Annotated in this window: 67 protein-coding genes and 2 other annotated features (1 of these 69 running past the window's edge); of the genes, 66 read left to right on the top strand and 1 reads right to left on the bottom strand. The window is 47.3% G+C overall.

Features of this window, described 5'->3' with window-relative positions:
• The 66 genes from ACTRXF_RS13685 to ACTRXF_RS13360 all read left to right on the top strand — a co-directional run.
• Positions 1 to 668, top strand: partial view of a protein arginine kinase gene (locus ACTRXF_RS13685; RefSeq protein WP_474263595.1) — the 3' portion only. 397 nt of this gene lie to the left of the window's left edge; the window shows 668 of its 1,065 coding nt (coding positions 398-1,065); the start codon falls outside the window, past its left edge; it ends in the stop codon at positions 666 to 668.
• A 30-nt stretch (positions 669 to 698) separates the two neighbouring features.
• The gene (gene clpC / locus ACTRXF_RS13680; protein ID WP_474263597.1) at positions 699 to 3,155 is read left to right on the top strand and encodes an ATP-dependent protease ATP-binding subunit ClpC; all 2,457 of its coding nucleotides are present in this window, start codon (positions 699 to 701) and stop codon (positions 3,153 to 3,155) included.
• Positions 3,156 to 3,287: 132 nt separating this feature from the next.
• On the top strand, positions 3,288 to 4,676 hold the full coding sequence (gene radA, locus ACTRXF_RS13675) for a DNA repair protein RadA (RefSeq protein WP_474279500.1): 1,389 nt from the start codon (positions 3,288 to 3,290) through the stop codon (positions 4,674 to 4,676).
• 183 nt (positions 4,677 to 4,859) lie between these two features.
• Positions 4,860 to 5,984: a PIN/TRAM domain-containing protein gene (locus ACTRXF_RS13670; RefSeq protein WP_474263600.1), complete on the top strand. Its 1,125-nt coding sequence runs from the start codon at positions 4,860 to 4,862 to the stop codon at positions 5,982 to 5,984.
• A gap of 239 nt (positions 5,985 to 6,223) precedes the next feature.
• Entirely contained in the window at positions 6,224 to 6,919 is a 696-nt protein-coding gene (ispD, locus tag ACTRXF_RS13665; protein WP_474263602.1) for a 2-C-methyl-D-erythritol 4-phosphate cytidylyltransferase, read from the top strand.
• The gene (gene ispF, locus ACTRXF_RS13660; RefSeq protein WP_474263604.1) at positions 6,919 to 7,398 is read left to right on the top strand and encodes a 2-C-methyl-D-erythritol 2,4-cyclodiphosphate synthase; all 480 of its coding nucleotides are present in this window, start codon (positions 6,919 to 6,921) and stop codon (positions 7,396 to 7,398) included. The genes ispD and ispF overlap by 1 nt, the downstream gene beginning before the upstream one ends.
• Before the next feature lie 55 nt (positions 7,399 to 7,453).
• Positions 7,454 to 8,914 carry a glutamate--tRNA ligase gene (gene gltX, locus ACTRXF_RS13655; protein ID WP_474263606.1) on the top strand — a complete coding sequence of 487 codons (1,461 nt, stop codon included), beginning with the start codon at positions 7,454 to 7,456 and terminating at the stop codon, positions 8,912 to 8,914.
• 9 nt (positions 8,915 to 8,923) lie between these two features.
• Positions 8,924 to 9,141 (top strand) — a binding site (T-box leader).
• 88 nt (positions 9,142 to 9,229) lie between these two features.
• Complete coding sequence (gene epsC, locus ACTRXF_RS13650) at positions 9,230 to 9,904, top strand: serine O-acetyltransferase EpsC (RefSeq protein WP_474263608.1); 675 nt, start codon at positions 9,230 to 9,232, stop codon at positions 9,902 to 9,904.
• Positions 9,904 to 11,298, top strand: a complete 1,395-nt coding sequence (cysS, locus tag ACTRXF_RS13645; RefSeq protein ID WP_474263610.1) for a cysteine--tRNA ligase — start codon at positions 9,904 to 9,906, stop codon at positions 11,296 to 11,298. Before epsC ends, cysS begins: the two co-directional genes overlap by 1 nt.
• 1 nt (position 11,299) lies before the next feature.
• Positions 11,300 to 11,716, top strand: coding sequence for a Mini-ribonuclease 3 (locus ACTRXF_RS13640; protein ID WP_474263612.1), 417 nt, complete (start codon positions 11,300 to 11,302; stop codon positions 11,714 to 11,716).
• Positions 11,713 to 12,465, top strand: a complete 753-nt coding sequence (gene rlmB / locus ACTRXF_RS13635; RefSeq protein WP_474263614.1) for a 23S rRNA (guanosine(2251)-2'-O)-methyltransferase RlmB — start codon at positions 11,713 to 11,715, stop codon at positions 12,463 to 12,465. The genes ACTRXF_RS13640 and rlmB overlap by 4 nt, the downstream gene beginning before the upstream one ends.
• Entirely contained in the window at positions 12,462 to 12,974 is a 513-nt protein-coding gene (locus ACTRXF_RS13630; RefSeq protein WP_474263616.1) for an NYN domain-containing protein, read from the top strand. The genes rlmB and ACTRXF_RS13630 overlap by 4 nt, the downstream gene beginning before the upstream one ends.
• A 61-nt stretch (positions 12,975 to 13,035) precedes the next feature.
• Positions 13,036 to 13,704 carry an RNA polymerase sporulation sigma factor SigH gene (gene sigH, locus ACTRXF_RS13625; protein WP_474263619.1) on the top strand — a complete coding sequence of 223 codons (669 nt, stop codon included), beginning with the start codon at positions 13,036 to 13,038 and terminating at the stop codon, positions 13,702 to 13,704.
• A 351-nt stretch (positions 13,705 to 14,055) separates the two neighbouring features.
• Complete coding sequence (locus ACTRXF_RS13620; RefSeq protein ID WP_474263621.1) at positions 14,056 to 14,883, top strand: MIP/aquaporin family protein; 828 nt, start codon at positions 14,056 to 14,058, stop codon at positions 14,881 to 14,883.
• Positions 14,884 to 14,916: 33 nt separating this feature from the next.
• Entirely contained in the window at positions 14,917 to 16,446 is a 1,530-nt protein-coding gene (gene glpK, locus ACTRXF_RS13615; RefSeq protein ID WP_474263624.1) for a glycerol kinase GlpK, read from the top strand.
• 296 nt (positions 16,447 to 16,742) lie between these two features.
• Positions 16,743 to 16,940: a preprotein translocase subunit SecE gene (gene secE / locus ACTRXF_RS13610; protein ID WP_474263626.1), complete on the top strand. Its 198-nt coding sequence runs from the start codon at positions 16,743 to 16,745 to the stop codon at positions 16,938 to 16,940.
• A 55-nt stretch (positions 16,941 to 16,995) separates the two neighbouring features.
• Positions 16,996 to 17,529, top strand: a complete 534-nt coding sequence (gene nusG / locus ACTRXF_RS13605; RefSeq protein ID WP_091616735.1) for a transcription termination/antitermination protein NusG — start codon at positions 16,996 to 16,998, stop codon at positions 17,527 to 17,529.
• Between the two features lie 179 nt (positions 17,530 to 17,708).
• The gene (gene rplK, locus ACTRXF_RS13600) at positions 17,709 to 18,134 is read left to right on the top strand and encodes a 50S ribosomal protein L11 (protein ID WP_022794455.1); all 426 of its coding nucleotides are present in this window, start codon (positions 17,709 to 17,711) and stop codon (positions 18,132 to 18,134) included.
• 120 nt (positions 18,135 to 18,254) lie between these two features.
• Complete coding sequence (gene rplA / locus ACTRXF_RS13595; protein ID WP_474263628.1) at positions 18,255 to 18,953, top strand: 50S ribosomal protein L1; 699 nt, start codon at positions 18,255 to 18,257, stop codon at positions 18,951 to 18,953.
• A 100-nt stretch (positions 18,954 to 19,053) separates the two neighbouring features.
• Positions 19,054 to 19,207: a sequence feature (ribosomal protein L10 leader region), on the top strand.
• 43 nt (positions 19,208 to 19,250) lie between these two features.
• Positions 19,251 to 19,757: a 50S ribosomal protein L10 gene (gene rplJ / locus ACTRXF_RS13590; protein ID WP_474263630.1), complete on the top strand. Its 507-nt coding sequence runs from the start codon at positions 19,251 to 19,253 to the stop codon at positions 19,755 to 19,757.
• Between the two features lie 52 nt (positions 19,758 to 19,809).
• Complete coding sequence (gene rplL / locus ACTRXF_RS13585; RefSeq protein ID WP_319630636.1) at positions 19,810 to 20,172, top strand: 50S ribosomal protein L7/L12; 363 nt, start codon at positions 19,810 to 19,812, stop codon at positions 20,170 to 20,172.
• 105 nt (positions 20,173 to 20,277) lie between these two features.
• Positions 20,278 to 20,874, top strand: coding sequence for a class I SAM-dependent methyltransferase (locus tag ACTRXF_RS13580; protein WP_474263632.1), 597 nt, complete (start codon positions 20,278 to 20,280; stop codon positions 20,872 to 20,874).
• A gap of 573 nt (positions 20,875 to 21,447) precedes the next feature.
• Positions 21,448 to 24,987: a DNA-directed RNA polymerase subunit beta gene (gene rpoB / locus ACTRXF_RS13575; protein ID WP_474263634.1), complete on the top strand. Its 3,540-nt coding sequence runs from the start codon at positions 21,448 to 21,450 to the stop codon at positions 24,985 to 24,987.
• 121 nt (positions 24,988 to 25,108) lie between these two features.
• A complete protein-coding gene (gene rpoC / locus ACTRXF_RS13570; protein ID WP_474263636.1) occupies positions 25,109 to 28,726 on the top strand; it encodes a DNA-directed RNA polymerase subunit beta' in 3,618 nt (1,205 codons plus the stop codon).
• A 77-nt stretch (positions 28,727 to 28,803) separates the two neighbouring features.
• Complete coding sequence (locus tag ACTRXF_RS13565; protein WP_474263638.1) at positions 28,804 to 29,055, top strand: 50S ribosomal protein L7ae-like protein; 252 nt, start codon at positions 28,804 to 28,806, stop codon at positions 29,053 to 29,055.
• Positions 29,056 to 29,172: 117 nt separating this feature from the next.
• Positions 29,173 to 29,592, top strand: a complete 420-nt coding sequence (gene rpsL, locus ACTRXF_RS13560; RefSeq protein WP_022794463.1) for a 30S ribosomal protein S12 — start codon at positions 29,173 to 29,175, stop codon at positions 29,590 to 29,592.
• A gap of 39 nt (positions 29,593 to 29,631) precedes the next feature.
• The gene (gene rpsG / locus ACTRXF_RS13555; protein ID WP_022794464.1) at positions 29,632 to 30,102 is read left to right on the top strand and encodes a 30S ribosomal protein S7; all 471 of its coding nucleotides are present in this window, start codon (positions 29,632 to 29,634) and stop codon (positions 30,100 to 30,102) included.
• A 51-nt stretch (positions 30,103 to 30,153) separates the two neighbouring features.
• Positions 30,154 to 32,232, top strand: a complete 2,079-nt coding sequence (gene fusA, locus ACTRXF_RS13550; protein WP_322527242.1) for an elongation factor G — start codon at positions 30,154 to 30,156, stop codon at positions 32,230 to 32,232.
• Positions 32,233 to 32,362: 130 nt separating this feature from the next.
• The gene (tuf, locus tag ACTRXF_RS13545) at positions 32,363 to 33,553 is read left to right on the top strand and encodes an elongation factor Tu (RefSeq protein ID WP_022794466.1); all 1,191 of its coding nucleotides are present in this window, start codon (positions 32,363 to 32,365) and stop codon (positions 33,551 to 33,553) included.
• A 322-nt stretch (positions 33,554 to 33,875) separates the two neighbouring features.
• Complete coding sequence (rpsJ, locus tag ACTRXF_RS13540; RefSeq protein ID WP_027847395.1) at positions 33,876 to 34,187, top strand: 30S ribosomal protein S10; 312 nt, start codon at positions 33,876 to 33,878, stop codon at positions 34,185 to 34,187.
• 43 nt (positions 34,188 to 34,230) lie between these two features.
• Positions 34,231 to 34,872 carry a 50S ribosomal protein L3 gene (gene rplC, locus ACTRXF_RS13535; RefSeq protein WP_079475105.1) on the top strand — a complete coding sequence of 214 codons (642 nt, stop codon included), beginning with the start codon at positions 34,231 to 34,233 and terminating at the stop codon, positions 34,870 to 34,872.
• Positions 34,873 to 34,890: 18 nt separating this feature from the next.
• Entirely contained in the window at positions 34,891 to 35,514 is a 624-nt protein-coding gene (gene rplD / locus ACTRXF_RS13530; RefSeq protein ID WP_022794469.1) for a 50S ribosomal protein L4, read from the top strand.
• Entirely contained in the window at positions 35,514 to 35,801 is a 288-nt protein-coding gene (rplW, locus tag ACTRXF_RS13525; RefSeq protein ID WP_022794470.1) for a 50S ribosomal protein L23, read from the top strand. Before rplD ends, rplW begins: the two co-directional genes overlap by 1 nt.
• A 32-nt stretch (positions 35,802 to 35,833) precedes the next feature.
• Positions 35,834 to 36,673: a 50S ribosomal protein L2 gene (gene rplB / locus ACTRXF_RS13520; RefSeq protein WP_022794471.1), complete on the top strand. Its 840-nt coding sequence runs from the start codon at positions 35,834 to 35,836 to the stop codon at positions 36,671 to 36,673.
• Between the two features lie 60 nt (positions 36,674 to 36,733).
• Positions 36,734 to 37,012 (top strand): 30S ribosomal protein S19, encoded by a 279-nt coding sequence (gene rpsS / locus ACTRXF_RS13515; RefSeq protein WP_022794472.1) that lies wholly within the window; start codon positions 36,734 to 36,736, stop codon positions 37,010 to 37,012.
• A gap of 23 nt (positions 37,013 to 37,035) precedes the next feature.
• Positions 37,036 to 37,377, top strand: coding sequence for a 50S ribosomal protein L22 (gene rplV / locus ACTRXF_RS13510; RefSeq protein ID WP_022794473.1), 342 nt, complete (start codon positions 37,036 to 37,038; stop codon positions 37,375 to 37,377).
• A 3-nt stretch (positions 37,378 to 37,380) separates the two neighbouring features.
• Entirely contained in the window at positions 37,381 to 38,040 is a 660-nt protein-coding gene (gene rpsC, locus ACTRXF_RS13505) for a 30S ribosomal protein S3 (RefSeq protein WP_462868227.1), read from the top strand.
• Position 38,041: 1 nt separating this feature from the next.
• A complete protein-coding gene (gene rplP / locus ACTRXF_RS13500) occupies positions 38,042 to 38,476 on the top strand; it encodes a 50S ribosomal protein L16 (RefSeq protein ID WP_022794475.1) in 435 nt (144 codons plus the stop codon).
• A complete protein-coding gene (gene rpmC / locus ACTRXF_RS13495; RefSeq protein WP_091616711.1) occupies positions 38,466 to 38,669 on the top strand; it encodes a 50S ribosomal protein L29 in 204 nt (67 codons plus the stop codon). Before rplP ends, rpmC begins: the two co-directional genes overlap by 11 nt.
• 23 nt (positions 38,670 to 38,692) lie before the next feature.
• Complete coding sequence (gene rpsQ, locus ACTRXF_RS13490; protein ID WP_462868226.1) at positions 38,693 to 38,959, top strand: 30S ribosomal protein S17; 267 nt, start codon at positions 38,693 to 38,695, stop codon at positions 38,957 to 38,959.
• 32 nt (positions 38,960 to 38,991) lie between these two features.
• The gene (gene rplN, locus ACTRXF_RS13485) at positions 38,992 to 39,360 is read left to right on the top strand and encodes a 50S ribosomal protein L14 (RefSeq protein WP_079475114.1); all 369 of its coding nucleotides are present in this window, start codon (positions 38,992 to 38,994) and stop codon (positions 39,358 to 39,360) included.
• Between the two features lie 47 nt (positions 39,361 to 39,407).
• On the top strand, positions 39,408 to 39,731 hold the full coding sequence (gene rplX / locus ACTRXF_RS13480; RefSeq protein WP_079475115.1) for a 50S ribosomal protein L24: 324 nt from the start codon (positions 39,408 to 39,410) through the stop codon (positions 39,729 to 39,731).
• A 31-nt stretch (positions 39,732 to 39,762) separates the two neighbouring features.
• Entirely contained in the window at positions 39,763 to 40,302 is a 540-nt protein-coding gene (rplE, locus tag ACTRXF_RS13475; protein WP_022794480.1) for a 50S ribosomal protein L5, read from the top strand.
• 64 nt (positions 40,303 to 40,366) lie between these two features.
• Positions 40,367 to 40,765 carry a 30S ribosomal protein S8 gene (gene rpsH / locus ACTRXF_RS13470; RefSeq protein ID WP_079475117.1) on the top strand — a complete coding sequence of 133 codons (399 nt, stop codon included), beginning with the start codon at positions 40,367 to 40,369 and terminating at the stop codon, positions 40,763 to 40,765.
• 32 nt (positions 40,766 to 40,797) lie between these two features.
• Positions 40,798 to 41,334 carry a 50S ribosomal protein L6 gene (rplF, locus tag ACTRXF_RS13465; RefSeq protein ID WP_474263643.1) on the top strand — a complete coding sequence of 179 codons (537 nt, stop codon included), beginning with the start codon at positions 40,798 to 40,800 and terminating at the stop codon, positions 41,332 to 41,334.
• Between the two features lie 45 nt (positions 41,335 to 41,379).
• Positions 41,380 to 41,739, top strand: a complete 360-nt coding sequence (gene rplR, locus ACTRXF_RS13460) for a 50S ribosomal protein L18 (RefSeq protein WP_298788702.1) — start codon at positions 41,380 to 41,382, stop codon at positions 41,737 to 41,739.
• A 20-nt stretch (positions 41,740 to 41,759) separates the two neighbouring features.
• Positions 41,760 to 42,260, top strand: a complete 501-nt coding sequence (gene rpsE, locus ACTRXF_RS13455; protein WP_022794484.1) for a 30S ribosomal protein S5 — start codon at positions 41,760 to 41,762, stop codon at positions 42,258 to 42,260.
• Between the two features lie 13 nt (positions 42,261 to 42,273).
• The gene (rpmD, locus tag ACTRXF_RS13450) at positions 42,274 to 42,459 is read left to right on the top strand and encodes a 50S ribosomal protein L30 (RefSeq protein ID WP_022794485.1); all 186 of its coding nucleotides are present in this window, start codon (positions 42,274 to 42,276) and stop codon (positions 42,457 to 42,459) included.
• Positions 42,460 to 42,494: 35 nt separating this feature from the next.
• On the top strand, positions 42,495 to 42,935 hold the full coding sequence (gene rplO, locus ACTRXF_RS13445) for a 50S ribosomal protein L15 (protein ID WP_298788697.1): 441 nt from the start codon (positions 42,495 to 42,497) through the stop codon (positions 42,933 to 42,935).
• Entirely contained in the window at positions 42,935 to 44,227 is a 1,293-nt protein-coding gene (gene secY, locus ACTRXF_RS13440; protein ID WP_322527237.1) for a preprotein translocase subunit SecY, read from the top strand. The genes rplO and secY overlap by 1 nt, the downstream gene beginning before the upstream one ends.
• Positions 44,228 to 44,297: 70 nt before the next feature.
• Entirely contained in the window at positions 44,298 to 44,951 is a 654-nt protein-coding gene (locus ACTRXF_RS13435; RefSeq protein ID WP_022794488.1) for an adenylate kinase, read from the top strand.
• A gap of 251 nt (positions 44,952 to 45,202) precedes the next feature.
• Positions 45,203 to 45,511 (top strand): KOW domain-containing RNA-binding protein, encoded by a 309-nt coding sequence (locus ACTRXF_RS13430; RefSeq protein ID WP_022794489.1) that lies wholly within the window; start codon positions 45,203 to 45,205, stop codon positions 45,509 to 45,511.
• Between the two features lie 3 nt (positions 45,512 to 45,514).
• Positions 45,515 to 45,733, top strand: coding sequence for a translation initiation factor IF-1 (gene infA, locus ACTRXF_RS13425; RefSeq protein ID WP_022794490.1), 219 nt, complete (start codon positions 45,515 to 45,517; stop codon positions 45,731 to 45,733).
• 70 nt (positions 45,734 to 45,803) lie between these two features.
• Entirely contained in the window at positions 45,804 to 45,917 is a 114-nt protein-coding gene (gene rpmJ / locus ACTRXF_RS13420) for a 50S ribosomal protein L36 (protein WP_084687350.1), read from the top strand.
• 18 nt (positions 45,918 to 45,935) lie between these two features.
• Entirely contained in the window at positions 45,936 to 46,304 is a 369-nt protein-coding gene (gene rpsM / locus ACTRXF_RS13415; RefSeq protein WP_022794491.1) for a 30S ribosomal protein S13, read from the top strand.
• A 26-nt stretch (positions 46,305 to 46,330) separates the two neighbouring features.
• Positions 46,331 to 46,726 carry a 30S ribosomal protein S11 gene (gene rpsK / locus ACTRXF_RS13410; protein WP_022794492.1) on the top strand — a complete coding sequence of 132 codons (396 nt, stop codon included), beginning with the start codon at positions 46,331 to 46,333 and terminating at the stop codon, positions 46,724 to 46,726.
• A 131-nt stretch (positions 46,727 to 46,857) separates the two neighbouring features.
• On the top strand, positions 46,858 to 47,802 hold the full coding sequence (locus ACTRXF_RS13405) for a DNA-directed RNA polymerase subunit alpha (protein WP_022794494.1): 945 nt from the start codon (positions 46,858 to 46,860) through the stop codon (positions 47,800 to 47,802).
• Between the two features lie 36 nt (positions 47,803 to 47,838).
• Positions 47,839 to 48,198: a 50S ribosomal protein L17 gene (rplQ, locus tag ACTRXF_RS13400; RefSeq protein WP_022794495.1), complete on the top strand. Its 360-nt coding sequence runs from the start codon at positions 47,839 to 47,841 to the stop codon at positions 48,196 to 48,198.
• Between the two features lie 136 nt (positions 48,199 to 48,334).
• On the top strand, positions 48,335 to 49,138 hold the full coding sequence (locus ACTRXF_RS13395) for an energy-coupling factor transporter ATPase (RefSeq protein ID WP_474263647.1): 804 nt from the start codon (positions 48,335 to 48,337) through the stop codon (positions 49,136 to 49,138).
• A 4-nt stretch (positions 49,139 to 49,142) separates the two neighbouring features.
• Entirely contained in the window at positions 49,143 to 50,018 is an 876-nt protein-coding gene (locus tag ACTRXF_RS13390; RefSeq protein WP_474263649.1) for an energy-coupling factor transporter ATPase, read from the top strand.
• Positions 50,011 to 50,808 (top strand): energy-coupling factor transporter transmembrane component T family protein, encoded by a 798-nt coding sequence (locus ACTRXF_RS13385; protein WP_474263651.1) that lies wholly within the window; start codon positions 50,011 to 50,013, stop codon positions 50,806 to 50,808. The genes ACTRXF_RS13390 and ACTRXF_RS13385 overlap by 8 nt, the downstream gene beginning before the upstream one ends.
• 19 nt (positions 50,809 to 50,827) lie before the next feature.
• Positions 50,828 to 51,565: a tRNA pseudouridine(38-40) synthase TruA gene (truA, locus tag ACTRXF_RS13380; RefSeq protein WP_474263653.1), complete on the top strand. Its 738-nt coding sequence runs from the start codon at positions 50,828 to 50,830 to the stop codon at positions 51,563 to 51,565.
• A 70-nt stretch (positions 51,566 to 51,635) separates the two neighbouring features.
• Entirely contained in the window at positions 51,636 to 52,370 is a 735-nt protein-coding gene (locus ACTRXF_RS13375; RefSeq protein WP_474263655.1) for a hypothetical protein, read from the top strand.
• Between the two features lie 222 nt (positions 52,371 to 52,592).
• A complete protein-coding gene (gene rplM / locus ACTRXF_RS13370) occupies positions 52,593 to 53,030 on the top strand; it encodes a 50S ribosomal protein L13 (protein WP_322527231.1) in 438 nt (145 codons plus the stop codon).
• Positions 53,031 to 53,050: 20 nt separating this feature from the next.
• Positions 53,051 to 53,443 carry a 30S ribosomal protein S9 gene (gene rpsI, locus ACTRXF_RS13365; protein WP_091616686.1) on the top strand — a complete coding sequence of 131 codons (393 nt, stop codon included), beginning with the start codon at positions 53,051 to 53,053 and terminating at the stop codon, positions 53,441 to 53,443.
• Positions 53,444 to 53,636: 193 nt separating this feature from the next.
• Complete coding sequence (locus ACTRXF_RS13360; RefSeq protein WP_462868219.1) at positions 53,637 to 54,689, top strand: P-loop NTPase; 1,053 nt, start codon at positions 53,637 to 53,639, stop codon at positions 54,687 to 54,689.
• A 48-nt stretch (positions 54,690 to 54,737) separates the two neighbouring features.
• Here ACTRXF_RS13360 and ACTRXF_RS13355 read toward each other — a convergent pair whose 3' ends face one another.
• The gene (locus ACTRXF_RS13355; RefSeq protein ID WP_474263657.1) at positions 54,738 to 55,595 is read right to left on the bottom strand and encodes an HAD family hydrolase; all 858 of its coding nucleotides are present in this window, start codon (positions 55,593 to 55,595) and stop codon (positions 54,738 to 54,740) included.
• Between the last annotated feature and the right edge of the window lie 381 nt (positions 55,596 to 55,976).

The raw sequence follows: 55,976 nt of genomic DNA, 5'->3' as shown, positions 1-55,976 counted from the left end.
GTATGCAGCTTGAAGAATGTTACAATGAAGCTGACCGTCTGGACGATTGGGCAGAGGCTAACCTTACCTATGCGTTTGACGAACGGCTCGGTTACTTAACAAGCTGCCCGACGAATGTAGGGACAGGTATGAGAGCTTCAGTAATGGTACACCTGCCTGCGTTAGTCTGGACCAATCAACTCAGCCGTATTCTCCCGGCTATTCACCAGCTTGGCCTGGTCGTAAGAGGCATTTACGGAGAAGGCAGTGAAGCACTAGGCAATCTTTTCCAAATTTCCAACCAGATGACACTGGGAAAATCTGAAAAAGATATTATCGAAGATCTGCGCGGTGTAGTAATGCAGGTGATTCAAAGAGAACGCCATGCACGCGAGTCTCTGCTCAGCTCTTCAAGGTTAAAGCTCGAAGACAGGGTGTTCAGATCCTACGGTATCCTTGCATACAGCCGGACAATGACGACAAAAGAGGCTGCTAACCGTTTATCAGATGTAAGGCTTGGTATCGATCTGGATTTAATTAAAGGGATTCCGGGTAATATTTTGAATGAACTTATGTTACTGACTCAGCCTGGTTTTCTTGAGCAGTATGCAGGAAAATCACTGAGTCAGGAAGAAGCAGATATAAGACGGGCAAATGTGATCCGTGAGAGAATAAAACTTGAACTATAGATTTACTAATGCGTAGGAGGTGCGTGCAACATGATGTTCGGCCGTTTTACAGAACGAGCGCAAAAAGTACTGGCGCTAGCTCAGGAAGAAGCTATCCGCCTTGGCCATAATAATATAGGAACAGAGCATATTCTGCTCGGTTTAGTGCGTGAAGGTGAGGGCATTGCTGCAAAAGCTCTGCAGGCACTGAATTTGGATACAGACCAGATTCAGCAGGAGGTGGAAACCCTTATCGGCACAGGCCAGCAGGGGTCGAAAACGATTCATTATACCCCGCGGGCGAAAAAAGTTATTGAGCTTTCCATGGATGAGGCACGAAAGCTTGGCCATTCCTATGTCGGCACAGAGCATATTCTGCTTGGATTAATCCGGGAAGGAGAAGGCGTTGCAGCCCGGGTGCTGAATAATCTTGGAGTTAGTCTGAACAAAGCCCGTCAGCAGGTGCTTCAGCTTCTCGGAAGCAATGAAGGGGCTTCGAGCTCCGGAAGCCAGCAGGCTCCGGGAGCAGGTGGAAGTGCCAACACGCCGACTCTTGACAGTTTAGCAAGGGATTTGACGGCAGTAGCTAAAGAAGAAGGCCTTGATCCGGTAATCGGAAGAAGCCAGGAAATTGAACGTGTTATTCAGGTATTAAGCCGCCGGACGAAAAACAACCCGGTTCTTATCGGGGAGCCTGGTGTAGGTAAAACAGCTATCGCTGAAGGCCTTGCTCTGTCGATCGTTTCCAATGAAGTGCCGGAAACGCTCCGCAATAAGCGGGTTATGACTCTCGATATGGGTACTGTTGTTGCCGGCACAAAATACCGCGGTGAATTTGAAGACCGTTTGAAGAAAGTAATGGAAGAAATTCGTCAGTCCGGAAATGTGCTGCTGTTCATTGATGAACTGCATACATTAATCGGTGCCGGCGGTGCAGAAGGTGCAATCGATGCCTCGAACATCCTGAAGCCTTCACTCGCACGCGGAGAGCTTCAGTGCATCGGTGCCACCACCCTGGATGAGTACCGCAAGTATATTGAAAAAGATGCTGCGCTTGAACGTCGTTTCCAGCCAATTCAGGTGGACGAACCGACACTTGAAGAATCCATTCAAATTCTTGCCGGACTGAGAGACCGTTACGAAGCCCATCACCGGGTAACTATCGGAGACGAGGCGATTGAACAGGCAGTAAAATTATCCGACCGGTATATTTCGGACCGTTTCCTTCCGGATAAAGCAATCGACTTAATCGACGAAGCAGGTTCACGGGTGCGTCTGCGTTCTTATACAGCGCCGCCGAACCTGAAAGAACTCGAGCAGAATCTCGAAGAAACGCGTAAGGAAAAGGATGCGGCCGTGCAGAGTCAGGAATTTGAAAAAGCGGCTTCACTCCGTGATTCCGAACAGCGGCTTCGGGCGGAAGTCGAAGAGATGAAAAACGAATGGAAAGAAAAACAGGGGCAGGAAAACTCTGCGATTACGACAGAAGACATTGCTCAGGTGGTTTCAAGCTGGACAGGCGTTCCAGTATCCAAGCTCGCAGAAGAAGAAACGGACCGCCTGCTTCACATGGAAGACATCCTGCATAACCGGGTTGTCGGCCAGGACGAAGCAGTCAATGCTATTTCCAAAGCAGTGCGCCGTGCCCGTGCCGGATTGAAAGATCCAAAACGGCCGATCGGCTCCTTTATCTTCCTCGGGCCTACCGGTGTAGGTAAAACGGAGCTGGCACGCGCTGTTGCAGAAACATTGTTTGGCGATGAAGAATCGATTATCCGAATCGATATGTCCGAATATATGGAACGCCACGCGACGAGCCGCCTGGTCGGTTCTCCTCCAGGCTATGTCGGCTATGAAGAAGGCGGACAGCTGACAGAAAAAGTGCGCCGTAACCCGTACTCCGTAATTTTGCTGGATGAAATCGAAAAAGCTCACCCGGAAGTATTTAACATTCTGCTTCAAGTACTTGAAGACGGTTTTCTTACCGACTCTAAAGGACGCCGGGTCGACTTTAGAAATACAGCGCTGATTCTGACATCAAACGTCGGGGCAAGTACTCTGCGTCAAAATAAAAGTGTCGGCTTCGCTGCCCAGTCCACCGAGCAGAAATTCGATGATATGCGGGATAAAATCATGGGCGAGCTGAAAAACACCTTCCGTCCTGAATTTATCAACCGTCTGGATGAAATCATTGTCTTCCACAGCCTGGAAAAAGAGCACATCAAAAAGATCGTGCGCTTAATGACAGAGCAGCTTAAAAAGCGTGTGGAAGAGCATGGTATCAGCATTGAAATTACTGAAACAGCACTTGATAAAATTGCTGACGAAGGTTTCGATCCTGAATACGGGGCCCGCCCGCTCAGACGTGCTCTGCAGCGTCACGTGGAGGACCGTTTGTCCGATGAACTGCTTAAAGGTACGCTTGAAGAAGGCAACACTGCTGTGATTGACGTGAAAGACGATGAATTTATCGTTGAAACAAAATCAGGCACAGCGAAAGCGCAATAAAGCTATACTCGAAACAGCTGCCTTGTGGCATATTAATGTCAGGGGGCAGCTGTTTTTCTTTTTATGAACGATAAAATTACGTGGAATCGAAACGAAAAATAGATACAGCCCGTAGTAAAAGAGGAGGATCGTATGGCAAAAGCTAAAACAAAATTTGTCTGCCAGGAGTGCGGGTATGAAACCCAAAAATGGATGGGGCGCTGTCCTGCCTGCAGCAACTGGAATACGATGGTAGAGGAAAAAGAAGCACCGTCATCGAAAGTAGGCCGCCGCCCGGCGGCAAATGTATTCAGCGAAGCTGACAAACCGACACCGATTACCCAGGTAACCGGAGAAAAGGAAAACCGCATTTCAACGTCTGTAGGCGAACTAAACAGAGTATTAGGCGGGGGCATCGTGCCCGGGTCACTCGTACTGGTTGGGGGAGATCCGGGAATTGGGAAGTCAACGCTGCTTCTGCAGGTTTCTGCTCTGCTTGCTTCTCAGAAGTACCGTGTCCTTTATGTTTCCGGAGAGGAGTCGGTCAAGCAGACGAAAATGAGAGCGGAACGGCTCGGAGTGGAAGCAGACACGCTGTTTGTCTTTACAGAAACGAACATGGAGCGCATTGAAGCTGCGATGGAGGAAGTGAAGCCGGATCTTGTGATTATCGACTCGATTCAGACCGTCCATTCGGATGAAATCCAGTCGGCGCCCGGGAGCGTAGCGCAGGTGCGTGAATCGACGTCGACGTTTATGCACATTGCAAAAAATCAGGGCATTGCTGTATTTGTTGTAGGACACATGACCAAGCAGGGGTCCATTGCCGGACCTAAAATGCTCGAGCATATGGTGGATTCTGTGCTTTATTTTGAAGGCGAACAGCATAATACGTACCGGATTTTACGGGCCGTTAAAAACAGATTTGGTTCGACGAACGAAATTGGAATATTTGAAATGAAGGAGGCTGGACTGAAGGAAGTAACAAATCCTTCAGAAATCTTTCTTGAAGAGCGGACGGAGGGTACTTCGGGATCAGCTGTTGTAGCTTCTCTGGAGGGGACCCGGCCGGTGCTTGTAGAACTGCAGGCGCTGATCGCCCCTACCAGCTATGCTTACCCGCGCCGGACGGCTACAGGAATCGACCAGAACCGGATTGCGCTTCTGATGGCAGTGCTTGAAAAGCGTCTTGGCATGCTTCTTCAAAACCAGGATGCCTATATTAATGTCGCCGGAGGCGTGAAGCTCGACGAGCCGGCAGTCGACCTTGGTATTGCTATATGCGTTGCCTCGAGCTTTCGGAATCAATCCACAAACCCGGGTGACATTGTTATGGGAGAAGTCGGCCTTACCGGAGAAATCCGGCGTATTTCGAGGGTGGAGGAGCGCGTGAAAGAAGCAGCGAAGCTTGGGTTTTCGCGGGCGATTATTCCATCGAAGAATATCGGGGGCTGGACATTTCCGGAAGGCATTCAGGTAGTAGGCGTCAAAACGCTTGAAGAAGCACTTGATGCTGCACTCGAACCAGCGCCGCTTAGATAAATTAAAGATGAAGGTCCTGATCGCATAGGGGGACCTTCTCTATCCTTTTTCCTAATAATTAAGAAAATTCAACAATCTCATGAACATATTGTATCAAATTGTCCAAAGTTATGATAAATATGACGTTAGTGGTTTGTACCAGAGGAAAAATGTTTATAATACACTTAAGGAGGTGTTTGGAAAGTGTTGGAAAAGATTGTACAATTATTTTTTGTTCTTGCCGGTATTACGTTAGGATTCCTTTATATTCCTGAACTTATTTCTTTATTTCCTTTTTATACTTTTCCTGAATGGGTTTACAATGCCTATATCGGTGCTGTTGTAGGAGCGGTAATCGTTGGGTTTGTGTTTTGGGCCGTGAGCCTTTGGATCGCAACGCCAATTGTCAACGGCATGCGGTTCCTTGAAGAAAAGGTCGTGAAAGCTCCTGTCACAGACGTGCTGTTTGGAACGCTTGGACTGATTTTTGGCCTGGTGGTTGCCTTTCTAATTTCTCTTCCACTCAATTCTATCCGTATTCCAGTAATTGATTCCGTTCTTCCCCTATTTTTATCCTTTTTCTGCGGCTATTTTGGCTTTCAGATTGGATTTAAAAAGCGTGATGAACTGTTGGGCCTTTTTTCAAGCTCAAAAAACGCTGCAGCAAAGGAAGAAGCAGCGCTGGCTGCTGCAGCAGCTTCAGAAGAAAACCAGGCGTGGGAGAAGCTGCTCGATACAAGTGTGATTATTGACGGGCGCATTGCAGATATCTGCCAGTCAGGATTTATTGAAGGGAAGCTGGTGATCCCGGAGTTCGTACTTGAAGAGCTTCAGCATATTGCGGATTCCTCAGACGTATTAAAGCGTAACCGGGGCCGTCGAGGACTCGATATTTTAAATCGTATTCAGAAGGAGCTTCCTATCGAAGTAGAGATTACGGACGCCGATTTTGAAGACATTCATGAAGTGGACAGCAAGCTGGTAAAGCTTGCGAAAGTGCGAAATGGTATTGTCGTCACCAATGATTTTAATTTAAACAAAGTGTGCGACCTTCAAGGCGTCAGTGTATTAAACATCAATGATTTGGCTAATGCAGTCAAACCGGTGGTTCTTCCTGGTGAGGAAATGATGGTCCAGGTAATCAAAGACGGCAAGGAACAAAGCCAGGGGATTGGATACTTAGACGATGGCACGATGATTGTAGTCGAAAGCGGCAAAGGCTATATCGGCCAGGAAATAGAAGTGGTAGTCACGAGTGTCCTGCAGACAAGTGCGGGACGGATGATATTTGCAAAACCAAAGGTATCGAAACGCGAAAAAGCTTTATAATGAGATGCCCTGTGCCTGCACAGGGTTTTTTTATGCGGATTTCCATCAAATATAAATAGCTGGCAGCTTTTCCTATAGGGGAAGTTTTGGTAAAATTAATGTTTGATAAGCGGTGCGGTAGAATAAATACAGCGTTTTTCGGGTATCAGCATATTATTAACAGGCGGACTTTGCTAAAAAAGCAGAGAAAAAGCAATACATACAACGGGAACATAATGTCTTGAAATTGGAGAGGTACTATGAACTATGCGGTAGTCATTCCTGCAGCCGGCCAGGGAAAACGGATGCTGGCAGGCCATAATAAACAGTTTCTCGTTTTAGAAGAACGGCCATTAATAATTCATACTGCATCTGTTTTCGAGCAGGATCCGTGGTGTAAAGAAATTATTGTTGTTGCCAATGCTTCAGAAATTTATGACATGGAAGAGCTTTTCGAAGAGTGGGGCATTCGGAAGGTGAAGCAGGTGGTTGTAGGTGGAAATGAGCGACAGAACAGTGTGCACGAAGGCTTGAAACGCCTTCTTCCCGAGCACCGGGTCGTTCTGGTGCACGACGGGGCCCGCCCATTCGTGGAACAGGAAGATATTCACCGCCTCGTGGAACAGGCAGAGCAAACAGGGGCAGCAGTGCTTGGCACAAAAATGAAAGACACCGTCAAACGTACAGATGGGGAGACGGTGCTTGAAACGATCGACCGTTCCAGCTTATGGGCGGTACAGACCCCGCAGGCGTTTCAGGCAGCGGTGGTGACGGAAGCCTACGATTACGCAGCAACCCACCAGATTATTGGCACAGACGATACCAGCCTTGTGGAATATATGGGCCGGCCGGTAAAGATTGTGGAAGGAAGCTACGATAATATTAAATTGACCACTCCTGAAGACATGGTGGTAGCCCGGGCGATTTTGCAGAAGCGAAGAGAGGGAAGAAAGTAATGAGAATTGGACATGGATATGATGTACACCAGCTGCAGGAAGGACGGCCTTTAATCCTGGGAGGGATAAACGTTCCTCACGATAAAGGACTGCTCGGACATTCGGATGCAGACGTTTTACTTCATGCAGTAACAGATGCGATACTAGGGGCAGTCGGGCTCGGCGATATCGGCAGGCATTTCCCGGATACGGACCCGGAATTTAAAGATGCTGATTCTGCGGACCTGCTTGCTCATGCCTGCAGTCTTGTGAAAGCAAAGGGATGGAAGCTTGGAAATGTCGATGCGACTATACTGGCCCAGCAGCCAAAAATGGCTCCGCATATTCCGGAAATGAAAAAGCGTATCGGCGAACTGCTTGAAGCACAAGCAGAGGACCAGGTGAATGTAAAAGCGACGACCACAGAGAAGCTAGGATTCGTCGGCCGAAAAGAAGGTATTGCTGCTCATGCTGTTGTACTTCTGCAGCCAGCCGATTAAATATACGTAAAAATAGAGAATATAAAAAACAGAAAGTCTACGGAGGGTGAAGGAAATGAGTGAAAAAGTACGTGTACGGTTTGCTCCGAGTCCAACCGGCCATCTTCATATCGGCGGAGCGCGCTCGGCATTATTTAATTATTTATTCGCGAGAAGCCAGGGCGGAGATTTTATTCTGCGGATTGAAGATACAGACCAGGAGCGTAATGTGGAAGACGCTACGGCCCGTTTAATGGAAAGCCTGCGCTGGCTTGGCATTGAATGGGATGAAAGTGTGGATGTCGGCGGCCCGCATGCTCCTTATCAGTCGATGGAGCGAATCGGACTGTATAAAGAATATGTCCAGCGTCTTCTCGATGAAGGCAAGGCCTACTATGATTATATGACAGAAGAAGAGCTTGCCCAGGAAAGAGAGGAACAGATGGCCCGCGGGGAAGCGCCGAAATACAGCGGACGGGATCGGGATCTTACACCAGAGCAGCGGAAAGCATATGAAGACCAGGGCATTAAGCCGGTCGTTCGTTTCCGTGTTCCTGAAGGACAGAGCGTCATCATTGATGATGTTGTAAGAGGAAATGTTATTTTCGAATCCAACGATATCGGTGATTTTGTCATCGCCCGTAAAGACGGCATACCAACATACAACTTTGCGGTAGTGATTGATGATCATTTGATGGAAATTTCCCACGTCATCCGTGCAGAAGAGCATCTTTCCAACACGCCGCGGCAGGCTCTGGTCTACGATGCCTTTGACTGGGAAAAGCCGCGTTTTGCCCACGCTTCACTGATTTTGAATCCGAACCGCCAAAAAATGAGCAAGCGTGATGGCTCCGTTATTCAATTTGTAGAACAGTACCGTGATCTTGGATATCTTCCGGAAGCTATCGTGAACTTTCTGGCACTGCTCGGGTGGTCTCCAAAAGGAGAAGAGGAGCTGTTTACGATTGAAGAATTAAAAGAACAGTTTTCACTTGAACGGGTTTCGAAGGCGCCGGCGGTCTTTGATACGGACAAACTTGCCTGGATGAACAACCAGTACGTAAAAGAAGTGGACACAGAACGTCTTACGCTGCTTGCACTTCCGCATCTGCAGGAAGCAGGAAAGCTGCCGGCAGAACTTTCGGAAGACCAGTACGAGTGGCTGAAGCAGCTTGTCGGGATCTATCAGGAACAAATGCACTATGCAGCAGAAATTGTCGATCTGACAGATCTGTTCTTCAAAACAGAAATCGACTATACCCAGGAAGCCCGGGAAGTACTCGAGCAGGAGCATGTAAGCACCGTACTTCAGCACTTCTCGAAAGAGCTTGACGAGGCTCCGGATTTTGAACCGGAAACGGTGAAAAAAGCGGTAAAAGCTACCCAGAAAGCGACAGGCTATAAAGGAAAGCAGCTATTTATGCCAGTCCGGGTGGCAACGACCGGGCAGACGCACGGACCCGAGCTCCCGGCAGCCATTTCGCTCCTCGGAAGAAACGTCGTGCAGGCAAGACTGCAGCAGGTTATCTCCTCCTAAATAAATATCGGTAAAACTATGACAGGAAGAAGTAAAAAACAACAGGCTTTATACAGAGATGCTCTCCGTTGGCTGAGAGAGGGCACTGAGCCGGTTTTTGAAATGCGTCCTGGAGTCCTCTGCTGAATATAGTAGGCAGCGGCGGAGTGTGCCCCGTTACGGCAAAAAGAGAAGCGTCTGTCCCGGCGCTTAAACAGAGTGGAACCGCGCTTTAAAGCGTCTCTGTGCGAATTCGCACAGAGACGTTTTTTTTATTGATATACTAAGCATATAATATGAAAGCCTGAGAGAAGGAATAGAAAGTGGGGAAGCACCATGTGGAAAACGCTGAAAAATGATTTGGACGTCGTATTTGACCAGGATCCGGCAGCGAGAAACCGTCTGGAAGTGGTCTTCACGTATGCGGGGGTACACGCAGTATGGTCTCATCGTTTCGCTCATTGGCTGTGGAAGAAAAAGATGTTTTTTCTTTCCCGCGTGATCTCTCAGCTCAGCCGCTTTGTCACCGGAATTGAAATTCATCCGGGAGCGGTGGTCGGCGAACGGTTGTTTATTGATCACGGCATGGGGGTCGTTATCGGAGAAACATGTGAAATCGGCGATAATGTCACGATTTTCCAGGGCGTTACTCTGGGCGGCACGGGCAAAGAAAAAGGCAAGCGGCATCCGACGATTGAAGACCACGTATTAATCGCAAGCGGCGCCAAAGTACTCGGTTCCATGACGATTGGTAAGCATTCCCGTATTGGTGCGGGCTCGGTCGTATTGAATGAAGTGCCGCCCAACTCGACGGTCGTCGGCATTCCGGGAAAGGTCGTTGTACAGGATGGCGTGAAAATCAACAGAAACTCGCTCGACCATCAGAATCTCCCGGATCCGGTGGCTGATAAGATCCGTTCACTCGAAGAGGAAATCGAGCTGCTGAAAGAACAACTCCCGGAACATAAAAGTGCAAACCGCGAACAATCGGTGAAAGGAAGAGAGCAGTAATGGCGATTCATATATACAATTCGTTAACTAATCAAAAAGAGCTGTTTCAACCGATAGACCCGGACCGGATTACGATGTATGTGTGCGGGCCGACTGTGTACAACTACATTCATATCGGCAACGCCCGTCCTGCTATCGTTTTTGATGCTGTCCGCCGCTATCTGATCTACCGTGGATACAATGTGTATTACGTGTCGAATTTTACCGATGTGGATGACAAAATTATTAAAGCTGCGCAGGAAATGAATGAAGAAGTGCCTGTGCTCGCTAATCGTTTTATTGATACGTACCTTGAAGATATCGAATCGCTCAGAGTTGAAAAAGCGGATCTTCATCCACGGGCGACCGAAACAGTGACAGAAATGATTGAGTTTATCGAGCAGCTGATCGCAAAAGGATTTGCCTATGAATCAAACGGTGATGTGTATTACCGCACGAAGAAATTCAAAAACTACGGGAAGCTTTCCTCCCAGTCTGTCGGGGATCTGCAGATGGGCGCGCGGATTGAAATAGGCGAACAGAAAGAGGACCCGATGGACTTCACGCTCTGGAAAAAAGCGAAGGAAAACGAAATCGCCTGGGACAGCCCGTGGGGCGAAGGACGCCCGGGCTGGCATATTGAATGCTCGGCGATGGTGAAAAAATATATGGGAGATACTATCGACATCCATGCCGGCGGCCAGGATTTAAAATTTCCTCACCACGAAAACGAAATTGCCCAGACGGAAGCATTGACCGGAAAACCGATGGCCCACTACTGGATGCATAACGGCTATATTAATATTAACAATGAAAAAATGTCGAAATCGCTCGGTAATTTCGTGCTGGTGCATGACATGATTCAGCAGCACGATCCGGAAGTAATCCGCTTTTTCATGATGCAGGCGCACTACCGCAATCCTATTAACTTTGACAACGACCTGCTTGAATCAGCCAGGGCCGGGCTGGAACGACTTCGTTCGACGATTGAAAACGTCAAGCACCGCCGGGGCGAAAGCGCGGACGGCGGCAGCAGGGAAGGCCGGGAAGCAGCAGAACGGGCGAAAGCGCGCTTTCTGGAGGAAATGGACGATGATTTTAACACGGCAAACGCCATCAGTGTGCTGTTTGACCTGGCCCGGGAAGCAAATAAATACATGCAGCAGCCGCAGACAAGTATTGATTCGCTGGACGCAATTATTGAAACGATGACAGAAATCGGAAACGTCCTGGGGGTTTCTTTGGAAAAAGAAGAAGAAATGCTCGACGAAGATATTGAACAGCTTCTCGAAGAACGGGTGGAAGCAAGAAAAAACAAAAACTTTGCCCGTGCCGATGAAATCCGGGACCAGCTCGAGAACGACGGAATTTTATTGGAAGATACGCCGCAGGGAACCCGGTGGAAGAGGAAATAACATGATAAACTATAGTAAAGTGGATGAAAAGCAGTTAAATGCGCTGGCGCTTGCCTATATGGGAGATGCAGTGCTTGAAACCCACATCCGTCATTATTTAATTTCGGAAGGGAAAGTTCGGCCGCAGGAGCTGCATAAGCAGGCTACCTCCTACGTATCGGCTCAGGCCCAGGCGGAAGTGCTTCGGTCCATGTGGGATGAAGGGTATTTAACTGAAGAGGAGACAGCCGTGGCCAGGCGGGGACGTAACGCGAAATCCGGAAGCATCCCCAAAAATGCGGATCTGGCCACCTACCGCATGAGTACGGCTTTTGAAGCAATGCTTGGGTATCTGTATTTTGCCGGAAGACAGGAACGGGTGAACGAAATTATTGCATTTGCGATAGACAAAACACAAGAAAGAGGCCAGTCATTATGAGCCAGGAATGGATCGCGGGGAAAAATCCTGTTATAGAAGCGTTAAAAGCCGACCGGAAAATTGAAAGAATTATGATCGCAGACACTTCCAAAAAAGGAGCAGCACAGGAAATACGCGCTCTCGCAGGAAAAAAAGGCATAACGGTTCAGGAGGTTTCAAAGAAAAAACTCGATGAACTCGATGCAGGCGTGCATCAGGGAGTGGCAGCTGCTGTCCCTTCGTATCAGTATGCAGGGCTGGATGATTTATTCCGTAAAGCAGAAAAACAGAATGAGGATCCTTTTTTCCTCGTACTGGACGGGGTGGAGGACCCTCATAATCTGGGGTCCATGATACGAACCGCGAATGCCTCCGGCGTGCACGGCGTCATTATTCCGAAAAGACGGGCGGCGGGTGTGACCCAGACTGTGGTAAAAACATCAGCAGGAGCCGTCGAGTACGTGCCGGTAGTCCGGGTAACTAACATTAATAAGACGCTCGATGAATTAAAGGAAAAAGGTCTTTGGATAGCCGGGACAGGCACAGAAAATGCCTCTGATTACAGGCAGATGCAGGCGGATATGCCTCTTGCTCTCGTAATCGGAAATGAGGGTAAGGGATTGAGCCGGCTCGTAAAGGAAGCCTGTGACTTTCTGGTAGAGATTCCGATGCACGGACCGGTTACTTCATTGAACGCTTCTGTCGCTGGTGGTGTTCTAATGTACGAAGTGCTGCGCAAACGCCAGGAGAAGGGAAGGCAGACACCATGAAGGACATTCTTCTCGTAGATGGATATAATGTAATTGGCGACTGGCCGGAGCTGAAGCCGCTCCGGGCCGGTCATCTTGAAGAAGCCCGGGACCGGCTTATTGACGCGATGGCGGAATACCAGGCGTATAAAGGATGGAGAGTTATTGTTGTTTTCGATGCCCACATGGTCCCCGGTATCGGAAAAAACTACCAGCTGAAACGTGTGGAGGTCGTATATACGAGAGAACACGAGACAGCTGATGAGCGCATCGAAAAATTAGTTGGAGAGTTAAAAAATGTGGAAACAAGAGTACACGTCGCAACCTCTGATTATGCCGAACAGTCAATGACGTTTGGGAGCGGGGCATTAAGAAAATCAGCCCGGGAGCTCCGGCATGAAGCAAAGCTTGTTGAAAAAGGCATTGAAGAACAGCTTGCAAATCAAAAAAAAGCAATTCATAAGACTACTCTTCCTATAACGGAAGAAATGGCAGAAATTTTCGACAAATGGCGCAAAAGGGATCTGTAGGCAGTTGACGCTCTTATGAACACTCCGATATAATGATTGCTATATTTACACTACTACGCGCATGGGCGGAGGGATTGTATTGAGTACAGACCTCAAGAAACCGGAACAACGTCAAACTACCCGAACCGAAGATGAAATATTGATTGAATTTGCACGTGCAGGCGATAACCAGGCGTTAGAACGACTGATTGAGAAATACCGGCATCTGGTGCGGGCGAAATCGCGATCGTATTTTCTCATCGGGGGAGATTATGAAGATATTATACAAGAAGGAATGATAGGGCTGTACAAAGCTGTACGAGATTTCCGGGGAGACAAACTATCCTCATTCCGTGCCTTTGCTGAGTTGTGTATTACGAGGCAGATCATTACAGCTATAAAGACGGCGACGAGGCAGAAGCATTCGCCGCTGAACTCATATATTTCATTGGATAAACCAGTGTATGAGGAAGACTCGGAACGGCCGCTGCTCGATATTTTAGTAGAGACCCACGCCAAAAGTCCGGAGGATCTGCTGATTATCAGGGAGAAGCAGGAGGATATGGAAACGAAAATTGGCAATGTACTGAGTGAACTCGAACAGCAGGTGCTGCAGCTGTACATCGATGGCCGTTCCTATCAGGAAATGTCCGGACTGCTCGGCAGAAGAAATAAATCAATCGATAATGCGCTTCAGAGAATCAAGCGGAAACTTGAAAATTGTGAAGAGTGGAATGCGTTAATCTCTTGAAAGACGGGGTTTGTAGGGTTTTTGATTTCAGAAAAATCAAAAATAATTATGTGACAAGTTATTGACAGCGTTTTCTCGTAGTGGTAAGCTTTATTTAAGTTAATACGTTAGGTTGAGTATATGAAAGCCGCACACCAGTCATTCCATTGGGATACGTGTGCGGCTTTTTCTAGGCTCACCCGGTTATTTCCGGTTGTTCATGCTAATTTTTATTCATTATTATGAAAGCGTTTTTCTGGAAAATAACCGGGATTAAAGGTCTGGGTCTTGCGGCGCCGCAACAAATAATAAGACGAACCGCCTAACGTTATGACGATAAGTAAGCTTTAATAAAAAAAGGAGGAAGAAGAAATGTCTGTTTATTTAGCAGAGCTTATCGGTACGATGATTCTTATTATCTTTGGCGGCGGCGTAGTTGCCAATATCAGCCTGAACAAATCAAAAGCTCAGGGCGGAGGCTGGATTGTTGTAGCACTTGGGTGGGGGTTTGCGGTGGCAATGGCAGTTTACGCAGTAGGCCAGTTCTCCGGAGCGCATATTAACCCGGCTGTAACGCTCGGTCTTGCTTCTGTTGGGGAATTCGCATGGGCCCAGGTTCCAGGCTATATTATTGCTCAATTAATTGGTGCTGCACTAGGCGGCGTAGTAGTTTATCTTCACTTTCTCGGTCACTGGAAAGAAACAGATGACCCGAATACAAAGCTCGGGGTATTTTCGACCGATCCGGCTCTTCCAAATAGGTTTAATAACTTCTTAAGTGAATTCATCGGCACAGCCGTCCTTGTCGGCGGTATTTTGGGAATTGGTGCCAACCAGTTTACTGAAGGATTGAACCCGTTAATTGTCGGCTTTCTAATCGTAGCGATCGGTCTTTCACTCGGCGGTACGACAGGATATGCCATCAACCCGGCCCGTGACCTTGGCCCTCGTATTGCGCACGCTTTGCTGCCGATTCCGGGTAAAAGAGATTCCAACTGGTCCTACGCCTGGATTCCAGTTGTAGCTCCGGCTGCCGGCGGTGTGTTCGGTGCAATGGTTTACCGGTCGTTTTTCTTAGGAGAAGGCGCGATGGCATTAATGATTTACTCGGTTGTCGTAGCTGTTTTCCTGGGAAGCCTGTACTACATGGGCAAACGTTCCGAAAAAACAATCATGTCCAACCCTGAAGTTAAAAACTAATACAAATTATATACGAAAGAGGAGATGAGGCGGATGGAGAAGAAATACATTTTAGCAATCGACCAGGGAACGACAAGCTCGCGTGCCATTATTTTTAACAAAGAAGGAGAAATTGTAGGCACTGCGCAAAGAGAATTCAAGCAGTACTTCCCAAAATCCGGCTGGGTGGAACATAACGCCCAGGAAATCTGGACTTCTGTCCTTGCAGTCCTTGCAGAGGTGCTTGGGGAAAATGATATCCAGGCTGAAGAGATTAACGCGATTGGGATCACGAATCAGCGTGAAACAGCGGTTGTATGGGACAAGCACACTGGCCGTCCTGTCTATAACGCCATCGTATGGCAATCAAGGCAGACGATGGATATTTGCAACGAACTGAACGAGCAGGGATACGGAGAAATGTTCCGTAATAAAACCGGTCTCCTGATTGATGCTTATTTCTCAGGAACGAAAGTAAAATGGATTCTCGATAATGTGGAAGGTGCCCGGGAAAAAGCGGATAACGGAGATCTCCTGTTTGGTACCATTGATACGTGGCTCATCTGGAAGCTGTCCGGAGGAAAAGCGCATGTCACGGACTATACCAATGCCGGCCGGACGCTTATGTACAATATTTATGATCTGCAGTGGGACGACGAACTGCTTGATGTGCTTAGCGTACCGAAGAGCATGCTGCCGGAAGTGCGTTCTTCTTCCGAAGTGTATGCCAATACAGTGGACTACCACTTCTTTGGTCAGGAAGTTCCTATTGCCGGCGTAGCAGGAGACCAGCACGCTGCCCTGTTTGGCCAGGCATGCTTTGAAAAAGGTATGGCAAAGAACACGTATGGCACCGGCTGCTTTATGCTGATGCATACGGGGGATAAGCCAGTGCCTTCAAATAATGGATTGCTGACTACTATTGCCTGGGGAATTGATGGTAAAGTTGAATACGCTCTTGAAGGAAGTATTTTCGTAGCCGGATCGGCTATTCAGTGGCTCCGGGACGGGCTGCGGATGTTTACTAACTCTCCGGACAGCCAGAAATATGCCGAGCGCGTCGATGATACGAACGGTGTATACTTTGTACCGGCATTTGTAGGACTCGGTGCTCCTTATTGGGACAGTGAAGCGCGCGGAGCTATTTTCGGACTCAGCCGCGGAACGGAAAAAGAGCATTTCGTAAGAGCAACCCTTGAGTCGCTTGCGTATCAGACAAAGGACGTTCTCGGCGCAATGGAAACAGACTCTGGTATTGAAGTGAAATCTCTCCGTGTTGACGGCGGCGCTGTTTCAAATGATTTCCTGATGCAGTTCCAAAGTGATATTGTCGGTGTGCCCGTAGAGCGCCCGGCTGTTATTGAAACAACTGCGATGGGAGCAGCATATTTAGCGGGGATTGCTACTGGCTTCTGGAGCAGCAAAGAAGAAGTGAAAAAGCAATGGAAAAAAGAGAAACAATTTGACCCGCAGATTAATGAAGATACGAGAACAGAACTGTACGAAGGCTGGAAAGAAGCAGTGGACGCTACCAGAGCGTTCAAACCGGGAAAAAAGAAAGCACCAACGCAGTCAGCTAACTAATAATTATGAAGGGACCGGCGCTTACCGCGAGCGCCGGTTTTTATATGCACTTCAATTTCTTCTTGATTATAGTGGGGAAGTTGTTTATGATTGATATTGGTAGAAATATATGTGCACCTAAAGCAAACAGACCGCAGAGCCCTTAGGAGCGGCTGTTTTTTTAATGGTTGAAAACAAGCAGGGCAAAGAAGCCTGGTGGTACATTCGATGCAGAAAAAGATGCAGATACTTTGTTCGTACGAGACCTTATATTAATAATTCTATAACCGTAAACACCGGTTGATGGAGGTGGCTGCATGGCTGGGGGTACGAAAAAAAGCCCTATCCGCTTTCTCAAAGAAGTAGGGCAGGAAATGAAGCGTGTTACATGGCCGACACGCAAAGAGCTAACGAAATATACGATTGTCACGGTACTGACTATCATCTTTTTTGTGATCTATTTTTCCGTTATCGATTTAGGGCTTTCTGAGCTTGTTCGTGTATTTTTAGAGTAGTAATGGTTGAACGTTTGGAATAAAGGAGGGAAGGGACTTAGCTCCCACTCTAGATATGGAAAAAAGCTGGTATGTAGTCCATACTTATTCGGGCTATGAAAACAAAGTAAAAACAAACCTGGAAAAACGGGTGGAGTCTATGGGGATGACGGATAAGATTTTCCGTGTACTGGTACCTGTGGAAGAAGAAACGGAAACCAAAAATGGGAAGAGCAAAACAGTCTCCAAAAAGGTTTTCCCGGGATATGTCATTGTTGAAATGGTAATGACAGATGACTCCTGGTACGTAGTCCGCAATACGCCCGGAGTAACCGGGTTTATCGGTTCGACAGGAGCTGGGTCGAAGCCGACGCCGCTGCTGCCGGACGAAGTGGATGCTATTCTCGGTCAGATGGGCGAGAAGGAACCAAAGGCAGAGGTTGATTTTGAACTTAAAGAAGCAGTGAAGGTTACCGAAGGGCCGTTTGCTGATTTCACCGGCACGGTCGAAGAAATTAATGCAGAAAAGCAGAAGGTCAAAGTTTATGTAAACATGTTTGGCCGCGAAACCCCGGTTGAACTGGAGTTTACTCAGGTAGAAAAAATCTAGAGCCGGCTTATTGTTTCCGCCCACTCTTGAATTAGCTGTTGCTTATTTTGGCTGCAGGTGATAAAATCATCCTGTTTGGTATTGAAAGATATCACAGCCTAAAGCACATGGTGTTTTAGAATGAGTGGGAGGATACATTGTATCCGGCTACCACATCACGGACGAAGGAGGTGTGTCGCGTGGCTAAAAGAGTCGAGAAGGTTGTTAAACTTCAAATTCCGGCTGGTAAAGCGAACCCGGCACCACCGGTAGGCCCAGCGCTTGGTCAAGCCGGTGTGAATATCATGGGATTCTGTAAAGAATTCAACGCTCGTACACAGGAGCAGACAGGGACAATCATTCCTGTAGAAATCAGTGTCTATGAAGACCGTTCGTTCACTTTTATTACGAAAACTCCGCCAGCTCCTGTACTTCTTAAAGAAGCAGCTGGAGTCAAAGGCGGTTCCGGTGAGCCTAACCGTAACAAAGTCGGTTCAGTAACCCGGGATCAGGTTCGTGAAATTGCTGAAACGAAAATGCAGGATTTGAACGCATCTGACGTTGATTCAGCAATGCGTATGGTTGAAGGAACAGCCCGCAGCATGGGCTTAAACGTTGAAGACTAATTGAAAGATTTGCCTTGCTGAAGGTTGTGTGGACGCCTCTGACGCTTTTGCCGAAGGGACGGCTCGCAACCTTTACTAGTGGGAGGTCTTACCGTTAAACCACAACAAGGAGGAAAAACAATGCCTAAAAGAGGTAAAAAATACCGCGAGGCGGCGCAGCTCATCGACCAGGAGCAGCAGTACAATGCTGAAGAGGCGATTGAGCTTGCGAAGAAAACATCGATCGTAAACTTTGATGCAACGGTAGAAGTGGCGTTTCGTCTTGGAATTGATCCGCGTAAAAACGATCAGCAGATCCGTGGCGCGATTGTACTTCCAAACGGAACAGGAAAAAGCCAGCGCGTGCTTGTTTTTGCTAAAGGCGAAAAAGCTCAGGAAGCAGAAGCAGCCGGCGCTGATTATGTAGGAGAAGAAGATCTGGTGAACCGCGTGCAGCAAGGCTGGTTTGACTTTGATGCAGTAGTAGCCACTCCTGACATGATGGCCCAGGTAGGGAAATTGGGCCGTACCCTCGGACCGAAAGGCCTTATGCCTAACCCGAAAACTGGTACGGTTACAATGGACGTTACAAAAGCTGTTGAAGAAATTAAAGCGGGTAAAGTGGAATACCGTGTCGATAAGTCCGGTAACATCCATGCGCCAATCGGCAAAGTATCCTTTGATACTGCAAGCCTGGTGGAAAACTTCAACACGGTTGCCGAAGCGCTTCAAAAAGCAAAGCCGGCAGCTGCTAAAGGAACGTACATGAGAGGCGTTGCTGTAACGACTTCCATGGGTCCTGGCGTAAAAGTAAGCACTTCGTCGTTGAAATTCGCATAAATTAAACCGTAATACTTTGTTTGCCGGGAGCTCCCGGGCGATCTTGAAAAAGCTCTTGACCCGGGTGCTGCTTCCATTTATACTAAATGACGGATCAGCCAACAATTTTATATTGTTGCCGCAGACAGCAGGAGTGCAAAGCACTTAAACGTCCTGCCGAGGTACCATTCCTATACATTGAACGCTTTAATGCGTTTTACGGGAGTAGTGTCTTCGTGTCTGCTAATTGGACAGGAAGATTTTTTGTGTCTGCGGTTGCAGGCGGCAAACAATAAAGAATGGCAGGAGGTGGAACGGATGAGCAAAGTAATCGAACAAAAGCAGGCGGTTGTTGATGAAATCGCGGCTAAGCTGAAAGACAGCGTATCGACCGTACTGGTGGATTATCGCGGTCTGGACGTATCGGAAATCACAGAATTGCGTGCGCAGCTTCGTGAAGCAGACGTTGATTTCAAAGTATATAAAAATACAATGGCGCGTCGTGCAGCAGAAGATGTGAATCTGAAGGACGAGTTGAATGAACACCTGGTAGGTCCTACAGCCATTGCGACAAGCAAAGAAGACGCAGTAGCACCTGCGAAAGTGTTGTACAACTTCGCTAAAGATCACGAAGCACTGGAAATCAAAACAGGTGTCATTGAAGGCAGCGTTGTTTCCCAGGAGCAGATCAAGGAATTGGCAAGCCTTCCATCCCACGATGGACTTGTGGCTATGCTGCTTAGCGTTATGCAGGCGCCAATCCGTAACTTCGCACTGGCTACAAAAGCAGTGGCAGAGCAAAAAGAAGAAGAAGAGAGCGCCTAACCAACCGGCGTTTAAATCGGCTTAAATATTAATATTAAGAGGAGGATTATCCATGAGTAATCAAGAAATGATTGATGCGATTAAGGAAATGTCCGTTCTGGAACTGAACGAATTAGTAAAAGCAATTGAAGAAGAATTCGGCGTAACAGCAGCTGCACCAGTAGCAGCTGGCGGTGGCGGCGGTGAAGTCGTTGAGGAAGAGCAAACAGAATTCGACGTAGTACTCGAAAGCGCTGGTTCTTCTAAAATCAACGTCATCAAAGTTGTCCGCGAAATTACCGGCCTCGGCTTGAAAGAAGCTAAAGCATTGGTAGACGGAGCTCCTGACACGTTGAAAGAAGGCGTATCTAAAGAAGACGCTGAAGAAATGAAAGGTCAACTCGAAGAAGCAGGCGCTTCTATCGAATTGAAGTAAGTTTCGTATAAAACTCATCCGCATCTGTGCGGGTGAGTTTTTTGTTGCAATAAACTGTCTGGCCCTGCTATGATAATATTCCAATAATTAGAACGGAGCGATGCTATGAGCGGTGAACAATATTTTCATGCAAATCCAAGCGCGGCGAGCAACGAGAAAGTCATTCGTGCAGAGCTTCGGGGAAAAGACTGGTCATTTATTACAGACAGCGGAGTCTTCTCGAAACAAACGGTGGATTTTGGGACGGAGACCCTGCTTGAAACCTTTGAATGGCCGGAGGTAGACGGGGACATCGTAGATGTTGGCTGTGGTTACGGCGTAGTAGGAGTTACTCTCGCCAAAGAAACCACCCGAAGCGTTCTGCTTTTTGATATCAATCAGCGCGCCGTGGAGCTTGCAAAGAAAAATATCCAGCGGTACCAGCTGGATAACGCAGAGGCGGCGGAGAGTGATTTGTTTAGCGCCTATAAAGGCGGAGCGGCAGCAGTTTTAACAAACCCACCCATCAGGGCCGGAAAGAAAGTAGTACACCGGCTGTTCGAAGAAGCTTATGAAGCACTAAAGTCGGGGGGCGAATGCTGGATTGTCATTCAAAAAAAGCAGGGCGCCCCTTCAGCGAAGGAAAAGCTTAATGAGCTTTTTCCGGTCGTGAAAAATGTGAAAAAGAATAAAGGCTATTATATTTTTCGGGCACGTAAATAAATAAAACAGCACCATCAGAAGTTGACGGTGCTGTTTTGATATGGTATTATAATTTAATGCGTATAAGTATCCATACGCGCCAAACTACATGTAATATTCTACTTATTAAATCAGGTGATACCGTAAGAAGTATCATCCATTTCTTTTCTATTTGCCACTTCACGGCTGGGCTGAATTACGGTTACAGCAAGCTTATCCACTACAACGAGAACGTTTGTGCTTTTGATTCCTTCTTATTCTAACACACTCGAATGAGAAATGGGAGAATCGATCGTAATAAGTATTAGGAAAAACAATTCCATTTAAGATAATCAACATAAGTCAGGGAGAAGCGATCAGCGTTCTCAAACTGGCTATTCGGTTTGTGAAGCTTTTTTAACGACGAGGTGTGCGCGGGCTGTTCTCTGTGTTCTGATACGCAGGCGTTTTTATCAGAACAGAAAGAGCCGTCCGTCTACATGACGACGCGTCTCTGCATTTATCACTATTTAGCTATATTACCGATAATTGCCTTGGAAAAACGCTTGTTTTTAAAACGGGCGGATATCATGCGAGATTTGAGGGGTGAATCTGTTGTCAAGTCAACTTATTCAATTTGGACGTCACCGCCAGCGGAGAAGCTATGCCCGAATCAATGAAGTATTGGACCTTCCAAACCTCATTGAGATTCAGACGGCTTCTTATCAATGGTTTCTAGATGAAGGTATTCGCGAAATGTTCCAGGACATTTCGCCGATTGAAGATTTTACCGGAAACTTGGTGCTTGAATTCATCGATTACAATTTAGGGGAGCCTAAATATCCGATTGATGAATCAAAAGAACGCGATGCCACATATTCTGCACCGCTCCGGGTCAAGGTTCGCCTGATGAACAAAGAGACCGGCGAAGTAAAAGAGCAGGAAGTATTTATGGGTGATTTCCCGCTTATGACCGACACAGGTACTTTTGTGATAAACGGTGCTGAGCGTGTTATCGTATCCCAGCTCGTACGTTCACCAAGCGTATATTTTAATAATAAAGTGGACAAAAACGGCAAGCGTGGCCACACTGCGACCGTTATTCCAAACCGCGGTGCATGGCTCGAGCTTGAAACAGACGCAAAAGACGTCGTTCACGTTCGTATTGACCGCACGCGGAAAATTCCGGTTACCGTGCTCCTTCGTGCGCTTGGGTTTGGCTCGGATCAGGAGATTATCGATCTTCTGGGTGAAGACCAGTACCTGCGAAATACGCTCGAAAAGGATAACACAGAAGGCAGTGAAAAAGCCCTTCTCGAAATTTATGAACGTCTCCGCCCTGGAGAACCGCCAACGGTGGACAGCGCTAAGAGCTTATTAAATACGCGCTTCTTTGATCCGAAGCGGTACGATCTCGCAAACGTCGGGCGTTATAAAATGAATAAAAAACTTCATATCCAGAATCGTTTATTCAACCAGCGTTTAGCAGAAACGCTTGCTGATCCAGAAACGGGAGAGGTCATTGTTGAAGCGGGTACGATGCTCGACCGCCGGACATTGGACCGTCTGATGCCGTACCTGGAAAACAATCTTGGATTTAAACGGTACACCGTTTCCGGTGGAGTGGTGGAAGATGCAGATTTGGACGTACAGTCTATTAAGATTTATGCAGATGACGGTCAAGGCGAAGACCGTGAAATTAACGTAATCAGTAACGGAAATATTGATAATGATACGAAGAATATTACTCCTGAAGACATGATTGCTTCGGTTAACTATTTCTTCAATCTTCTTCACGGTGTCGGCCGGACAGATGATATCGACCATCTGGGCAACCGTCGTCTCCGTTCTGTCGGGGAGCTGCTTCAAAATCAATTCCGTATCGGGCTTTCCCGTATGGAACGTGTCGTACGTGAGCGTATGTCCATTCAGGATCCAAGCTCTATTACGCCGCAGGCGCTTATCAATATCCGCCCGGTAATTGCTTCCATTAAAGAGTTTTTCGGAAGCTCGCAGCTTTCCCAGTTTATGGACCAGACAAATCCTCTGGCTGAGTTGACACACAAACGCCGTCTGTCAGCGCTTGGACCGGGCGGTCTTACCCGTGAACGTGCCGGCTTTGAAGTTCGTGACGTGCACTATTCCCACTACGGGCGTATGTGTCCGATCGAAACGCCGGAAGGTCCGAACATCGGTTTGATTAACTCCTTATCAAGCTACGCCAAGGTAAACAAATTCGGCTTCATCGAAACTGCCTACCGTCGTGTAGATCCGGATACGGGAGTGGTCACCGAACAGTGTGACTACCTGACTGCCGATGAAGAAGACAACTACGTAGTCGCCCAGGCGAACGCTTCACTTGCTGAAGATGGCACGTTTGCCGACGATGAAGTTATTGCCCGTTTCCGCGGGGATAACACGATCGTTCCAAAAGAAAAAATTGACTATATGGACGTATCGCCAAAGCAGGCAGTTTCTGCTGCGACAGCGTGCATTCCGTTCCTTGAAAACGATGACTCCAACCGGGCATTGATGGGTGCGAACATGCAGCGTCAGGCAGTACCGCTTCTTGAACCGGAAGCGCCTCTTGTAGGTACCGGCATGGAATACGTTTCAGCAAAAGATTCAGGCGCTGCCATTATCGCACGTCACAAAGGCGTAGTTGAGCGGGCGTCCGCACGTGAAATCTGGATCCGCCGCATTGAAAATGTGGATGGAAAAGAAGTCGAAACTGATATCGACAAATACCGTATGATGAAATACGTCCGTTCTAACCAGGGAACAAGCTACAACCAGCGTCCGATCGTAAAAGACGGAGATCGTATAGAAAAAGGCGAAGTACTTGCAGACGGTCCGTCGATGGACAATGGGGAAATGGCATTGGGCCGTAACGTATTAACCGCCTTTATGACGTGGGATGGCTATAACTATGAGGACGCTGTTATCCTGAGTGAACGGGTAGTAAAAGACGACGTTTATACTTCCATTCACGTCGATGAATACGAGTCAGAAGCCCGCGATACTAAGCTCGGACCGGAAGAAATCACCCGTGACATTCCAAACGTCGGCGAAGAAGCGCTGAAGGATCTGGATGACCGCGGTATTATCCGTGTCGGTGCGGAAGTGAAGGATGGCGACATTCTTGTTGGGAAAGTAACGCCAAAAGGCATGACGGAGCTTTCCGCAGAGGAACGTCTGCTTCACGCGATCTTTGGGGAAAAAGCCCGTGAAGTACGTGATACTTCGCTTCGTGTTCCTCACGGCGCAGACGGTATTGTACTCGACGTAAAAATCTTTAACCGTGAAGACGGAGATGAACTTCCGCCAGGAGTGAATCAGCTTGTCCGGGTGTACCTCGTGCAGAAGCGTAAGATTCACGAAGGGGATAAAATGGCCGGCCGTCACGGAAACAAAGGTGTTATTTCGCGTATTCTTCCAGAGGAAGATATGCCTTACCTGCCGGACGGAACACCGATTGATCTCATGCTGAACCCTCTCGGGGTGCCTTCTCGTATGAACATCGGACAGGTTCTTGAAATGCACCTCGGCATGGCGGCCCGTTCCCTGAACCTTCACATGGCGACACCGGTGTTTGACGGTGCCCGTGAAGAAGACGTGTGGGAAACCATTCAGGAAGCCGGTCTCGCCCGGGACGGAAAAACCGTATTGTATGACGGGCGTACAGGGGAAACCTTTGACAACCGTATTTCGGTCGGGGTCATGTATATGATCAAGCTTGCCCATATGGTTGACGACAAGCTTCACGCCCGTTCAACCGGGCCTTACTCCCTCGTCACCCAGCAGCCGCTTGGTGGTAAAGCCCAGTTCGGCGGCCAGCGTTTCGGGGAAATGGAAGTATGGGCGCTTGAAGCGTATGGTGCAGCTTATACGCTGCAGGAAATTCTCACAGTGAAATCCGACGACGTTGTCGGTCGTGTGAAGACGTACGAAGCGATTGTTAAAGGGGAAAATGTGCCGGAACCTGGCGTTCCTGAGTCGTTTAAAGTTCTGATTAAAGAGCTTCAAAGCCTTGGGATGGACGTGAAAATGCTTTCGAGCAATGAAGAGGAAATCGAGATGAAAGAACTCGATGATGAAGATGAACAACCCGGAGATAACTTGAATCTTAGACTCGAGTCCTCGGAAAACGCATAAGGTCTCATCGGTAAAATGGAGAACACGGGGTGTCTAATTAAAAGCTTATCAGCTTTTGTAGGCACCTCTTGTCCCTCTTTCAGCCATGCCACCTTTATAGATCGAAAGGGAGGTCGACCTCTTGATAGACGTCAATAACTTTGAATATATGAAAATTGGACTTGCCTCTCCGGAAAAAATTCGTTCCTGGACACACGGTGAAGTGAAAAAGCCAGAAACGATCAATTACCGGACGTTAAAACCGGAAAAAGACGGGCTGTTCTGCGAACGTATTTTTGGTCCGACAAAAGACTGGGAATGCCACTGCGGCAAATACAAGCGTATTCGCTATAAAGGCGTAGTCTGTGACAGATGCGGAGTGGAAGTTACCCGTTCGAAAGTGCGCCGGGAACGCATGGGCCACATCGAGCTTGCAGCTCCGGTATCTCATATTTGGTACTTTAAAGGTATTCCGAGCCGTATGGGACTTGTTCTTGATATGTCCCCGCGCTCGCTCGAAGAAGTTATTTATTTTGCTTCTTATACAGTAACGGAGCCAGGGGAGACGCCGCTTGAATACAAGCAGTTGCTTTCCGAACGAGAGTACCGTGCATATTACGATAAGTACGGCAAAACCTTCTCTGCTCAAATGGGTGCAGAAGCCATCCGCAAGCTTCTTCAGGATATTGATCTTGAAAAAGAAGTGCATGGCCTAAAAGGTGAACTCGAAACAGCACAGGGACAGCGCCGCACTCGTGCGATCAAGCGTCTGGAAGTGCTTGAAGCGTTCCGTCACTCTGGCAACCATCCAGCATGGATGATTCTCGACGTGCTCCCGGTTGTTCCTCCGGAAATCCGTCCAATGGTTCAGCTTGATGGCGGCCGGTTTGCAACCTCTGATCTGAACGATCTGTACCGTCGTGTGATTAACAGGAACAATCGTTTGAAGCGTCTTCTTGACCTGGGAGCACCGAGCATCATCGTACAAAACGAAAAACGGATGCTTCAGGAAGCTGTCGACGCCCTGATCGACAACGGGCGCCGCGGCCGTCCAGTTACCGGTCCCGGAAATCGTCCGCTAAAATCTCTTTCTCACATGCTTAAAGGGAAGCAGGGACGTTTCCGTCAGAACCTTCTCGGTAAACGTGTTGACTATTCTGGTCGTTCTGTTATCGTGGTCGGGCCAAGCCTGAAAATGTATCAATGCGGGCTTCCTAAAGAAATGGCTCTTGAGCTCTTCAAGCCGTTTGTAATGAAAGAACTCGTGAACCGGAGTCTGGCACACAACATTAAGAGCGCAAAGCGGAAAGTAGAACGCGTGCATCCGGAAGTATGGGATGTGCTTGAAGACGTTATCCGCGAACATCCGGTTCTTTTAAACCGTGCTCCAACGCTTCACCGCCTTGGTATTCAGGCGTTTGAACCGACGCTGGTCGAAGGGCGCGCCATCAAGCTTCACCCGCTCGTATGTACAGCGTATAACGCCGACTTTGACGGAGACCAGATGGCTGTACACGTGCCGCTTTCGGCAGAAGCGCAGGCAGAAGCCCGGGTGCTCATGCTTGCAGCGCAGAACATCCTGAACCCTAAGGATGGCAAGCCGGTTGTTACACCTTCCCAGGACATGGTGCTTGGAAACTATTACCTGACACTTGAGCGTGAAAATGCGATGGGTGAAGGTTCTACCTTTAATGATATAAAAGAAGTGCTCACTGCCTATCAAAACGGCTATGTGCATCTGCATACCCGGATTGCTCTGCCTGTCCGTGCGTTAAATAAAACGAATTTCAGTGAAGAAGAGATGAGCAAGCTCGTCTTAACGACACCAGGAAAGCTCATTTTCAATGAAATTCTGCCGACATCGTTCCCTTATGTGAACGAGCCGACAGCATTAAACCTTGAACAGGAGCTCCCGGAAAAATATGTAGTACCGAGCACGACAGATATAAAAGAAGAATTTAAAAACCGCGAACTCATACAGCCATTTAAAAAAGGCTTCCTGGGGGATATCATCGCAGCGGTATTTAAGAACTTCCAGATCATCGAAACGTCGAAAATGCTTGACCGTATGAAGGATCTTGGCTTCCATTACTCTACAAAAGCAGGTATTACTGTTGGTATTTCGGATATTGTTGTACTTCCGGATAAGCAGGACGTGCTGACGGATTCCGAGGAACAGGTTTCGCGGGTGATGAAACAGTTCCGACGCGGTTTGATTACCGAAGAAGAGCGCTACGATAAAATTATCAGTATTTGGGGCAGCGCCAAAGACGTCATTCAGGAAAAACTTATGGGTACGCTTGATATAAGAAACCCTATCTTTATGATGAGTGACTCCGGTGCCCGTGGTAACGCATCGAACTTTACCCAGCTTGCAGGTATGCGCGGACTGATGGCCAATCCATCCGGACGAATCATCGAGCTTCCGATTAAATCAAGTTTCCGTGAAGGACTTACTGTACTTGAATACTTTATTTCCACGCACGGTGCGCGTAAAGGTCTTGCCGACACAGCGCTTAAAACTGCTGACTCGGGTTATCTGACCCGTCGTCTTGTGGACGTGGCCCAGGACGTTATCATCCGTGAGGATGACTGTGGCACCGACCGCGGACTTGCGGTAGCAACGCTTCGTGAAGGTAACGAAATCATTGAAAAACTTCAGGACCGCCTCATCGGCCGTGTAGCCTTTGAAACAGTGCGTCATCCTGAAACGAACGAAGTACTGGCTCAAAAAGGCGAGCTTCTGAATGAGGATTCGGCCCGTATTATTGAAGAAGCCGGCGTCGAAAAAGTCGTTATCCGCTCTGTCTTTACGTGCGATACGCATCACGGCGTCTGCAAAAAATGCTACGGCCGTAACCTTGCTACAGGAGCCGACGTTGAAGTGGGCGAAGCAGTAGGAATCATTGCTGCCCAGTCTATCGGTGAACCGGGCACGCAGCTTACAATGCGTACGTTCCACACAGGCGGGGTAGCCGGGGATGACATTACCCAGGGCCTTCCTCGTATCCAGGAGCTTGTTGAAGCCCGTAATCCGAAAGGTCAGGCTGTCATTTCTGAACTCTCCGGCGAAATTGTCGATGTGAAAGATCTGACGGATAAAAAAGAAGTTACGGTGCAGGGCGCGCTTGAAAGCCGCTCCTATACAACTCCTTATGGTGCCCGTCTCCGCATAGGAGTAGGAGATCAGGTGGAAGTCGGCCAGGCTCTTACTGAAGGTTCGATCGATCCGAAAGAACTGTTGAAAGTAACCGGACTCGACCAGGTACAGCAGTATCTTCTGAAAGAAGTTCAGAAGGTATACAGCATGCAGGGCGTTGAAATTGGCGACAAGCACATTGAAGTAATGGTCCGTCAAATGTTCCGTAAAATCCGGATTACTGATTCCGGTAATACAGATGCTCTGCCTGGCAGTCTGGTGGAAGTGCATGCGTTTGAAAAAGCAAACCGTGAAGCACTTCAAAAACACCATCAGCCAGCCGTCGGTCAGCCGGTCATTCTTGGTATTACGAAAGCATCGCTTGAAACAGACTCCTTCCTTTCAGCCGCTTCGTTCCAGGAAACGACAAGAATTCTTACGGACGCAGCTATTCGCGGCAAACGCGACGAGCTTTTAGGTCTGAAAGAAAACGTTATTATCGGGAAACTGGTTCCGGCCGGTACAGGCATGCAGCGTTACCGCAGCCTCGAACAGGTTCTCCCGGAAGAAGCTGTTCAGGAAATGCAGGAATCGGGCGAAGAAGTATATTCGTCGGAATGAAATAGTGTTGACATCGCAAAAACGCGGTGATATGCTATCTAAGGTGCGTTAAGCTCCTGTGCTTTGGAGGATGAATGATGTCTTATGAAAAAGTAACACAGGCTGACGAAGTTTTAATTGGAACTAAACAAACGCTTAAAGCGATTGAACATGGCACAGCTTCCGAAATCATTGTGGCAGAAGATGCCGCTGTAGAAATTCAGCAGCGTATTCTTAAAGCTGCAAATGAAAGCAGTGTTTCCATCCAGTTTGTCGATTCGATGAAAAAACTTGGAAAAGCTTGCGGAATTGATGTAGGAGCGGCTACGATCGCTTTAAAAAAGCAATAACGAGTTTTTGCTGGTGGGATTTCGGATCTCATCGGCAAAAACTTTCATTTTGCTTATCAATGAACCACCTGGAACGGTGGTCTTGAAATAACTTAGTCGGAAAGGAGGAAAACAACTATGCCAACTATTAATCAGCTGGTTCGTAAAGGCCGTCAGATGAAGACTAAAAAGACTGACTCTCCGGCATTGAACCGAGGTTACAATAGCTTGCGTAAAGTCCCAACAGATCAAAATGCTCCGCAGAAACGTGGTGTATGTACTCGTGTAGGCACACTTACCCCGAAGAAACCAAACTCGGCTCTTCGTAAGTACGCACGTGTGCGCCTGACTAACCAAATCGAGGTTACAGCATACATTCCTGGTATTGGTCACAATCTCCAGGAGCACAGCGTAGTATTGATCCGTGGAGGCCGTGTTAAGGACCTTCCTGGTGTGCGTTATCACGTTGTTCGTGGTGCTCTTGATACTGCCGGTGTACAAAACCGTATGCAAAGCCGTTCCAAATACGGAACCAAGCGCGGGAAGAAAAAGAAATAATAACAGCTCGTTCATAATATAAAGAAAGGAGGAGGATTTATGTCTCGTAAAGGACCAGCACCACGCCGTGATGTTCTGCCTGATCCTATTTATAACTCCAAGCTTGTTACACGCATGATCAACCGTGTAATGAATGATGGTAAAAAAGGAAAAGCGCAAAATATCCTATACAGAGCATTTAACCTCGTGCAGGAGCGTTCCGGTCAGGAGCCGATGGAAGTTTTTGATCAGGCTATGAAAAACGTTATGCCTGTATTGGAAGTAAAAGCCCGCCGTGTAGGGGGAGCTAACTATCAGGTTCCAATTGAAGTTAAACCAGACCGTCGTACGACTCTGGCACTTCGTTGGATCGTGAGCTACGCTCGTCTTCGTGGAGAAAAAACCATGGAAGAGCGTCTTGCAAATGAAATTCTTGATGCTTCCAACAACACAGGATCTGCTGTTAAGCGTCGTGAAGATACTCATCGTATGGCTGAAGCAAACAAAGCGTTTGCTCACTACCGCTGGTAAGCAGTACCGCGGAAAATACTACTTTGATGAATGGAAGGAGAAAGAAAGTCCATGGCACGTGAATTCTCCTTGGAAAAAACCCGTAATATTGGAATCATGGCTCACATTGATGCTGGTAAAACGACAGCAACAGAGCGTATCCTTTATTACACGGGTCGTATCCATAAAATTGGTGAAACCCATGAAGGTGCTTCTCAAATGGACTGGATGTCGCAGGAACAAGAGCGTGGTATTACTATCACCTCCGCTGCGACGACAGCCCAATGGAAAAACCACCGTATCAATATCATCGACACTCCTGGCCACGTAGACTTTACCGTAGAGGTAGAGCGTTCCCTGCGTGTGCTTGACGGAGCTGTTGCTGTATTGGATGCGCAGTCCGGCGTGGAGCCGCAGACAGAAACTGTATGGCGCCAGGCAACTACCTACCATGTTCCACGTATTGTTTTCGTTAACAAAATGGACAAGGTAGGCGCGGATTTTGTTTATTCCTTAAGCACACTGACAGAGCGTCTCGGCGCGAATGCTCAGGCAATTCAGCTTCCGATCGGTGCTGAGGATGATTTTGAAGGAATTATTGATCTTATCGAAATGCAGGCTTACTACTACCTTGATGATCTCGGAACCCGTGCGGAAGCGCGTGAAATTCCGGAAGAGTATCAGGCACAGGCTCAGGAGTACCGCCAGAAGCTGGTGGAAGCTGTATCAGAACTCGATGAAGATCTTATGATGAAATACCTTGAAGAAGAAGAAATCACAAATGAAGAACTCAAACTGGCAATCCGTAAAGGAACGCTGAACGTTGAGTTTTATCCAGTACTTTGTGGTTCTGCCTTTAAAAACAAAGGCGTTCAGCTTATGATCGACGCTGTTCTCGACTATCTTCCATCTCCATTGGATGTTCCTGCTATTAAAGGTAAATATCCGGACTCGGAAGAAGAGGAAGAGCGCCCGGCAGACGACAACGGGAAGTTCTCTGCACTGGCCTTCAAAGTGGCCACAGACCCTTATGTCGGTAAGCTGACTTTCTTCCGCGTATATTCTGGTACACTCAGTTCCGGGTCGTACGTCAAAAACTCCACGAAAGATAAACGTGAGCGCGTCGGCCGTATTCTTCAAATGCACGCAAACTCCCGTGAAGAAATTTCAACGGTATATGCCGGTGATATTGCAGCGGGCGTCGGTTTGAAAGATACGAGCACCGGTGACACACTTGTGGCAGAAAAAGACAACATCGTGCTTGAATCGATGGACTTCCCTGAACCGGTTATTTCCCTTTCTGTAGAGCCGAAGTCGAAAGCGGACCATGACAAAATGAGTATCGCTCTCGGAAAGCTTGCAGAAGAGGATCCGACCTTCCAGACAGAAACAGACGAAGAAACCGGACAAACGATCATCAAAGGTATGGGTGAGCTTCACCTTGACATTATCGTTGACCGTTTGAAACGGGAATTCAAAGTAGAAGCGACTGTAGGTGCCCCTCAGGTATCCTATCGTGAAACAATCCGCCAGGAAGCTAACTGCGAAGGTAAATTCGTACGTCAGTCCGGTGGACGCGGTCAGTACGGACACGTTTGGGTGAAATTTGAGCCAAACGAAGAAGGCGCCGGCTTTGAATTTGTAAACAAAATCGTCGGCGGTGTGGTACCTCGTGAGTATGTACCTTCCGTGCAGTCCGGTATTGAAGAGTCCCTTCAAAGCGGTATGCTCGCCGGTTATCCGGTTATCGACGTAAAAGCTACTCTTTTTGACGGTTCCTATCACGATGTCGACTCTAACGAGATGGCATTTAAAGTTGCGGCTTCCATGGCTCTGCGTGAAGCAAAGCAAAAATGTAAGCCGGTACTGCTTGAACCGTTAATGAAAGTAGATATCGTGGTTCCAGAAGAATACATGGGCGACGTTATGGGTGATGTAACATCCCGCCGTGGCCGTGTAGACGGTATGGAAGCACGAGGCAACTCTCAGGTTATCCGGTCATTTGTACCGCTTGCTGAGATGTTTGGGTACGCCACGACTCTTCGTTCCAACACGCAGGGCCGCGGAACGTATTCCATGTTCTTCGATCATTACGAAGAAGTGCCAAAAAGTGTTTCTGAAGATGTTATCAAGCAGGCAACAGGACAGTAAAAATCCGGCAGCTTGATGATTGTATGCATGACGGATTTATTGTAAGCTAAGGTAGGGCGTTTACTGATAGCAGCGCCCGCCTGGCTGCTATACAACATTAATTACCTGAAATAAAGGGAGGACAATTATAATGGCAAAAGAAAAATTCGACCGTTCGAAAACGCATGCGAACATTGGTACTATCGGTCACGTTGACCATGGTAAAACAACTTTGACTGCTGCGATCACAACGGTACTTCACAAAAAATATTCCCGCGGAACGGCTATGGCTTATGACGCAATCGACGGTGCACCTGAAGAGCGTGAGCGTGGAATCACGATCTCCACTGCACACGTTGAGTATGAAACTGATTCCCGTCACTATGCACACGTTGACTGCCCAGGTCACGCTGACTATGTTAAAAACATGATCACTGGTGCAGCTCAAATGGACGGAGCGATTCTCGTTGTGTCCGCAGCTGACGGCCCAATGCCTCAGACTCGTGAGCACATCCTGCTTTCCCGTCAGGTTGGTGTACCATCCATCGTTGTTTTCTTGAACAAAGTTGACATGGTAGACGACGAAGAGCTTCTCGAACTCGTAGAAATGGAAGTTCGTGACCTCTTATCCGAATACGACTTCCCTGGTGACGATGTACCAATCATCAGCGGTTCTGCTCTGAAAGCCCTCGAAGGCGACGAAGAGTATGAAAACAAAATTCTTGAACTGATGGAAGCTGTAGACAACTACATTCCAACTCCAGACCGTGACAAAGACAAGCCATTCATGATGCCTGTAGAGGACGTATTCTCTATCACAGGCCGTGGTACAGTTGCAACTGGCCGTGTTGAACGTGGCGTTCTTAACGTTGGGGACGAAATTGAAATCATCGGTATCGATGAAGACTCCCGCAAATCCACGGTTACTGGTGTAGAAATGTTCCGTAAGCTTCTTGACTATGCAGAAGCTGGCGACAACATTGGTGCGCTTCTCCGTGGTGTGTCCCGTGATGACATCAAACGTGGCCAAGTTCTTGCAAAGCCAGGTTCGATTACTCCACACACTAACTTCAAAGCAGAAGTTTATGTACTTTCCAAAGACGAAGGTGGACGTCATACTCCATTCTTCTCTAACTACCGCCCACAGTTCTACTTCCGTACTACGGACGTAACTGGTATCATCCAACTGCCTGAAGGCGTTGAGATGGTAATGCCTGGCGATAACGTAGAAATGACAGTTGAGCTCATCAACCCAATCGCTATCGAAGAAGGAACTAAGTTCTCTATTCGTGAAGGCGGCCGTACAGTTGGCGCCGGCGTTGTTTCTACTATCCAAAAATAATCACCCGATTATTCTCCTCTAATGCTGAAAAGCATTAGAGGTTTTTTTATTTCTTCCATATTAATTAAAGCTCTTAAAGATAAAAGGGAAAAAGGGGGGGGGCGCACCGAGATTTTTTTGAAAAACCCCTTGCGTAAAAGGCGAACGATCACTATAATAGATGAAGTGTGACCATGGGAGACATAGAAATACTTCTATATCCACCCACGGTCAGGCGATGATGCGGAAGGTTGCTGACACACCCGGGTCCATTGCCATGACCAGGTGTGAGGAAATTTTCGCGGAGTATGTCTGTAAAATCGGACGAGAAGGAGGGCTTTTAATGGCAGCTAATGAAAAAATTCGTATTCGTTTAAAAGCGTATGATCACAGAGTGTTGGATCAATCCGCTGAAAAGATTGTAGACACGGCAAAACGTTCTGGTGCAGGTGTTTCTGGACCGATTCCATTGCCAACAGAGAAATCTGTTTATACAATTCTTCGTGCTACGCACAAATTTAAAGATGCTCGTGAGCAATTTGAAATGCGTACACATAAACGTTTAATCGACATTTTAACGCCAACGCCACAAACGGTAGATTCGCTTATGCGTTTAGATCTACCATCGGGTGTAGACATCGAAATCAAATTATAATAACAAATATATGAAAATCAAAATTTATTAGGAGGTGTGACTCATGGCCAAAGGAATCTTGGGTAAAAAACTCGGCATGACGCAACTGTTTAAAGAAAACGGCGAACTGCTTCCAGTTACGGTCATTGAAGCAGAGCCAAACGTTGTGCTTCAAAAGAAAACTACTGAGTCCGATGGATACGAAGCTATTCAGCTAGGTTTTCACGACAAAAAAGAAGCACGCGCAATCAAACCGGAAAAAGGACATGCTGAGAAAGCAAACACGACCCCCAAGCGCTTCGTTAGAGAAATCCGCGGGACAAACCCAGAGGATTACGAGGTTGGTCAAGAGGTCAGTGTAGCAACATTTGCAGAAGGAGATATCGTAGACGTCACTGGGAAATCCAAAGGGAAAGGGTTCCAGGGTGCTATCAAGCGCCATAACCAATCCCGCGGACCAATGACGCACGGCTCCCGTTTCCACCGTGCCCCTGGTGCGATGGGCGTTATCGACCCTAACCACGTATTGAAAGGCAAAAAGCTCCCTGGACGTATGGGTAACAACACGGTTACAGTACAAAACCTGGAGATTGTTAAAGTAGATACCGAGCGCAACGTGCTTTTAGTTAAAGGCAATGTTCCTGGTGCGAAACGCAGCTACGTAACAGTACAGAACGCTGTGAAAGCAAACACTGAAAAAGCATAATAGAAAGGAGGGCGCAAGATGCCAACAGTAGATTTACTAAACCAAACCGGTTCCCGCGTAGGAGATATCGAATTAGCAGACACTGTCTTCGGTATTGAACCAAATGAGCACGTCCTGTATGACGCAGTAATCATGCAGCAAGCATCGTTACGACAAGGAACGCACAAAGTGAAAAACCGTTCCGAACGCCGCGGTGGCGGACGCAAGCCATGGCGCCAAAAAGGCACAGGCCGTGCCCGTCAAGGTTCCATCCGTTCCCCGCAATGGGTGAAAGGTGGTATCGTGTTCGGTCCGACGCCAAGGTCTTACGGCTATAAGCTTCCGAAAAAAGTTCGCCGTCTGGCTATCAAATCAGCACTCGCAAGCAAAGCACAGGAAAATGATCTTGTCGTGCTTGATGAGCTGAAGTTTGATGCTCCGAAAACGAAAGAGATGGTTAAAGTACTTTCTTCTCTTTCCATTGATACGAAGGTATTGATTGTTACCGGCAACGACGATGAAACAGTCGGTCTGTCTGCACGCAATCTTCCTAACGTAACATTCCTCACGGCAAGCAGTGTAAACGTCCTGGACGTTGTGAAACATGACAAATTGGTTATGACACAGGACGCCGTGAAGAAAGTAGAGGAGGTGTTCGCATAATGGAAGCACGTGACCTAATTAAAAAACCCGTTATTACAGAACGCTCCGCTGACTTGATGGACGAAAAGAAATACACGTTTGAAGTAGACGTGAAAGCTAATAAATTCCAAATCAAAAACGCGGTTGAAGAAATCTTTGATGTTCAGGTAGAGAAAGTAAATACAATGAACAAAAAAGGTAAATTCCGTCGTTTTGGCCGTCATGAAGGGTACAAACCCAACCGTAAAAAAGCGATCGTGACGCTTACAGCAGATAGCGAAGATATTGAATTCTTCGAAGGTGCTTAATTAACAAATAGATACGAAGGAGGGTAATGAGCATGGCTATCCAAAAGTATAAACCGACCACAAACGGCCGCCGTCACATGTCGGTAAACAAGCACAGCGAAGTCACTTCAGAAACACCAGAACGTTCGCTGCTTGAACCGCTTCATAAAAAAGGCGGTCGTAATAACCAGGGTCGTATGACCAGTCGTCACCAGGGCGGCGGGCATAAACGTCAATACCGTGTTATTGACTTTAAACGTAATAAAAACGACGTACCAGGTAAAGTTGCTGAGATCGAGTATGACCCAAACCGTTCAGCAAATATCGCGCTTATCAACTACGTTGATGGCGAAAAACGGTACATCCTTGCTCCAAAAGGGTTGAAAATCGGTCAGGAAATCATGGCTGGTTCGAGTGCAGATATCAAACTTGGTAACGCATTGGACCTTCGTGATATTCCGGTAGGTACTGTTATTCATAACATCGAATTGAAGCCAGGCCGCGGCGGACAGCTCGTTCGTTCCGCTGGAGCAGAAGCCCAGGTTCTTGGTAAAGAAGGCAAGTACGTACTCGTGCGTCTTCGTTCCGGTGAAACCCGTCTAATCCTCGCTTCCTGCCGTGCAACTGTCGGTCAGGTTGGAAACGTAGAGCATGAGCTGGTGAACATCGGTAAAGCCGGACGTTCCCGTTGGTTAAACAAACGTCCACACGTTCGTGGTTCCGCAATGAACCCTAGCGATCACCCACACGGTGGTGGTGAAGGCCGTGCGCCAATCGGACGCGTTGCACCTGTATCCCCTTGGGGTCAGCCTGCAGTTGGCTATAAAACAAGAAAACGCAATAAAGATTCCAATAAATATATCGTGCGTGGCCGTCGCCGTAAGAAAAAATAATAAAAAGATGAAGCTGCGGTTCTCCGGAATCGCAGGTTAATCGCGAAAGGAGGTTCTCTCATGGGTCGTAGTTTAAAAAAAGGACCTTTCGTCGACTTGCACTTGATGAATAAAATCGAGAGACTAAACGATTCGAACAATAAAGAAGTTATTCGTACCTGGTCACGCCGTTCCACAGTATTCCCGGAATTTGTCGGCCATACGATTGCAGTGTACGACGGACGCAAGCACGTACCTGTTTATGTATCTGAAGATATGGTAGGCCATAAGCTTGGTGAATTCGCACCAACTAGAACGTTTAAAGGCCATAAAAATGACGATAGAAAAACGAAAAGATAAGACCTGAGGGGAGGTAAAGAAACATGGAAGCAAAAGCAGTAGCAAAGCAGATCCGTATCGCCCCCCGCAAGGCTCGTCTTGTGATAGACCTAGTCCGGGGAAGATCCGTCGGAGAAGCTATTGCCATCCTTAAGAACACGCCAAAATCGGCGTCTCCGATTGTTGAGAAAGTTATTAACTCTGCTATCGCCAACGCAGAGCACAACTATGAGATGGAACCAGAAAATCTTTACATCAGCCAAGCATTCGTAGACGAGGGAGTAACACTCAAACGTTTCCGCCCACGTGCAATGGGGCGCGCAAGCCGCATTAACAAACGTACGAGTCACATTACTGTAATCGTCGAAGAAAAAAAGGAGGGATAACGCGTGGGACAAAAAGTTAATCCTATCGGACTTCGTGTTGGAGTCATCCGTGATTGGGAATCGAAATGGTATTCGGAAAAAGAATACGCGACTTTGCTTCATGAGGACTACAGAGTGCGCCGTCACATCGAAACGAAGCTCGTTGACGCTTCTATTTCTACTGTGGAAATCGAACGTGCGGCAAACCGTGTGAATATTACGATCCATACTGCGAAACCAGGAATGGTTATCGGCCGCGGTGGCTCGGAAGTGGAAGCACTCCGTAAAGACTTGAACAACCTGACTAACAAGCGGGTTCACATTAACATTGCAGAAATAAAGCAGGCAGACATGGATGCCCGTCTCGTAGCGGCAAACATTGCCCGCCAGCTTGAAAATCGTATTTCTTTCCGTCGTGCAATGAAACAGTCTATTCAGCGTACGATGCGCGCAGGAGCAAAAGGGATCCGGACAGAAGTAAACGGACGCTTAGGCGGCGCAGACATCGCCCGCTCTGAAAGATACAGTGAAGGAACAGTACCTCTCCATACGTTGCGTGCAGATATTGATTACGGCACTGCAGAAGCAGATACAACGTACGGTAAACTGGGTGTAAAAATCTGGATTTATCGAGGAGAAGTCCTTCCAACGAAAGGAACGAACAAAGAGGAAGGAGGCAACTAATATGTTATTGCCAAAACGCGTAAAGTATCGTCGCGAACACCGTGGCAAAATGAGAGGCCGTGCAAAAGGCGGCAAAGAAATCACTTTTGGCGAGTACGGACTGCAGGCAGTGGAAGCTTCCTGGATCACGAACCGCCAGATCGAATCTGCACGTATCGCTATGACTCGTTATATGAAACGTGGCGGTAAAGTCTGGATCAAAATCTTCCCGGACAAGCCATACACAGCGAAGCCCCTCGAAGTCCGCATGGGTTCCGGTAAAGGTTCTCCTGAAGGCTGGGTAGCTGTTGTAAAACCAGGAAAGATCATGTTTGAAATTGCCGGGGTTAACGAAGAAATTGCCCGTGAGGCTTTGAGACTTGCAGCTCACAAGTTACCGATTAAAACGAAATTTGTGAAACGCGAAGAAGTGGGTGGTGAGGCAAATGAGAGCTAATGAATTGAGAGATCTAACCACAGTAGAAATCGAAGACCAAACAAAAAGCCTGAAAGAAGAACTTTTTAACCTTCGTTTTCAATTAGCGACTGGTCAGTTGGAAAATCCCGCCCGCATCCGTACTGTAAGAAAAGATATTGCACGTGCCAAAACCGTGTTGCGTGAACGTGAACTCGGGATGAACAAAGGCTAAAAGGAAAAGGAGGTTAAACCAATATGGCTGAAGAACGTAACAACCGTAAGGTTTATAACGGCCGCGTGACATCCGATAAAATGGATAAAACGATTGCTGTTGTTGTTGAAACTTATAAAAAAGACCCGTTGTACGGCAAACGTGTCAGAGACTCCAAAAAGTTTAAAGCCCACGATGAAGAAAACACTGCAAAAGTTGGCGACATCGTCCAGATCATGGAAACCCGCCCGCTTTCGAAAGACAAGCGTTTTCGTCTCGTGAAAGTAATAGAAGAATCAGTTATTCTTTAAATCGTTTTTAAAGAAAGGAGGTACCGTGACTTATGATCCAACAAGAATCACGCTTAAGAGTAGCGGATAACTCTGGTGCCCGCGAAGTACAGTGCATAAAAGTTTTAGGCGGTTCCGGCCGTAAAACTGCTAATATCGGTGATATGATTACATGCTCTGTCAAACAAGCAACACCAGGGGGCGTTGTCAAAAAAGGCGAAATAGTTCAGGCAGTTATTGTACGTTCCCGCAGCGGCGTTCGCCGTCCAGACGGTTCTTACATTCGCTTTGACGAAAACGCAGCTGTAATCGTACGTACGGACAAAGGACCACGTGGAACACGTATCTTTGGCCCAGTAGCAAGAGAGCTTCGTGATGAGCAGTATATGAAAATTATCTCCCTTGCACCGGAAGTTCTGTAATACAAATATCATGCGAAGTCGTGATGTCCCGTTAAGGAGGTGCGAAAATGGCCCAAAATAAGCTTCATGTTAAACAGGGTGAAAAAGTAAAAGTAATCAGCGGCAAGGATAAAGGCAAAGAAGGCGTTATCCTTAAAGCAATGCCTGCACAGGAACGTGTAATCGTCGAAGGTGTTAACATCGTGAAAAAACATGCGAAGCCTTCCCAGGAAAACCCACAAGGCGGTATCTTAAACCAAGAAGCTGCCATTCACGTATCAAACGTTATGCCGCTTGATCCGAAATCCGGCGAACCAACACGTGTTGGTCACAAGGTAGAGAACGGCAAAAAAGTACGTGTCGCCAAAAAATCAGGTGAAGCCCTGAACTAAGTAAGACAAAGGACGAGAGGAGGTCACACGAATGAACGCTTTAAAAGAAAAGTATCAAACATCAATCGTACCGAGTCTGCACGAGAAATTCGACTACTCTTCCGTAATGGGAGTACCGAAGGTTGATAAAATTGTTATTAACATGGGTGTTGGGGAAGCAGTACAAAACCCTCGCTCATTGGATAAAGCAGTAGAAGAGCTGGAAGCAATCAGCGGGCAGAAGCCTTTGATTACAAAAGCAAAACGTTCTATTGCAGGATTTAAACTTCGTGAAGGTATGCCAATCGGTGCAAAGGTAACTTTGCGCGGAGCACGTATGTATGACTTCCTGGAGAAATTAATCCACGTCACGCTTCCACGTGTCCGTGACTTCCGCGGTGTGTCAAACAAAGCATTTGACGGCCGTGGCAACTACACGCTTGGTGTACGCGAACAATTGATCTTCCCGGAAATTTCCTACGATCAGGTAGAAAAAGTACGCGGAATGGATATCGTTATCGTTACTACTGCTTCTACTGATGAAGAATCTTACGAGCTGCTCGATCAAATGGGCATGCCATTTCAAAAATAAATTATTCACGTAAACGCCGGCAGGCGCCGGCGCACGACCCCGTAACTGGGAGGGAGGTATTCAAATGGTCATGACAGATCCGATTGCTGATATGCTTACTCGTATCCGCAACGCAAACATGGTGAACCACGAGAAAGTAGAATTTCCTGCATCGAACCTTAAAAAAGAAATCGCTGAAATCCTCAAGCTGGAAGGTTTCATTCGCGACGTTGAATATGTCGATGATAAAAAACAGGGAATGATCCGCTTATTCTTAAAAACAGGTACGGAAAACAAGAAAGTTATTTCCGGTATCAAACGTATCAGTAAACCAGGTCTCCGTGTTTATGCAGGATCCAACGAGGTTCCTAAAGTGCTGGGCGGACTTGGTATCGCAGTGATTTCTACATCTAAAGGTGTTATGTCTGATAAAGAAGCAAGAAAACAAAACGTTGGCGGCGAAGTACTCGCATACGTTTGGTAATAAAATCGTTATAAAGAACGGAGGTGTGCAATATGTCTCGTATTGGCCTGAAACCAATCGAAATTCCAGAAGGCGTAACAATCGCTAAAGAAGGAAATACAGTAACAGTTAAAGGACCAAAAGGTGAATTGAGCCGTGATCTTCACCCGGTTATTACTGTGAATATTGGAGAGTCGGAAGTGACTTTTGAACGCCCTTCTGACAATAAAACGTACCGTTCGCTTCATGGTACGACCCGAAGCCTTGTAAACAACATGGTAGAAGGTGTAACAAAAGGGTACGAAAAGAACCTCGAGCTCGTCGGCGTAGGTTACCGTGCGCAAAAGACTGGCGAGAAGTTAGTGTTAAACGTTGGTTACTCCCACCCGGTAGAATTTGTTTCCGAGGAAGGAATCGATATTGAAGTACCTTCTAACACGAAAGTGACCGTCCGCGGTATTGATAAAGAACGCGTCGGGGCAGTAGCTTCCAACATTCGCTCTGTGCGTCTTCCTGAACCTTACAAAGGCAAAGGAATCCGCTACGAAGGTGAAGAAGTTCGCCGTAAAGAAGGTAAAACGGGTAAATAATCGGTTAATTAACATCGCAACAAGCACGAAAGGAGGAACTGTACGATGGCTCAAGCAACAAGTTATGAAAAACGTAAGAAACGCCATATGAGTATCCGCCGCAAAATCAGCGGCACACCAGAACGTCCTCGTCTGAACGTTTTCCGTTCTGCAAAGCATATCTATGCGCAGCTGATTGACGACGAAGCAGGAGTGACTCTGGCAGCAGCATCGACAATGGAGAAAAATTCCGGAATCGAAAATGGCGGCAATAAAGAGGCAGCCCGCAAAATCGGAGAAACTCTCGCCAAGCGTGCTACAGAAAAAGGCTATGACACAGTCGTTTTTGACCGGGGTGGATTTGTTTATCACGGCCGTGTTCAAGAACTCGCTGAAGCAGCCCGCGAGAACGGACTAAAATTCTAAAAAGTAAGGGAGGGACAAGAATGCAAAGTATTGATCCGAATAAACTGGAGCTTGAAGAACGTGTTGTAACCATCAACCGTGTCGCAAAAGTTGTAAAAGGTGGACGTAACTTCCGCTTTGCAGCACTCGTAGTAGTTGGAGACCGTAACGGCCACGTCGGCTTTGGCCAGGGTAAAGCTATTGAAGTACCAGAAGCAATCCGTAAGGCGGTAGAAAACGCTAAAAAGGACCTTGTACAGATTCCGATCGTAGGAACAACTATTCCACACGAAATCACTGGTCACTTCGGCGCAGGCAACGTTCTATTGAAGCCTGCATCTGAAGGTACTGGGGTAATCGCTGGAGGACCGGTACGTGCCATCTTAGAGCTTGGCGGCGTACAGGACATTCTGTCGAAATCTCTCGGTTCCAACAATCCTATTAACATGGTTCGCGCTACTATCAACGGATTAACTTCTTTGAAAACAGCTGAAGAAGTAGCTAAATTGCGTGGTAAGAGCGTCGAAGAATTGTTAGGATAAGGGGGGAAAGCAAATGGCCAAACAATTGGAAATCACCCTTACCCGCAGTATGATCGGGCGCCCGGAAGAACAACGTGTTACAGTCCGTACACTTGGTTTGCATAAAATCAACCGTACGGTAGTAAAAGAAGACAATCCTGCAATCCGCGGTATGGTGAACAAAGTAGCTCACCTGCTGACGGTAAAAGAACTGAACTAATAAATTTCATTCCTAAATGACAGGGAGGTGGCAACATGAAACTCCACGAACTTCAGCCTGCAAAAGGCAAAAACAAACAGCGTAACCGTGTAGGCCGCGGGCCGGCTTCCGGCAACGGCAAAACTTCCGGCCGCGGACAAAAAGGGCAGAACGCCCGTTCCGGCGGTGGTGTACGTCCAGGTTTTGAAGGTGGGCAGAACCCTATCTTCAAGCGTTTGCCAAAACGCGGCTTTACGAATATTAATCGTAAAGAGTACGCTATTGTTAATGTGGAAACGCTCAACAGCTTCGACAACGGTACAACAGTAACTCCAGAAGCGTTGCTTGAAAAAGGCGTAATCAGCAAGTACAAAGATGGCGTGAAAATTTTAGGCGACGGCAAGTTGGAGAAAGAGCTTCAGGTGCACGCGAACAAGTTCTCTGCTTCAGCAGTGCAAGCAATTGAGGCAGCAGGCGGAAAAACCGAGGTGGTCTAATGTTCCGCACGATTATCAACATGTTTCGTGTGAGTGACATTCGAAACAAGGTGTTGTTCACCTTAGCCATGTTGATTATATTTCGGATCGGAAGTTTTATTCCGGTGCCTGGAACAAACCGCCAGGTGCTAAATTTCTCTGATGAAGCAAGTGCATTTGGCTTTTTAAACACGTTTGGAGGCGGGGCGCTGTCGCAGTATTCCATATTTGCGATGGGCGTCATGCCATACATTACCGCTTCAATTGTGGTACAATTGCTTCGTATGGATGTTGTGCCTAAATTTTCAGAATGGGCAAAGCAGGGGGAAACAGGAAGACGGAAACTGAATCAGTTCACCCGTTATTTTACTATTGTTCTTGCGTTTGTTCAGGGACTTGGAATGTCAGTTGGGTTTAACAACTATTTTCCAGGGCTTATTCCGGACCCAAATGCTGCAAAGTATATATTTATTGCGTTGATAATGACAGCCGGCACGGCTTTTTTAATGTGGCTTGGTGAGCAAATCACTGCAAAAGGTGTGGGGAACGGTATCTCTATCCTGATCTTTGCCGGTATTGCGGCGGGTATTCCTAATGGAATCAACCAAATTTATGCGACGCAGATCGAGGATGCTGGCGGAGAGTTATATATAGGCATTATCACTATAGCGCTTCTGGCAGTAGCAGTTCTTGCTATTATTGTAGGCGTCATTTTTGTACAGCAGGCGCTGCGCAAAATTCCTATTCAATACGCAAAACGAACTGTTGGACGGAGCCCGGTTGGCGGCCAGTCGACACATCTTCCTTTAAAAGTAAACGCTGCAGGGGTTATCCCGGTAATTTTTGCTTTGGCGTTATTTATTTTTCCGCCAACAGCAGCGAGCTTTATTGGGGAAGAGAATGCGATTGCCAACTGGATTGTAAATAACTTTGATTATACGCAGCCTATAGGAATGGTCGTATATGCAGCTTTAATCATTGCGTTTACGTACTTTTATGCCTTTGTGCAGGTGAATCCCGAACAAATGACGGAGAACCTGAAAAAGCAGGGTGGCTACATTCCCGGCATACGCCCAGGGTTTGCCACTGAAAAGTACATCCGGCGGACGCTCTACAGGCTTACATTCGTCGGAGCCCTGTTTTTAACCGTGGTTGCCATCATTCCAGTCTTTTTCATCACACAGATGGGTCTCCCACAGTCGATTCAAATTGGCGGTACAGGCCTTCTAATCGTTGTAGGGGTTGCTTTGGAAACGATGAAGCAAGTAGAAAGCCAGTTAGTTAAACGGAACTATCGCGGTTTCATTAAATAGAATTGGCCTCGAAGACGAAGCTCGCCTATGCCGCTTCCCTTCGGGTAAAATAGTCGTTGGAGGAGATAGCGTGAATCTGATATTGATGGGGCTGCCGGGTGCTGGAAAAGGCACGCAGGCTGCAACAATTAGTGAAGAATACAATATTCCCCACATTTCTACTGGGGATATGTTCCGCACAGCCATTAAAGAAGAGACCGAGCTTGGCAGACAGGCAAAGTCTTACATGGATGCTGGTGATTTAGTTCCAGACGAAGTCACAAACGGTATTGTTGAAGAACGTTTGCAGAAAGAAGACTGCCGAAACGGATTTTTGCTCGATGGTTTTCCTAGAACTCCGGCGCAGGCTGGTGCACTGGAAAAAATGCTGGCGGATATGGGCAGGCAGCTCGATTACGTACTGAACATCGATGTTCCAAAAGAAAAACTTGAAGAACGTCTTACCGGCCGTCGCGTTTCCCCTTCTTCAGGCAGGACTTATCACGTGATTTACAATCCGCCGAAGCAGGAAGGGATTGACGATGTAGACGGAAGTGAACTCGTTCAGCGCGATGATGATAAACCGGAAACGGTTAAGCGCCGTTTGGAAGTAAACATTGAACAGCAGCAGCCGCTGATTGATTTCTATGAAGAAAAAGGATATCTCCGTAACATCGATGGAGATCAGGATATAGATAAAGTATTTCATGACATTGAAGCACTCTTGAAAGACCTTCGTGCATGATTGTTTGTAAAACGGGTCGGGAACTCGTTATAATACGGGAAGTGCGATGTGGCAGAAGCGTTTCATAAGTAACGCGGAGCCCATCGGATACGACCCGGGAACATGATGCAATACCATCATTTTAGGGGTACACTGAATTTGCCTAGAGCAAACACGTATACACCCTCTCCGATGGTTGGACAACCTGGTCCGTTTATTACGGTTTCAGGTTGCTAAATCCTAACGAAGCCTAAGGAAAAGAGGATGCATGCATGAAAGATTCGGAGTCAAGGCGACCCGATCTGGGACAAATCGTTCGAGTGACCCGGGGGCGCGAAGCTGGTCAGTACGCGGTAGTAATCGATGTGCTGGATGATAAGTTTCTGATGCTGGCGGACGGGGAAAGACGAAAGTTCGATCGGGGAAAGAAGAAAAACACGTCCCACGTAGAATTGCTTTCGTATATTTCGCCGGAGGTACAGTCGAGTTTAATAGAAACCGGCCGAGTGACTAACGCGAAAATCCGGCACGCTCTTTACACCTTTTTTGAACAAGAAGCCTTATTTGAAAAGGAGAATTAATTCATGGCTAAAGATGATGTTATTGAAATGGAAGGTACGGTGGTTGAGCCTCTTCCAAACGCTATGTTTCGTGTCGAGCTTGAAAATGGACACAAAATTTTAGCGCATGTTTCCGGTAAGATTCGTATGCACTTTATCCGGATTCTTCCTGGTGATAAAGTAACTGTAGAAATTTCACCGTACGATCTTTCCCGCGGACGTATTACGTACCGCTACAAATAGACCCGCAAGTTCATTCTTGAGCACTCTTACCAATGCATGGCATGCATGCAGTGAAGGAGGTAAATGGAAAATGAAAGTAAGAGCTTCCGTTAAAAAGATTTGTGACAATTGTAAAGTTATTCGCCGTAAAGGTTCGGTAATGGTAATTTGCTCGAACCCGAAGCATAAACAAAGACAAGGATAATAAAAAGGAGGTGCCCGCATGGCACGTGTTGCAGGAGTAGATATTCCGCGTGATAAGCGTATTGCTATTTCACTCACTTACGTATACGGCATCGGCAAATCGCTTGCAGTTCAGGTTCTGAACGAAGCTGACGTTGACCAAAACACCCGTGTGCGTGATTTAACTGAAGACGAACTCGCCCGTATCCGTACGGCTATTGATAACAACCATACGGTAGAAGGGGATCTTCGCCGTGAAACGTCCCTCGACATCAAACGCTTGATGGAGATCGGAAGCTATCGTGGAATCCGTCATCGTCGTGGACTGCCGCTTCGCGGACAAAACACGAAGAACAATTCCCGTACCCGTAAAGGTCCGCGTCGTACAGTAGCAAACAAACGTAAATAATTTATTCATAAAGGAGGTTACCTATTATGGCAAAAGCAAAGTCGAACGCACCACGTAAACGCCGTCAGCGCAAGAATATAGAGTCGGGTGTGGCTCATATCCGCTCGACGTTTAACAACACGATTGTAAACATTACGGACGTCCAGGGAAACACACTTGCATGGGCAAGCGCTGGAGTGCTTGGTTTCAAAGGTTCCCGTAAATCCACTCCATTCGCAGCTCAAATGACTGCAGAAACAGCAACAAAAGCTGCAATGGAACACGGATTGAAAAGCGTAGAAGTTACAGTGAAAGGTCCAGGAGCTGGACGTGAAGCTGCAATTCGTTCCCTTCAGGCAACCGGTGTAGAAGTTACGGTCATTCGTGATGTTACGCCAGTACCTCATAACGGGTGCCGCCCGCCAAAACGTCCACGTGCATAACTGAAAGCGAACATGACTATTGCAAAGGATTCAGGCTGGAAGGAGTGCTTTTGCATTTCGCTTTCCTGTTTTCCTTACTTTCCGGCACCGGCTGCCGGATGTACGACGTTTGAAGGAGGGTACGCAAACAAATGATCGAAATTGAAAAGCCTAACATTGAAGCGGTCGAAGTGAGCGAAGATGCCAAGTTTGGCAAATTTGTTGTTGAACCATTGGAACGTGGTTATGGTACTACCCTGGGGAATTCCCTGCGTCGTATTCTTTTATCCTCGTTACCGGGAGCAGCGGTTTCTACGGTTCAAATCGATGGGGTTCTTCACGAGTTTTCTACGATTGAAGGCGTACTTGAAGACGTAACAACCATTATTTTGAATTTGAAAAAGCTTGCTTTAAAGGTGTACTCTGATGATGAAAAAGTGCTTGAAGTGGATGTGCAGGGAGAAGGTACGATATCTGCACGGGACATCACGCACGACAGCGACGTGGAAATTCTAAATCCGGATCTTCACATCGCTACGTTATCAAAAAACGCCAACCTGCATATGCGCCTTACCGCTCATCGCGGACGCGGTTATGTCCCGGCTGAGGGAAACAACAGCGACGACCTTCCAATCGGTGTCATTCCCATTGATTCTATTTATACGCCGGTCGAGCGCGTAAATTACCAGGTGGAAAATACCCGTGTCGGACAGATTACCAACTACGATAAGTTAACGTTGGATGTCTGGACAGACGGCAGCATCCGTCCCGAAGAGGCAGTATCCCTTGGTGCAAAAATCATGAATGAGCACTTGAATATCTTTATCGGCCTGACCGATCAGGCACAGAATGCGGAGATTATGGTGGAAAAAGAGGAAGACCAAAAAGAAAAAGTGCTTGAAATGACAATTGAAGAGCTTGATCTTTCGGTCCGTTCTTATAACTGCCTGAAACGCGCAGGCATCAATACTGTGCAGGAGCTGACGCAGAAGTCAGAAGAAGATATGATGAAAGTCCGCAACCTCGGACGCAAATCGCTGGAAGAAGTTCAGGAAAAGCTCGGTGAGCTCGGCCTCGGATTGCGCGAAGAGGACTAATCATAAATATTTGTTTGATCAAAGGAGGGAATTGTAATGCCATACTCAAAGCTTGGACGCGACACATCGGCAAGAAAAGCGCTCTTTCGTGATTTGACTACCGACCTTATTATTAACGGCCGGATCGAAACAACTCACGCAAAAGCGAAGGAAGTACAGCCGATCGCAGAAAAAATTATTACTCTTGGAAAACGTGGAGATTTGCACGCCCGCCGTCAGGCAGCTGCATTCGTTCGCAAGGAAACAGCTAATGAAGAAGGCCAGGATGCTGTTCAGAAGCTGTTCTCTGAAATCGGTCCTCGTTACGAAGACCGTCAAGGCGGATACACGCGCGTACTGAAACTCGGACCGCGCCGTGGAGACGCTGCTGAAATGGCTATTATCGAACTTGTATAAACGGGAAGCCCTCGTTTATACATTTCTTTCATTTGCAAATGAAGGTAACATGTAAAAGAGGCAGGACGATGTCTGTAAAGACTGCGTCTTGCTTTTTTTCTATGCAAAAATCGAACATTAAAGGGAGGGGAGAGGCATGGCGATTATCGAACTCCAGAATCTTGAATATCAATACGAGGAAAGCGACGAAAAGGTGTTGAAAGGATTAAATAAAAAGATTCATAAAGGGGAATGGCTTTCGATTATAGGAGCCAATGGTTCCGGGAAATCGACACTCTCCCGTCTCTTTAACGGCCTTTCCCAGCCGACCGGAGGGGCTGTTCTTGTGCTGGGTAAAAAGACAACAGATGAGAATTCTCTGCAAATGATTCGGCGGGAAGTGGGGATGGTTTTCCAAAACCCTGAGCATCAGTTTGTGGCTCCGACGGTGCGTGACGATATTGCTTTTGGAATGGAAAACGCCGGAATTCCGCGAGAAGTAATGCTCGAACGCATTGACGAAGTCAGCCGCTGGGTAAACATCGGGCATATTTTACATATGGAGCCGCACCGCCTGTCGGGAGGCCAGAAGCAGCGGGCGGCGATAGCCGGAGTTCTTGCTTTACGTCCTCAGGTGATGGTGTTTGATGAATCGACCTCCATGCTTGACCCGAATGGCAGAAAAGAAATTTTGGAAACAATGAACCGGCTGTGCCGCGAATCGGGCATCACAATCGTATCGATTACTCATTATCTTGAAGAAGCCTTTATGTCCGACCGTATTTGGTTCATGAAAGCAGGACGAATCGAAAAAGATGTAACTACGGCCAGCATCCCGGATCAGCTGGAATGGATGGAGGCAGAAGGGATGCCCCTTCCGTATAAATATCAGCTTTACAGAGAAGCAAAGAAGCGGAGGATCGATATACGAACGCTCCGTACCATGGTTGAAGGAGAGTAGCAGCATGGATGTGAATTTTCAAAACGTAAGCCATGTGTATATGAAAAAAACGCCGTTTGAAACATTAGCACTTAAAAACATAGATGCCTGCTTCCGCTCTTCTTCAGTGACGGCTGTTATTGGGCGTACCGGCTCCGGGAAATCAACACTTGTGCAGCACATCAATGGACTGCTTAAGCCGTCCGCCGGCGTGGTAACAGTAGGGGATTACCAGCTGGAAGCCAAAACAAAGCGAAAAATGGTCAAAGCGGTGCGGAGTCATGTAGGAATGGTGTTTCAGTATCCCGAGCACCAGCTGTTCGAGGAAACCGTCGAAAAAGATTTATTGTTTGGGCCGAAAAATAAGGGAATGGACATAGCGGAGATACAAAAGAAGCTTCCAGAATTGCTGCAGCAGGTGGGGCTTAGTGAAACACTGCTGGAGCGCTCGCCGTTCGAGCTGAGCGGGGGGCAGATGCGGAGGGTAGCAATAGCCGGGGTGCTTGCCACCAACCCGGACATTCTTATTCTGGACGAACCAACTGCTGGTCTCGATCCCCAGGGACAAAAAGAAATTCTGGAGCTATTTATGAACTGGCAGCTTATGTATCAGCCGACAACGATTATGATTACGCATCAAATGGAGGAGGCGGCTGCATTTGCTGAGTACATGTATGTGATGGAGGATGCAGAGATCAAAATGCAGGGAGAACCGGAAGCCATTTATGCCCAGCGGGAAAAGCTGCAGGGAATGGATTTGGATATCCCGGAGCAGGTACGGGTGCTTCAGCAGATTGAACGGGACAGCGGCATCCGCTTCCCCCATTATAAGCTTTCTCCGGCAGAAGCTGCAGATTACTGGGAGCAGGCCGTTCAGAACGGAGAGGTGCCACATGTTTGAAAATGTCATAATCGGCCAGTATCTGCCGGGGCGCTCCTTTCTTCATCATATGGATCCCCGGGCGAAGATTGCCGCCGTATTGTTTTTAATCATTGTAGTTTTTCTCGTGAACAGCTGGAATGGATATGCGCTTTTCGGAGCGGCGGCGATAGCCGTTTATTTTCTTTCCGGAGTGCCATTTCGATATATCCGCAAGGGAATGTTTCCGGTATTTATTTTAGTGATATTAACATTTTTTCTGCACGCTTTTTTTACAAGAGAAGGAGACATCCTCTTTTCGATCGGTATATTTTCGTTTTATGAGGAAGGCATCCGCCAGGGACTGTTTATTTCTCTTCGCTTGCTGCTGCTCGTGTATTTCACGTCGCTTTTAACGCTGACAACGAGCCCGATTGACCTTACAGATGCATTAGAGCAAATGTTTTCCCCGCTCGAGCGCTTTAGGTTTCCCGCCTACGATGTGGCGATGATGATGTCGATTGCGATCCGGTTTATTCCTACGCTCCTGCAGGAAACAGAAAAAATTATTAAAGCCCAGACGGCCCGCGGCGCTGATTTTAACAAAGGCTCCATGCGGGACCGGATGCAGGCATTTGTTTCTCTTCTAGTGCCGTTATTTGTACGTGCCTTCCGCCGGGCGGAGGATTTGGCCTATGCTATGGAGGCCCGCGGCTATAACGGAGGAGAAGGGCGGACAAAGCTCCGTCTGCTCGTGTGGGGCTGGAGAGATACTTTATGCTGCGTTCTGATCGCGGCATTTGGAGTTATTTTATTGTTTTTACGCCAGTAAACGAAAGGAGGAAAGTCCAATGCCTAGAGTGAAAGCAACAGTAGCGTATGATGGTACGTTTTTTGAAGGCTGGCAGGTGCAGCCGGGCCGCCGGACGGTCCAGAGAGAAATCGAGGAGGCGCTCCAGAAAATGCACAAAGGTGTCCATGTGCCAATCCATGCTTCAGGCCGGACGGATTCAGGTGTGCATGCAAAAGGCCAGGTATTCCATTTTGATTCTCCGCTGCAGCTGCCGGAGCACAAATGGGGAAAGGCCCTTGAATCCTTTCTGTCAAAAGATATCCACGTCTGGCACTCCGCGTATGCCAATGAAGATTTCCACGCACGTTTTGACGCAGTGGAGAAAGAGTACCGGTACTGCGTGCTGCTGCGTAAGGAGCGTGACGTGTTTCGCCGAAATCATGCCTTTTATTACCCATATCCAACGGACGTTGAAGCTGTGCAGAAGGCAGTCCGCTACATTGAAGGGGAGCACGACTTTTCCTCCTTTTGCGCTGCCAATACCGACGTGAAGGAAAAAACCCGCACGGTATACAAAGCAGATGCTACGCTAGACGGGGAGGAGCTGTGGTTTACGTTCCGCGGGTCGGGCTTTTTATACAATATGATTCGCATTGCTGTAGGAACGCTTCTCGAAATAGGAAAGGGCAACCGTTCCCCTGAAGAAATGAAATCTATTATTGAAGCGAAGGAGCGGGCTGCTGCCGGTAACACGGCCCCCGGCCACGGTCTGTATCTTTGGAAGGTGAATTACTGACAGATGAAAGTATTTATCCAGGCCGGTTATAAAAAGCAGTAGTGGGTAGAAAATTAAGGGAGCTGAGGTTATGACGTTTGTAAGTTTTCTGTTCGTCCTGGTTTTTGCTGCTGTCCATGCTGCGGTTAAATTTGTCGGACGTATATCCAACGCAGGTCGCCGCAAGCTGATTTCGATTTCCGGTGGAGTAGCGATCGCTTACGTGTTTTCTATCACTCTGCCAAATTTGAGCACTTCTCAAAAGCAGATTGACAGCCAGACCAGTACTGCTTTTTTAGAAACGGTAAATAATGATGCTTACCTGGTGGCTATGGGAGGCCTGCTTTTAACCTATGCCCTTGAAAAGGTTGCTCATTCATTTCATCGGGAAGACAGCGTGAGGGATCGTCTTCGGAGCGGGAACCTCTACTTTTTAATTCCGCTTACATTTTATACATTGTTTAATGTTATCGTAGGCTACCTGCTGCTTCATGGCCAAATGGGCACAGCAAAGGAAACTGTCTTTTATTTCGCTGCCCTTTCGGTCTATCTGTTAACCTCAGATATCAGCATGCGCTCCATCAATCATCGTCTCTTTGATAAATTTGGCCGGTGGCTTTTAGTAGCGGGAGTTTTAGCAGGCTGGCTCTTTGGATTGCTCATTGATTTAAAGGACGAGTGGGTCTCAGTTATCTATGCGTTTATTTCCGGGGGTATTATTTATCAGGTAATGCAGGAAGAAATACCTCAGCACCGGAAGAGCACGTTCCGGTATTTTGCCGCAGGCTGCGCACTGTACACAGTACTCTGGCTGGTCGTGCGTTAACAGTCTTTAAGGCCAGCTGAAAGCGTAGCCGGCTACGGAAAAAATTGATTATAAAAAAACAACGTTTCCTGGTGTTTTAACATTGACATTTGGCCCCTATTATTATACGATGTTATTTGGCATTTCACGTCCCACTGCCCCGGGATACGGAATGATGAGCGTAAATATGACAAGTGATCGATGATATAATCGGCAGAGAATTGATTTAGGAGGGAAACAACTATGCGTACGACATACATGGCTAAGCCAGGCGACGTAAAACGCAAATGGTACGTAGTAGACGCACAAGGCCAGACACTCGGACGTCTTGCCAGTGAAGTCGCTGCAATCCTTCGCGGTAAAACAAAGCCACAATATACCCCGCACATTGACGTTGGGGATAACGTGATTATTGTTAATGCAGAAAAAATCCACTTAACCGGGAAAAAACTTTCTCAAAAGTATTATCACCGTCACAGCGGTTATCCGGGTGGACTGAGATCTACACGCGCAGACGACATGCGCCGTGAGAAACCAGAAAAAATGCTCGAAATTGCTATTAAAGGCATGCTTCCGAAAAATACTCTTGGCCGCGAACAAGGCAAGAAGTTATTCGTATACGAAGGCCCAGAGCACAAACACCACGCACAACAACCAGAAGAACTGCAGCTGCGCGGTTAAAATAAAAGGAGGGACTACATTTGGCACAAGTACAATATTACGGTACTGGACGCCGGAAAAACTCATCGGCTAGAGTTTTTCTTGAGCCAGGCGATGGAAAAATCACTGTAAACGACCGTGAACTCGACGAGTATTTCAACCTTGAAACATTGAAGCTTGTTGTAAAGCAGCCACTCGCTGCTACAGGCACGGAAGGTTCTTATGACATTAAAGTAACTGTAAGAGGCGGCGGTTTCACCGGCCAGGCTGGTGCTATTCGTCACGGAGTAGCGCGCGCTCTCTTGAAAGTAGACCCGGATTTCCGTCCTACACTGAAATCTGAAGGCTACCTGACTCGTGACGCACGTATGAAAGAACGTAAAAAATACGGTCTCAAATCAGCACGTCGTGCGCCACAGTTCTCGAAGCGTTAATTCATCTCTTTACCCGGAAACTCCTTCTGCATTCAGCAGAGGGGGTTTTCTTTTTGTATTGTTTGCTTGTATATAGAGAAAAACAGCAGGTTTTAGTTGTAAACGTTTGAAATATGCTTCTTAAAAACGGTATGCTAGATAAGGAATGTTTCCAATAGTTACAGCTATAGTCTAGAGAAGGAAGGTGTGCAATGTGATTACAGAAGAACAGGTGCGCGAAGCACTTCAGTCCATAGAAGATCCTGATCTGGGGAAGCCGATTGTTGAAACCGGCGGCATCCGCAGTATCAGTGTCAAAGATGACAGCAAAGTGCGTTTAAAAATAGCATTGGCAAAGACTGGTACTCCCGAACAAATGCAGATGCAGCAGCAGGTAGTGGATACGATCAAAGAGGCCGGGGCCGACTCAGTAGGACTCCGCTTTGAGACTCTTGAACCCGAAGAAGTAGAAAAAGCCGGAGGCCTAAAAGGGGAAGAAGGACCGAAGATTTTATCCGAGGATAACAAAACTCAGTTTATTACCATTGCAAGCGGTAAAGGCGGAGTTGGTAAATCTACGGTTACAGTAAATACAGCTGTGGCGCTGGCCCGTGCCGGAAAAAAAGTAGGTATTATTGACGCAGACATTTACGGCTTCAGCGTACCGGACATGATGGGCATTGAAGAACGGCCGAAAGTACAGGATGAACGGATCTATCCGGTAGAGCGTTTCGGCGTTAAAGTCATTTCGATGGGATTCTTTGTAGAGGATAACGCTCCGGTAGTATGGAGAGGCCCGATGCTCGGAAAAATGCTGAACAACTTCTTTAACGAAGTGGAGTGGGGAGACCTTGATTACCTGCTCTTGGATCTTCCGCCGGGTACAGGGGATGTGGCACTCGATGTTCACACTACCCTGCCGGAAAGTCAGGAAATTATCGTCACTACGCCGCACCCGACGGCAGCATTTGTAGCAGCCCGTGCCGGAGCAATGGCGATAAAAACCAATCACCGTGTATTGGGTATTATTGAAAACATGGCTTATTATGAAAGCCGCAGCGGTGAGAAAGAATATGTCTTTGGTGAGGGCGGGGCAGACCGCCTGTCTGATGAGTTAAAGGTTGGCATTCTTAGCCGCATTCCATTGGGACAGCCGCTTGAAGATGATAGTGTGTTTGCCCCATCTGTTTATCAGCCGGAACATCCAATCGGTGAGCTTTATGATGAATTGGCGTCAACTATTATGAACAAAGTGCCTGTTGAATAGCAGTCAATAAACAGAAGCCGCCCGCAGATATCTGCGGGCGGCTTTTTTCTATTTATTGTATTGGATGAGATTTTCCATCGGCTGCTGCAGAGATGGAACAGTATAAATATATTTAGAAGGAGAATCAGCTAAAGGGCCTATATGAATGCCTTCAATCCCGAGCAGAACGCCGGGCATTACATCATTCATTAAGTTATCCCCAATGACCATCGTTTCCTGGGGGCTCACCCGGTACTCCTCCAATAATTTTTCGTAATGATCTTTCGTTTCGGCTGGTTTGTTGGCAGAAGTAATTCTAGTGTAGGGAGGAAGCAGATCATGAAGGTTTAATTGCTGTAAAATAGATTCTGCATCTTCATCGTCGCTATTGGTAACTAACACCATCTGCTTGCCGTTAGATTGAAGCCATTGCAGGCCGGACCGAAGCGAAGGAGTCTGGGAAAGCTGGAAGGACTCAGATGACATATATGTTTTTGTTTCCACGTAAGCGGCGTAGGCTTCTTCTTTCGAAACTCCGAAATGTCTGGCAGTAGCATGGGGAGGCCACCATCCGTCCCCGATAGCTATTTTTCTGTCAAAGTCAAAAGAAAGGTTCTTATACTCTTCCGCCCAAACAGAAGGTTTTATTTCTCTCCCGCTCCAATTGACGACTCTTACTGGTTGGGTGGTGACCGGGTCGAGGTAGAGAATCCGGTCGTTTTCTGCATCATATGCTGTACCTATCTGCAGATCACGTTCACCGTTTTGAACAGCTTCGTACTCGGAGAAAAACGCAGGCCGGTCTTTGTCTGCAATAAAAGCAGCCAGCCGTTCAGCATAATAATCAAAGTGTTCAGTATCCTCATATAGAGTGCCATCCAGATCAAAAATCAATAATTCTTTATCATTCCAATGAATATCGGCCAACGTTCAATTCTCTCCTTTCTTCCATTACATACCACTAGAATAGCATAAAATCCGAAGCAGTTAGTAATCAGAATGCAAAGGAAAGGCCTATAAAAGGTCTTATGGAATGAATAGCTAATTATACGTTAATTTATTTCTGCATTTTTTAAAAGAAATTATAAAAAATTGTTGACCGCTTAGAGCCACGGTGATATATTTATACATGCGCTTCCGAGAGAGGCGAAAAAACAGCAGCCGGAAATAATATATTTCTTAAAAAGTTGTTGACTTTCACTTACCTACTTGGTATGATAGTAATTGTCGCTTTGAGCGGCAGATCGTTCTTTGAAAAGGAAAGACAAGCCAGAGCCCCAATCAAAAGCAACACATTTTTAGGGCATT

This window comes from Marinococcus sp. LNHM3E3-2.2 (genome assembly GCF_056034385.1).
The sequence above is the reverse complement of the archived record's forward strand: the minus strand, read 5'-3'. Positions and strand labels throughout refer to the sequence as shown.

Bases quoted from the DNA above. Each gene is read 5' to 3' on its own strand.
- rpmC (WP_091616711.1), top strand. From the start codon at position 38,466: ATGAGAGCTAATGAATTGAGAGATCTAACCACAGTAGAAATCGAAGAC.
- ACTRXF_RS13620 (WP_474263621.1), top strand. From the start codon at position 14,056: ATGTCTGTTTATTTAGCAGAGCTTATCGGTACGATGATTCTTATTATC.
- rpsE (WP_022794484.1), top strand. From the start codon at position 41,760: ATGCAAAGTATTGATCCGAATAAACTGGAGCTTGAAGAACGTGTTGTA.
- rlmB (WP_474263614.1), top strand. From the start codon at position 11,713: ATGAGCCAGGAATGGATCGCGGGGAAAAATCCTGTTATAGAAGCGTTA.
- ACTRXF_RS13395 (WP_474263647.1), top strand. From the start codon at position 48,335: ATGGCGATTATCGAACTCCAGAATCTTGAATATCAATACGAGGAAAGC.
- fusA (WP_322527242.1), top strand. From the start codon at position 30,154: ATGGCACGTGAATTCTCCTTGGAAAAAACCCGTAATATTGGAATCATG.
- rpsM (WP_022794491.1), top strand. From the start codon at position 45,936: ATGGCACGTGTTGCAGGAGTAGATATTCCGCGTGATAAGCGTATTGCT.
- ACTRXF_RS13580 (WP_474263632.1), top strand. From the start codon at position 20,278: ATGAGCGGTGAACAATATTTTCATGCAAATCCAAGCGCGGCGAGCAAC.
- rpmJ (WP_084687350.1), top strand. From the start codon at position 45,804: ATGAAAGTAAGAGCTTCCGTTAAAAAGATTTGTGACAATTGTAAAGTT.
- cysS (WP_474263610.1), top strand. From the start codon at position 9,904: ATGGCGATTCATATATACAATTCGTTAACTAATCAAAAAGAGCTGTTT.
- nusG (WP_091616735.1), top strand. From the start codon at position 16,996: ATGGAAAAAAGCTGGTATGTAGTCCATACTTATTCGGGCTATGAAAAC.
- rpmD (WP_022794485.1), top strand. From the start codon at position 42,274: ATGGCCAAACAATTGGAAATCACCCTTACCCGCAGTATGATCGGGCGC.
- rplF (WP_474263643.1), top strand. From the start codon at position 40,798: ATGTCTCGTATTGGCCTGAAACCAATCGAAATTCCAGAAGGCGTAACA.
- rplJ (WP_474263630.1), top strand. From the start codon at position 19,251: ATGAGCAAAGTAATCGAACAAAAGCAGGCGGTTGTTGATGAAATCGCG.
- rpsL (WP_022794463.1), top strand. From the start codon at position 29,173: ATGCCAACTATTAATCAGCTGGTTCGTAAAGGCCGTCAGATGAAGACT.
- rplN (WP_079475114.1), top strand. From the start codon at position 38,992: ATGATCCAACAAGAATCACGCTTAAGAGTAGCGGATAACTCTGGTGCC.
- infA (WP_022794490.1), top strand. From the start codon at position 45,515: ATGGCTAAAGATGATGTTATTGAAATGGAAGGTACGGTGGTTGAGCCT.
- rplC (WP_079475105.1), top strand. From the start codon at position 34,231: ATGGCCAAAGGAATCTTGGGTAAAAAACTCGGCATGACGCAACTGTTT.
- rplB (WP_022794471.1), top strand. From the start codon at position 35,834: ATGGCTATCCAAAAGTATAAACCGACCACAAACGGCCGCCGTCACATG.
- ACTRXF_RS13375 (WP_474263655.1), top strand. From the start codon at position 51,636: ATGACGTTTGTAAGTTTTCTGTTCGTCCTGGTTTTTGCTGCTGTCCAT.
- secY (WP_322527237.1), top strand. From the start codon at position 42,935: ATGTTCCGCACGATTATCAACATGTTTCGTGTGAGTGACATTCGAAAC.
- rpsS (WP_022794472.1), top strand. From the start codon at position 36,734: ATGGGTCGTAGTTTAAAAAAAGGACCTTTCGTCGACTTGCACTTGATG.
- rplL (WP_319630636.1), top strand. From the start codon at position 19,810: ATGAGTAATCAAGAAATGATTGATGCGATTAAGGAAATGTCCGTTCTG.
- radA (WP_474279500.1), top strand. From the start codon at position 3,288: ATGGCAAAAGCTAAAACAAAATTTGTCTGCCAGGAGTGCGGGTATGAA.
- sigH (WP_474263619.1), top strand. From the start codon at position 13,036: ATGGGCGGAGGGATTGTATTGAGTACAGACCTCAAGAAACCGGAACAA.
- ACTRXF_RS13405 (WP_022794494.1), top strand. From the start codon at position 46,858: ATGATCGAAATTGAAAAGCCTAACATTGAAGCGGTCGAAGTGAGCGAA.
- ACTRXF_RS13390 (WP_474263649.1), top strand. From the start codon at position 49,143: ATGGATGTGAATTTTCAAAACGTAAGCCATGTGTATATGAAAAAAACG.
- rplX (WP_079475115.1), top strand. From the start codon at position 39,408: ATGGCCCAAAATAAGCTTCATGTTAAACAGGGTGAAAAAGTAAAAGTA.
- ACTRXF_RS13565 (WP_474263638.1), top strand. From the start codon at position 28,804: ATGTCTTATGAAAAAGTAACACAGGCTGACGAAGTTTTAATTGGAACT.
- ispD (WP_474263602.1), top strand. From the start codon at position 6,224: ATGAACTATGCGGTAGTCATTCCTGCAGCCGGCCAGGGAAAACGGATG.
- truA (WP_474263653.1), top strand. From the start codon at position 50,828: ATGCCTAGAGTGAAAGCAACAGTAGCGTATGATGGTACGTTTTTTGAA.
- ACTRXF_RS13630 (WP_474263616.1), top strand. From the start codon at position 12,462: ATGAAGGACATTCTTCTCGTAGATGGATATAATGTAATTGGCGACTGG.
- ACTRXF_RS13430 (WP_022794489.1), top strand. From the start codon at position 45,203: ATGAAAGATTCGGAGTCAAGGCGACCCGATCTGGGACAAATCGTTCGA.
- glpK (WP_474263624.1), top strand. From the start codon at position 14,917: ATGGAGAAGAAATACATTTTAGCAATCGACCAGGGAACGACAAGCTCG.
- rpsJ (WP_027847395.1), top strand. From the start codon at position 33,876: ATGGCAGCTAATGAAAAAATTCGTATTCGTTTAAAAGCGTATGATCAC.
- epsC (WP_474263608.1), top strand. From the start codon at position 9,230: ATGTGGAAAACGCTGAAAAATGATTTGGACGTCGTATTTGACCAGGAT.
- tuf (WP_022794466.1), top strand. From the start codon at position 32,363: ATGGCAAAAGAAAAATTCGACCGTTCGAAAACGCATGCGAACATTGGT.
- rpsH (WP_079475117.1), top strand. From the start codon at position 40,367: ATGGTCATGACAGATCCGATTGCTGATATGCTTACTCGTATCCGCAAC.
- ACTRXF_RS13640 (WP_474263612.1), top strand. From the start codon at position 11,300: ATGATAAACTATAGTAAAGTGGATGAAAAGCAGTTAAATGCGCTGGCG.
- rplV (WP_022794473.1), top strand. From the start codon at position 37,036: ATGGAAGCAAAAGCAGTAGCAAAGCAGATCCGTATCGCCCCCCGCAAG.
- rplA (WP_474263628.1), top strand. From the start codon at position 18,255: ATGCCTAAAAGAGGTAAAAAATACCGCGAGGCGGCGCAGCTCATCGAC.
- ACTRXF_RS13385 (WP_474263651.1), top strand. From the start codon at position 50,011: ATGTTTGAAAATGTCATAATCGGCCAGTATCTGCCGGGGCGCTCCTTT.
- rplP (WP_022794475.1), top strand. From the start codon at position 38,042: ATGTTATTGCCAAAACGCGTAAAGTATCGTCGCGAACACCGTGGCAAA.
- rplW (WP_022794470.1), top strand. From the start codon at position 35,514: ATGGAAGCACGTGACCTAATTAAAAAACCCGTTATTACAGAACGCTCC.
- secE (WP_474263626.1), top strand. From the start codon at position 16,743: ATGGCTGGGGGTACGAAAAAAAGCCCTATCCGCTTTCTCAAAGAAGTA.
- gltX (WP_474263606.1), top strand. From the start codon at position 7,454: ATGAGTGAAAAAGTACGTGTACGGTTTGCTCCGAGTCCAACCGGCCAT.
- ispF (WP_474263604.1), top strand. From the start codon at position 6,919: ATGAGAATTGGACATGGATATGATGTACACCAGCTGCAGGAAGGACGG.
- clpC (WP_474263597.1), top strand. From the start codon at position 699: ATGATGTTCGGCCGTTTTACAGAACGAGCGCAAAAAGTACTGGCGCTA.
- rplD (WP_022794469.1), top strand. From the start codon at position 34,891: ATGCCAACAGTAGATTTACTAAACCAAACCGGTTCCCGCGTAGGAGAT.
- rpsQ (WP_462868226.1), top strand. From the start codon at position 38,693: ATGGCTGAAGAACGTAACAACCGTAAGGTTTATAACGGCCGCGTGACA.
- rplR (WP_298788702.1), top strand. From the start codon at position 41,380: ATGGCTCAAGCAACAAGTTATGAAAAACGTAAGAAACGCCATATGAGT.
- rpsG (WP_022794464.1), top strand. From the start codon at position 29,632: ATGTCTCGTAAAGGACCAGCACCACGCCGTGATGTTCTGCCTGATCCT.
- rplE (WP_022794480.1), top strand. From the start codon at position 39,763: ATGAACGCTTTAAAAGAAAAGTATCAAACATCAATCGTACCGAGTCTG.
- rplQ (WP_022794495.1), top strand. From the start codon at position 47,839: ATGCCATACTCAAAGCTTGGACGCGACACATCGGCAAGAAAAGCGCTC.
- rpsK (WP_022794492.1), top strand. From the start codon at position 46,331: ATGGCAAAAGCAAAGTCGAACGCACCACGTAAACGCCGTCAGCGCAAG.
- rplO (WP_298788697.1), top strand. From the start codon at position 42,495: ATGAAACTCCACGAACTTCAGCCTGCAAAAGGCAAAAACAAACAGCGT.
- rplM (WP_322527231.1), top strand. From the start codon at position 52,593: ATGCGTACGACATACATGGCTAAGCCAGGCGACGTAAAACGCAAATGG.